Here is a 57,671-nt window from a genome sequence, read left to right as displayed (position 1 = left end):
GCCGGCCCGACGGCGTGCACGGCGAGGGCGGCCAGCTGCGTCCGCAGGGAGCGGGTGGCCTCGTCGGCCGCGAGCAGCGCGCGCTCCTGCGTGGCGATCAGTCGGGACAGCGATTCCACCGGAGAAATTTCCGTCCCTGAAATTGTCTGCAACAGCATCTAATTGATTTCCCGCCTTGCGTGTCCTGAGCCGGTCACGGCCTTTATCGGTCACCAAATGGTCTACACGGAGCGGCTCTCTTCTGGCAAGATCGAAGTCGCTGCCGGGGAATGGGCGAACCCACTTCCGGTCATTACTCCACGTATTCACCGTGCAAGGGCACCCCTTCGCAAGCGACAACTCAGACGCCGAGGCCGAACCCACCTCGGCAGGAAGGAGAAGCGAACCGGTGAACGACAAAGCCTCCGTGATGGACGGCCGGCCGACCGAGCGCGTCGAGGCCGACATCGGGGACGCGGCCACCGGCCCCCGCCCCCGCTCCGCGGACGCGGCCACGGACGACGCCCTGCGCTTCTGGCAGCAGATGTCCCTCGCCGCCGTCCCCGACGGCACCCCCGAACCTCGGCGCATCGACCTGCCCGGGGAGCTGCGCGGCGCGCTCGCCCTGCTCGAGGCCTCCGCGGAGGGGTCGCTGCACGGCGGACCCTCGGTGCCCTCGGCCGGCGCGCTGTACCCGTACGAGACCTACGTCGTCACGAACGGGCCCGGCGGACCGCGGGTCTTCTCCGTGGACGTCACCCGGCGCGGCTGCCGCCTGCTCCACGAAGGGGAGCAGGTCGCCGACGCACTGGCCCGCGGCGGGCTCGCGCTCCCGACGCCCGACGCCTTCCTGGTCCTCATCGCCGTACGGCCGTGGATGTCCATCCGCAAGTACGACGACCGGGGCTACCTGTACGCGCAGCTGGACGCCGCCCACCTCGGCACCCACCTGCTCTGCCTGGCCGGCCGCGGCCACCGGCGGGCCCAGTGGCTGACCAGGGCGGCCCCCGGCCACCTCGGCGCCCTGCTGCGCCTGGACGAGCACCACCTCGCCCCCCACAGCGTCCTGCTGGTGGCCGACCGCATCGGCACGGGGCAGCCGTCCGTGTCCGACTGGACCTGCACGGACCGGCGGGGCATACCGCCGGTGCCCCGCGTCAGGAACGGTTCCGAGGCCCGATGCTGGCGCGGCCTGCTGCCACGCCTGCAGAGCCCGCCGGCCCTCCCCGCCACCCCGCGACTGCGCCCCCTGCTCGCCCCGGAACGCGAAGGCGAGGCCCATCCGCCCACCTCCGACGCCCTGGCGGACCTCGCCCCCCGGCGGCGCTCGGCCAAGGACTTCGGCGACGCCGCACTCCCCCTGCAGCGCCTCCGGGAGGTCCTGTCCGCCCTGGGCACCCCGCTGGCCACCGACCTGCCCGCGTCCCCCGGCTTCGGCGCCACCCTGGTCGCCCGCCGCGTCACCGGACTCGCCCCCGGCGCCTACCCGGTGCTCGGCAACGGCGGGATCGCCGCCCAACCCACCAGCACCACCCCCGCGAGCGCCGAGGACATCGTGCGCTTCTGCATGGGCCAGGAGCAGCTGCGCCACACCTGCGCCGCCGTCGTCTTCCACGCCCGGCACCAGGACGTGTTCCGGCACGGCATGCGCGGCGTCGACGAAGCGCTGCTGCGCTCCGGGGCACTGGCCCACCTCGTCTACCTCGGAGCCACCGCCACCGGCACCGCGGTCACCACCATCGGCGGCTTCGACGCGGGACGCTGGCACTCCCTGGCGGGCCTCGCGGACGAGGACGAGGTCCTTTACGTCGCCATGCTCGGCACCCCCGGCACCTCCGCGGTCAAGATCGACCGCCTCCAGCCCGCCCACGCCCACGGACAGCGGTGACGGCCATGCTCACCGACATCATCACCGGCGCCCTGCGCGAGCACGGCGACGCACCCGCCGTCGCCGACCGGCACACCACGCTGACCTACCGCGAACTCGACGCGGCCGCGAACCGGTACGCGACCGCTCTCGCCGCCCTGCTCACCGGCCGCGACCGGCCGCGCGTCGGCATCCAGGCCGCCAACTCCGCCGACTACGTGGTGGCGTACCTGGCCGCCCTGCGGGCCGGCTGCGTGCCCTTCCTCATCGACCGGGCCGCCGGGCCCCAGGAGACCGAGGGCATCCAGCGCGGCTGCGGACTCGACCTGCTGGTCCACGAGGAAGCCACCCCGGTGCCCGGCCACGGCACCCGGCTCGCCGCTCCGGGCTCCCTGCGCGTCACCCGCTTCCCCGAGATGCCGGACCGCCCCGGGCTGCACCGGGAGACGGAGGTCTGCCGCTTCACCTCCGGTTCCACCGGCTCCCCCAGCTGCATCGAGTTCCGCGGCGAGGCCGTGTACCGCGCGGCCGCCAACTGGGCCGAGGGCACCGGTATTTCGGCCCAGGACACCATCGTGTGCTTCGCCTCGCTCTCCAACGGCCTGGCGTTCAACACCTCCCTCCTCTCCACGTTCCTCGTCGGCGCGTGCCTGCGCCTGGGCAGCGGACTGCCGACCGCGGGGGCGGTCACCCGCACCCTGCGCGACAGCGGGGCCACCCGCCTCATCGGGTTCCCCGCCCTGTACGAGTCGCTGGTGCGCAACGGGTCGGGCCCCGGACCGCTGCCCGGCCTGCGCATGGCGATCTCGTCCGCCGCACCCCTGGACCCGGGCACCAAGCGGCTGTTCGAGGAGAGCACCGGCGTGCCGCTGCAGAACTACTACGGCATCGCCGAGGCCGGGCCGCTCACCTTCGCCGCCGACCCGCGCACCGACCCCGGCCTCGGCCAGGCGCTGCCCGGCGTCGAACTGCGCGCCGGCGCCGCCGGGGAGCCGGGTGTCGTCTCGGTCAGGAGCCAGTCCATGGGGACCCGCTACCTCAACGCCCCCGGCGTGCTGGAGCAGCGGATCGACCCGGACGGCTTCTACCGCACGGGCGACGTGGGCCGCCTGCGGGACGGGAGCCTCGTCCTGACCGGGCGCACGAGCCAGGTCATCAACATCGGCGGTCGAAAGATCGACGCCGTGGAGGTCTCCACGGCCCTCGCCGGGGCACCGGGAGTGGACGACGCGGTCGTCCTGGAGATCACCGACCGGCACGGCACGGCCGCACTCGCGGCGGTGCTCGCCGGAGCCCCCGACCTCGACCCCGCCGCACCGCGCCGGTACGTCGCCGAGCGCCTCGCCCCGTACAAGGTCCCCAGCCTCGTACGCATCGTGCCCCGCATACCCCGGGGCACCAGCGGCAAGCCCGCCACCGCGGAGCTGCGCCGCCTGTTCGACACCCCGCAGGACTTCCAGTGACCACACCCAAGGAGAGCGCAGCCATGACGGCCTCCCCGGACCACATCCGCCCGCACCTCGTGCGCATCGTGCTCAGCTCGGCGGAGGGCGACCTGACCGAACAGGACCTGGCGGCCGCCGACTGGTCGCTGCCCCAGGTCAGTTACTCGTCGTTGGCCTACATCCGCATGATCGACACGGTGGAGAACGAGCTCGGCGTCTACCTCGACCCCGAGGAGGAGAGCGACCACTTCGAGACGATCGACGCCCTGGTCGAACTGGTCTGTCGCCACCTGCGCGAAGAGCAGGCCGCCGATGCCTGAGACCGTCATCGGCGTCTTCGGCACGGGCCGCCTCGCCCGGGCCGTGCACCGGCTCGCCACGGAGGAGGGACTCACCGCCCACCTCCTCGACCCGCGGAGCCCCGAGCGGTGCGACACGGAGCCCGCGCCCGGCGTCCTCGTCGACTGCTCGGCGCCCGAGGCCGTCACGCACGCCGCCGCCCTCAGCGCCCGCCTCGACGTCCCCCTCGTGGAGTGCGTCTCCGGGCTCGACGAGCACCACCTGCGGGTACTGGGGGAGAGGGCCGCCGGCACCGCCGTCGTCCTCGCTCCCAACCTGTCCCTGGGCAACTACCTCCAGACCCGCGCGCTGCGCGTGGTCGCCGACGTGGTCACCACCATGGACCGCGCCGGGATCACCGGCGCGATCCCCGAAGCGGCCGTCCTCGAACGCCACCCCGCCACCAAGCGGCACCGGCCGAGCACCACGGCCTCCCGGCTCGCCCGGCAGTGGCAGCGGCACACCCACAGGCCCGCCGTCGACGTCGCCTCGCTGCGCTGCGGCCCCGCGGTCAGCGACCACGAGGTCCGGCTCACCTGGCCCGAACAGACCCTGACGCTCACCCACCAGGTGGGCTCGCTCGACGCCGCCGCGGCCGGTGCGATCGGAGCGGCGCAGTGGGCCGCCGGACGCGCCCGCGGTATGTACACGATCCACCAGGTCTTCGACGACCTGCTGGCCACCATGGCGGCCGGGACCGCCGACGACGACCGGGAGGACGCCCCGTGACCACCGGCACCGCAACCGGTCCGGCCACCCGCCCCACCCTTGCCCGGGCCCGGCTGGCCGGCCAGATCGCCGCCGGGGCGCGCATGCTCTCCCTCGACGGCCACGACGACTTCAACCAGGGCCAGATATCCGCACGGACACCCGGCTCCGACACGTTCTTCATCAAGAACGCGCTCTGCGGGTTCGACGAGGCCACTCCCGGCCAAGTGGTGGCCGCGTCCATCGACCCCGACGCCCCCGTCGACCCGCTCGCGCCGCCCGAACTCCCGCTGCACCAGGCGATCTACCGGGCGCGCCCCGACGTCAACGGCATCGTGCACAGCCACGCCCCGCACACCCTCGTCTTCGGTGCCACGGACCTCGAACTGCGCCCCGTCTCGCACGACGGCGCGCACTTCACCGGCAACCTCGCCCTGTTCACCCGGACCAGCAACACGGTCCTGGACCAGGCCACGGGCGACGCCATCGCCGAGGCGCTCGGCGACGCCGAGGGCGTGCTGCTGCGCAACCACGGCGGGGTGATCGTCGGCAAGAGCGTGCGGCACGCCGCGGTCTTCGCCCAGGTCCTGGAGCGGGCCTGCCGCCTGCAACTGCTCGCGGAGCAGAGCGGCGTCCCCTACACCTGGGCCACCGACGACGACGTCGCCCTCAAACGGGACTTCATCTACGCGGACCTGTCGGTGCGCTCCTACTGGGACTACGCGGTCCGGCGCGTCAGGCGCGTCTGGCCCGAAGCCGCCACGTGGAGATGAGCCCGGCCCGCCACGACATCCTCGTGGCCTGCGCCACGGCGGCGGCGACGGCACCCCACACCCACCTGCTCAGCGCCGAGGAACGGCGCCAGGCACGGGGGTACGCGCCCCACAGGGCAGACGAGTTCACCGCCGGACGCACGCTGCTGCGCTGGGCCCTCGAGCGCGCCCTGGGACGCTGGACACGGACCTGCCGCATCGGCTCCACCGACCGCGGCAAGCCCGTCCTGGTGGACCTGCCGGGCACCGGCATCAGCGTCTCGCACAGCCAGGGGACGATCGCCGTCGCCGTGGCCGCCGGCCGCGCGGTGGGCGTCGACGTCCAGGTCCCCGTACCACCCACCCAGGGCCTGCTGCGCCGCTGCTGCTCACCGGCGCAGCAACGCGAACTGGCCGCCCTGCCCGCCGAACGGCAGGCCGTCGCGGTCGCCAGGCGCTGGGCGATCCACGAGGCGTGCGCCAAGGTCACCGGGACCACGCCGATCAACCTGCCCGCCCCGCACCCGGGAGCGCTGCTGGCCGACGGCGGAAGCCGACGGGGACTGCGCTGGCGGGTCCTGCACCCGCTGCGCGGCGTCGCCGTCTGTGTCGCCTACGACCGGCCGCAGAACCCGGCCACGCTCGCGCTGGCCCTGCTCGCCCCCCACCGGGCACCCGCACCCCGCCCCCACCCACCGGAAGATGGACCGACGTCACCATGACAGCCCTGCCCCTCACGGAAAGCCTCCCGAGGCACCTGCCGACGGAACAGGACGAGGTCGTCCGCGACCTGCTGGCGCTGACCGGGACACTGGCCGACAAGGAACTCGCGCCCCACGCCGACGCGTTCGAGGCCGCCTCGCGCTTCCCGCGCGACATCCTGCGGACGCTGGGCGGCGCCGGACTGCTGGGCCTGCCCTACCCCACCGAGTACGGTGGCGGCGGCCAGAGCCACGAAGTGCACGTGAGCGTCCTGGAGATCCTGGCCAGGCGATGGCTCGCGGTCGCCCAGTCGGTCAACATCCACGCCCTCGCGTGCTACCCGCTGGCCGCCTTCGGCACCGACGCCCAGCGCGAGCGCTGGCTGCCCGGCATGCTCGGTGGCGAGCAGCTCGGCGCGAACTGCATCTCCGAGGCCGAGGCGGGTTCCGACATCGGGGCCATCTCCTGCACGGCCAGGCGGAGCGAGCACGACGCCACCTACACCGTCGACGGCACCAAGGCGTGGACCAGCCACGCCGGACAGGCCGACTTCTACAACGTCTTCTGCCGCACCGGCGGCCCGGGCGTGCGCGGCCTCTCGCTGCTCCTCGCCGACTCCGCCACACCCGGCCTCGAAGTGCAGCGCCCGGAGAAGAAGATGGGCGTGCGCTCCTCGCCCACCGCCTCGGTGGTGTTCGACGGCGCCGAGGTCGCGGCGGACCGGCTGATCGGACGGCCCGGCAAGGGCTTCCTGATCGCCTCCGGACTGTTCGACCGCGGCAGGCTCGGCATCGCCGCCTGCGCGGTGGGCCTCGCCACCGCGGCACTGGAGCACGCCGTCGCGTACGCGAAGACCCGTCGCCAGTTCGGCCGCCCCGTCATCGACTTCCAGGGCCTCTCGTTCCTGCTCGCGGACATGGCCACGCAGATCGCCGCGGCCCGCGCCCTGGTGCGCGAGGCGGCGCGGACGCTGGACTCCGGCGCGAGCGCGTCGGCGGTCACCGCCGCCGCGGCCCGCGCCAAGCTCTTCGCCACCGACACCGCGATGCGGGTCACGACGGACGCCGTCCAGGCGCTCGGCGCCTACGGCTACGTCGAGGACCACCCGGTCGAACGGTGGATGCGTGAGGCGAAGCTGCTCCAGATCATCGAGGGCACCAACCAGATCCAGCGCGTCATCGTCGCCCGGTCCCTGTGACCCGCCGACCCGAGCTCCGAGGGAGGAACAGCATGTCAGCACACCAGTCCGGGGCGCCGGTCGAGGGCCCCGGCGACATCCCGGCCGCCGTCGACGTGGTCGTCGTCGGCAGCGGCCCGGCGGGCGCCGCGTACGCCCACCAGATCCACGCGGCGCACCCCACGGCCCGCGTCCTGCTGGTCGAGGCGGGCCCCGTGCTCACCGACCCGCCCGGCCGGCACCTGACCACGATCACCGACGCCGGGGAACAGCGGCGCGCCAGGGTCGCCGCCCAGGGCCCCCACCAGCGTCCGTACGCGACGGCCGCCGCCTCGGCCGTCGCGCACAACCAGAGCCCGGAGGAGCGCGCGCGGGCCCTCGTCGACAGGCCGGGCATGTTCGCCGTGGGCTCCGGCGACCTGACGGCCGACGGCCTGCCCGCCGCCCAGCAGGTGTGCGGCGTGGGTGGCATGGGCGTCCTGTGGTTCGGCGCCGCCCCGCGCGCCGGTGAGGACGAGCGCGTCGGCTGCGTGCCCCCCGCCGAGCTCGACGAGGCGTACGAGACCGCGGAACGCCTGCTCCGCGTGGACAGCACCCAGTGCGACGACTCCCCCTTCGCCGCGCACGTGCGCCACCTGCTGGGACGGGAACTCGACCAGGGACGCGCCCCCGACCGCACGGTGCGGGCCATGCCCCTGGCCGCCACCCGCGTCGGCGGTGAACTGCGGCGCCACGGTACGGACGTCATCCTCGGAGAACTCCCGACGGGTCCGGGCAGCAGCGTCGAACTGCGCGCGAACACCCTGTGCGAACGGGTCCTGGTGCGCGACGGGAGGGCCGTCGGCGTGCGGCTGCGCGACCGCGGCACCGGAGACGGCCACGTGGTGGGCGCCGACTACGTCGTGGTGGCCGCCGACCCCTTGCGCACCCCGCAACTCCTTTTCGCCTCGGGGGTGCGTCCCCGGGCCCTCGGCCGCTACCTCAACGAGCACCCGCAGGTCTCGGTGATCGCCGAGGTCCACGGGTACGCCGCGGCCGAGGGGGAGTGCGAGCCGCCCGGCGGGGTCACGTGGATCCCGTACGAGGGCCGGCGCTACCCCTTCCACGGCATGCTGACCCGGATCGACCCCGCCACCGTGTCGAACGGCGCGCGGACCCGGGAGGCGGACGCACCACTGGTCGCGGTGCACCTGTTCACCTCCCAGCGCCCGCGGCCCGAGAACCGGCTCGAGTTCAGCGACACCGAGCGGGACTGGGCCGGCATGCCCGCCATGACGATCCACCACACGCTCGACGAGGAGGACCGCGCGACGCTCGCGGAGGCCGAGCAGGAGGCGCTGCGGCTGAGCAAGGTCCTGGGCCGCCCCGCCGAGGGCGAGCGGGCCTGGGTCCTGCCCTCGGGCAGTTCCCTGCACTACCAGGGCACCGTGCGCATGGGCCCGGACGACGACGGCACCAGCGTCTGCGACCCCGCGGGACGGGTGTGGGGCGTCGACAACCTCTACGTCGCGGGCAACGGCGTCATCCCCACGCGTACGGCCTGCAACCCCACCCTCACCAGCGTCGCGCTGGCCGTCATCGGGGCCCACGACATCGCACGCCGCATCAGCGGCACCCGGAGCGCCGCGTCCGCGGTCGCCGCCGCGCCGAAGGAAGGGCAGGACACGTGATGCACACCCAGCTGGGCCGCACCGGCCTGCGCGTCAGCCGCCTGGCACTCGGCACCGTCAACTTCGGCGGACGGGTCGAGGAGGACGAGGCGCGTGACCTCATGGACCACGCCCTCGACCGGGGCATCAACCTGCTGGACACGGCCAACACCTACGGCTGGCGCGTCCACAAGGGACACACCGAGGAGGTCATCGGCCGCTGGCTCGACAAGGAGCCGGGCCGCCGTGACCGCGTGGTCCTGGCCACCAAGGTGGGCGACCCGATGGGCGACGGGCTCAACGACAGCGGGCTGTCGGCCCGGAACATCGTCGCGGCCTGCGAGGCGTCGCTCAGGCGCCTCGGCACGGACTGGATCGACCTCTACCAGATGCACCACATCGACCGTTCCGTGCCCTGGGACGAGGTGTGGCAGGCGATGGACATGCTGGTGACGCAGGGCAAGGTCCGCTACGTCGGGTCGTCCAACTTCGCCGGCTGGGACATCGCGTCCGCCCAGGCGGCCGCCCGGCGCAGGAACACGCTGGGCCTGGCCTCGGAGCAGTGCGTCTACAACCTGGTCAGCCGGTACGCGGAACTGGAGGTCATCCCCGCGGCCCGGGCCCACGGCCTCGGCCTGCTGGTCTGGTCGCCGCTGCACGGCGGTCTCCTGGGCGGCGTTCTCGCCAAGCAGCGCGCGGGCACGGCCGTCAAGTCCGCCCAGGGCCGCGCGGCACAGGCCCTCCAGGAGCAGTACGACACCGTCCACGACTACGAGCGGCTCTGCGCGGAACACGACCTCGACCCGGCCGTCGTGGGCATGGCCTGGACGCTCTCGCGCCCCGGGGTGACCTCCGCGGTGATCGGCCCGCGCACCCGGGCGCACGTCGACGGCGCGCTCCAGGCCCTCGAACAGCCCCTGCCCGAGTCGCTGACGTCGCGGCTCGACGAACTCTTCCCTCCCGTGGGCCGCGGCGGTCCCGCCCCGGACTGCTGGCTCTCCTGAACCTCACGCACACGGAACGAAACGAAAGGAAACACACCCCCATGAGCGAGAACAAGTACACCGACCCGCGGATCGTCCCGCACGAGTCCGCGCAGGACCGCGACGCCCGCGAGCGCCTGACCAAGCTCCTCGTCGACACGCCGATCCCGCCCGAGTACCTGATCGACAACCTGCCGGTGTACCTGCGCCGCCAGCAGCTCGCCGACCTGCTCTCCATGGACGCCCTCTACCGCATGCTGCCGGAAGTGCCCGGCACCATCATGGAGTTCGGCGTGCTCCACGGCCGCCACCTGGCGACGCTGACGGCCCTGCGCAGCATCTACGAGCCGTACAACTCGCTGCGCCGCATCGTCGGCTTCGACACCTTCACCGGCTTCCCCGACGACATCAAGGACGTCGACAAGGTGAGCACCAGCGCCGTGCCGGGCCGCTTCGCGACCCCGGACGGCGAGGTCGACCACCTGCGCGAGGTGCTCGCCGCCCACGAGGCCACCGAGCCCTTCGGACACACCCAGCGCTCCTTCGTGGTCCAGGGCGACGTCCGCGAGACGGTCCCGCGTTACCTGGAGGAGAACCCGGAGACGGTCATCGCGATGGCCTACTTCGATTTGGACCTGTACCAGCCGACGAAGGAACTCCTGCTGGCCATCAAGCCGCACCTGACCAAGGGCAGCATCCTCGCCTTCGACGAGCTGGCCCACCCCAAGTGGCCGGGGGAGACCACGGCCCTGCGCGAGGTCTTCGGCCTCGACATGGCCCCGCTGCGCCAGCTGCCGGGCCGCGAGCCCCCGGTCATCTACATGAAGTGGGGCGAGTGACGGCGGGTGCGGGCGGCGCGTGACGTCGGGGCGGAGTCCGGGGTGACGGGGGCCCGCCTTCGGGCCGGTGGGTAAGGTGCGCGGGCCTCGCCTTCTGGCACCAGCTCGCCACGGGGGTGGAGTTCATCGCCGACCGGGCCGCCCGCACCGCCTGGCACGTGCTGTACGGAGTGGTCGGCGTGCTGCTCCTCTGGCATCGCGTGCTGACTCCGATATGGGCGGTTCTTCCGCTGGCGCTCCCTCACGAAGGGGCTGCGCTGGACGGCGCGCCCGTACTCGCTCTCCGCGCCGCCCCGGCCCGATCTCCCGCGGATCACGGTCAAGGCCGTCGGCGGGCACGGCGCGGCCCTCGCCGGGCTGCGGCCGGGTACCCGCGTGTGGGCCGAGGGCCCGTACGGATCCCTGACCGCCGCCCGCCGCAGCCGCGGCACGGTGCTGCTGATCGCGGGAGGCGCGGGCATCACTCCGCTGCGGGCGCTGTTCGAGACGCTCCCGGGCGCCGGGCGCGATCTGACACTGCTGTACCGGGCCCGCACGGCGGAGGACCTCGCTCTGCGCGAGGAGCTGGAGGCCATCGCGGACGACCGGGGGGCGCAGCTCCTGTACGCGGTCGACGGGCCGGACGTCAGGCGGCCGTCGATCACCGCCGGAATGCTGCGCCGGATCCTGCCGGACATCGCCCGGCACGACGTGGACGTGTGCGGGCGGCAAGGGCTCGCCGTGGAGTCGTACGCCGCCCTGCGGGAGACGGCCGTGCCGGACCGGCGGATCCACCACGAGTCGTTCGCCTCCTGAGCCTCGGCCGCCGAACCGATCCGCCGCCGAACCGATCCGCCGCCGAACCGATCCGCTACCGAACCCATCGTCCGCCGGCCCTGTGTGACGCGCGGCGGCTCCCTGACGCTGAGCGGGGTGTGAGGAAGAATCGTCCGCTCCGCAGGGCGGTGCTCGCCGGGGCGGGCACCGGGTCCGCGGTCGTCCTGCCGCTCGCGCTCAAGCCGACCGCGGATCCGTCGCCCGCCCACGACGCGGCGGGCCCGGGCACTTCCGTGCCGTCCGCGGTCCGCGCCGAGGCCGGAGCCTCGTCCTCCGCCCTCGTCTCGCCGTCGGCCACGGTGAGCGCCTCGGCGAGCGCCTCTGCCCCGGCGAGTGCGTCGCCCTCGGCCGTACCGTCGGCGTCGCGTACGACCGCGACCCGGACCCCGACCCCGACCACGGCCCCGACCGTGACCACGACCGAGACGACCGCACCGGATCCGGGACGTATCCGCCGAGGCGATTCCCCAGCTCCACCAGCGGACGCTGGTGGCGCAGAGCGCGGACAACGACTCCGTGTCGGGAGCCACCTACACCAGCGCCGGCTATCGCCGGTCGCTCCAGAGCGCCCTGGACGCGGCAGGTGTCTGAGCCGCGCGTACGCCATGTGGAACACGTGATGGGCACGGCTTTCTCGTTCGACGTACGCGGGTGCTCCGACGTCTCCCGTACGCCCGAGGCGCTCGCGGAGGCGCTGGACTTCCTGCTTCATGTGGACCGTGTCTTCTCCCCGTACCGTGAGGACAGCCAGGTCAGCCGCCTGACGCGCGGAGAGCCCACCCGTGAGCGGTGCGGCCCGGACGTCCGGGAGGTGACGCGCCTGTGCGAGGACATGGAGCGGCGGACGCGGGGCTGGTTCTCTCCCCGGTACGCGGGAGGTCGAGGCGCCGGCGGATGGGATCCGACCGGCCTGGTGAAGGGCTGGGCCACGGAACGCGCGGCCCGCGTGCTGGCCATGGCGGCCCGCTGCGACGCCGCGTGTGTCAACGGGGCGGCGACATCCAGCTGCTCGGCGGGCCCTGGCGCATCGGCCTCGCCGACCCCCTCCAGCCGGGCGCCCTGGCCGCGGTGGTGGAGGTGTGGGCGCCGATGTTCCCGACGCGGCCGTGGCGACGTCCGGCCCGGCGGAACGCGGCTGCCGCATCCTCGACCCGCACACGGGAGAACCGCCCAGGGACCCGGCGGCGGCGATGACGGTCGTCGGAGCCACGCTCAGCGTCGCCGACGCCTTCGCCACCGCCGCGTACGCCACGGGCGGCGGCGCCCGCTCCTGGCCGGAGGAACAGCCGGACGCCGAGGGCCTGTCGACGACCGCCTCCGGCGCCACCTGGCAGAGCTCCGGCTTCGCCCGCTGGACCGCCTGACACCTCGGGCGGACGAACCGCCGGTGGCCGTTCCGTCGTACGGGGGCGGAACGGCCACCGGTGCTCACCGGGATGACGCACGGCTGACGGCACGTCGCCCGAACCAGCCCCGCTCGCGGCCGACTTCGGGCACGAGTGCGGTCCGGATCAGTCGCCGGTGAAGCCCCAGAAGCACAGCTCCGTCGGGTGGCCCTCGGCGCTGTGGACGACCGTGCAGCAGCCGGAGCCGCGGTCGGACGGGGGGAACCAGCCGTCTCCGGACCGCTTCAGGGCCTGCTCGACGACCTCCCGCACGGGTCGGGCCGTCCCGAACAGTTCGACGACCTCCGCCGCTTCGACCACCCTCACGTCGCCGGGCTCCTCCAGGCCCTCGTCGCAGCGGACCACGCGCTCGACGTCCAGCACCGAATGCGCCGGCTCCTCCGCCAGCCAACCGCTCGCCGTCAGGGCCGCCAACGTCTCGACGCCTTCCTCCCGGTAGTACTCGGCATCCTGGGCGAAGACCGCCTCGCGCAGAGCGTTCAGCGCCTGCTGTTCGCTCTCACGGAACGGTGTGAAGTACGACCATCTGCTTGCTCCCATGCCTGCGCACCCTACGCGGGCGCGTACGTCCGTCACTCAGGAGGAGGCGCGCTCCCGGGCGGCCAGACGGTCGAGGTGGTGCTGGGCCAGTTCCGCGGGGACGGGGCCGAGTTCGTACCCGAGGGGAGCGAGTGCCGGCGGCAGGACGTAGCCGCGGCCGCCGACCGCATACGCGACGTGCCGTCGCGGACACCATGGCCCTCGCCCGCGAGCACGTCACCCACCTCGACGGCCCGCGGGCCGAGACCCGGCTACAGCGCGAGCCGGCCGAGGCGATGGCACCGCACGGTGGAGCGCCTTCGCCCCTGGACCTACCACCCCCGGAGCACCGGCCGGCCGCTCAGCAGCGGACGGCGTCACCGGGGTGCGTCACCGGCGTTCGTACGCCGGAGTGCGACGGCCGTCACGACGAGCCCATCGCGGCAGAGCCAGCGGCCTTCGATCACCTTCAGGTGCTCGCCGTCCGGGCCTTCGGCAGGAACGGCGACGTGCGCGGTGAACGTTCCCGCGTCCGGGTCGATCCGGATGTCCGCCTCCTCGAAGTCGAGTTCGCGCTCCGTCAGCGGGTACCAGACCTTGAACACCGACTCCTTGGCGCTGAACAGCAGGCGGTCCCAGTGGACCTCCGGTGCGGACGCGGTCAGTGCGCGGATCCTGACGCGCTCCTGCGACAGGGAGACGTACTCCAGCAGTCCTTCGCCCAGGGGTTCGTTCGGTTCCGCGTCGATGCCGAGGCCGCGGTAGTCGCGGACGTGTCCGACGACGGCCGCGCGGTACCCGGCGCAGTGGGTCATGCTCCCCACGAGACCCGCCGGCCACCGCGGGGCGCCCCGTCGCCCCGGTACGAGCGCCACCGCGGGCACGCCCAGCGCGTTCATCGCCCGCCGGGCGCACATACGGACGTCCGCGTACTCCTGCCGCCGTTTCGGTACGGCGCGCGCGACGACGGCTGCCTCTTCCGGGAACAGGGCCCGGACGGCCGACTCGGAGTCGAGGAAGGTGTGGGCGGCGCTCGCGGGCGCGGGTATCAGGTCCTCGATCACGATGACCGCGCCGCCACAGCGCCGCGCCGCCCGTGCGGTTCGTGAGGCCGGCGCGCCCCGCGCCCGATCCTGCTGCGGGTCACTTCCGTCATGCGCCCAACGTAACGTGCGCGTCCGGCGACTCGACGTCGGGATCGGTGCCCTCGCGGCTCCCCGTGGCGCCACTGAACTGTCACACGCCGCACAGGGGAGCGTCCTTCATGGCCCACGAGCAAGCCCCCGCGCATCGCGCCCACCCCTGGCACGGGATCATGGTCGCGGGTCATGCCCGGCGTCTCCGCCCACGGCAGCGCCGAGGCCCTGCACGCCGACGGCAGCATCGTCGCCGTCAAGAAGCTCACGCCCTACCGCTCTGCAAGTCCCTTCACGCACTGCTCCGTTGGGCATCTGAAGTCGAGTTCATCCAGGCGATCAGGCCCTCCATGGACCTCGTCGGCCGCCCCGGTGGCGCCCCACCCGCGCGCTGCGCGCGAGGGCGCCAACTCCCGCACGGCAGAAGGGGAAACGTGACATTGTACGATGCCCCTCCGTGACATCCCGGAGGGCGCACGATGGGTGACCTGAAGCAGTACGGCCTCGTCAGGGCGCAGGAACGCCTCCGCGACCAGGTCGGGCACGCGCTCCGCGCCGCGCTCATCGCCGGCGAACTCCGGCCGGGCCAGGTCTACTCGGCCCCCGGACTCGCCGACGACCTCGGCGTCTCCGCCACCCCCGTCCGCGAGGCCATGCTCGACCTGGCGCGCGAGGGCCTGGTCGAACCCGTCCGCAACAAGGGCTTCCGTATCACCGAGGTCAGCGAACGGGACCTCGACCAGTTCACCGAGCTGCGCACCCTCATCGAGGTGCCCACCGTCGGACGCGTCACGAGGACGGCCCACCGGGAGCGGCTGGAGGCGCTGCGCCCGATCGCCGGGGAGATCGTGGCCCGCGCCAGGGAACACGACCTCATCGGCTATCTGGAGGCGGACCGCCGCTTCCATCTCGCGCTGTTGGCCCTCGCCGGCAACGACCGCCTGGTGGAGACGGTGGGGGAGCTGCGCAAGCGCTCCCGCCTCTACGGTCTGACCGGCCTGGACGAGGCGGGCAAGCTCGTCTCCTCCGCGGAGGAACACCTCGAACTCCTCGACCTGATGATCGCCGGCGACGCACCCGGGGCCGAGGCCTGCATGCGCCGCCACCTCGGCCACGTACGGTCCCTGTGGGCCGACGCCCGCGACGAGTCGACCGACGCCCGCGACGAGTCGACCGACGCCCGCGACGAGTCGACCGCCGACCGTGCGACGGGCCGATAGCGAGCGACCGGACCCCGCCGCGTGCTGCTCGGCTCCTTCTCCAAGGTGATGGCCCCCGGCCTCCGGCTCGGATTCCTGCGCGCCCCCGCCGGTCTCCGTCGCGCCGACGTCGAGGCGGACAAGAGCCTCGCCGGGGCGGACAAGAGCGCATAGCTGCGCCATCCGGGCATCACCTCGTGTCGTTGTTGGGCCGAACGGGTGAGGAGCGGGAGGATGGGGCCATGAGTAGGTACGAGAGGTACGACGTCACCGACGAGCAGTGGGAAGGCCTTGCCCAGGTCGTGCCCCTGCGCGGCCGTGACGAATGGCCGTCCAGGGTCGACCACCGCAGCATTCCCGAGCAGTACGAGTCCGCCGAGCAGCGCCGTATGGTCGTGCTCCGCGTGCAGGTGTTCGCCGACGCCCGTGAGGTCGCCGAGTACCTCATCGCCCAGATCCCGGTGCTCCTCGACCTGACGAGCGCCGACACCGAGGTCGCCAAGCGCATCCTCGACTTCAGCAGCGGTGTCGTCTTCGGTCTCGGCAGCGTGATGCACCGCGTCGACCGGAACGTTTTTCTTCTCGCCCCGGCCGGCACGGAGGTCGAGGGCGCGGAGGGCGAGGACGAGGAGGAAGCCGTCCGGGGCAGGAGCGCCGGCGTCCCCCGATCGTAGGAAGGTCATCTCGACGTAACGGTTCGTCAGGGAATGGACTGCGTACGGTCCGGGCATGGACCTCACCGGCGGCTTCACGCTCGACGACTCCTCCACCGTCGCCCCTTCCCCCGTCACGCCCTTCCCCGTCGCGCCTTCCCCGGGCGCTCCCTCCGTCGGCTCTCCTTCCCACGGCACCTCCCCTCGCGGCTCCGCCTCCCTCCGCGCCTCCGTCCCCGAGGCGCGGGGGCCGGCCCCGGCGGAGTGCCGGCCCCGGCGGGGAGCCGGACGCGGCTCCGAGGGCGAGGCCGGACGCGGCGTCGAGAGCGGGGCGGGAGGCGCGGTCGGCGGAGAGGGCGGCCGGCCGCGCGCACGGCCCGCCGTCACCGAGCTGCGGCTGTCCGCGTTCGCCGGACACCGCGCCGCCGTGCACGCGCTGGGTCCTGTCACCCTCTTCGCCGGGCCCAGCGGCAGCGGCAAGTCCACCACCCTGCGGGCGTACGAGGCGCTGGCCCGCCTCGGCGCGGGCGATCCGCTCGGTGAGGTGTTCCCCGACGCGGCCGACTGCGTCCCCGAGCGGGCCAGGCCCGACGCCCAGGGCAGGCGCGGCTTCCGCATCGGATGCACGGTCGACGGACCGGAGGGTCCGGTCCACCTGGACCTCGCGGTGCAGGCCGAGCCCCGCCTCCGTATCGTCGGCGAGCGGCTGACCGGCCGTGGCCGCACCCTGCTCGCCACCGCACTGCGCGACCCGGGCCGCAGCACCGTCCAGGCCGAGTGGCACACCGCAGGCACGACGCCCGTCACGCGGGCGCCGTTCCCCGACGACCTCCTGGGTACGGCTCTGCTGCCGCTGCGGGTCGCGGGGAAGACCCCGGGGCAGTTGGAGGTCCTGGCCGCCGCCGAGCAGGTGGTCATCGGACTGCGGTCCGCCTTCGCCTGCGACCCCCGTCCCGAGCGGATGCGGGCTCCCGTGCCCCCGGGCGAGGGGCGGCTGCGACGCGGCTGCGGCAACCTCGCCGAGGTCCTGCACCGCACCCACACCGACTGCCCCCGCCGGCACCAGCGCCTCGCGATCCTGGCCGGAGCCGGCTGCGCGGGACCCGTCACCGGACTCGCGGTGCAGGAACTCCCGGAGGGCACCGTCCGGGCGGTCCTCGAACGGGGCGGTCGGCCCGCGACCCCGCTCGGCCGCCTCGGCGACGGCGAACTGCGCTATCTCGCCCTCGCGCTCACCCTGCTCACGGGGCCCGGCGTGCTCGCGATGGACCGGATCGCCGAGGTGCCCGACGCCATGCAGTCCCTGACGCTGCTCGCCGACGGCCTCGACCGGGGACTCGACGGGCGTCAGGTGACCGAACTCCTGCGGCTGGCCACGGGCATCGCCGCCGACGGACACATCCGGATCGCCGGGACGGTCGGGGACCGGGCGGCGGAGGAGGCGCGCGGGACGCCCGGGGTGACGGTGGTAGACCTGGGGGCGTGACGGACAATGACGTGACGGGCAACGACGTAGCGGGACTTCAGCGGAGACTGGCCGAGTTCGCGGCGGCCCGCGACTGGCAGCCCTACCACACGCCCAAGAACCTGGCCGCGGCGCTCAGCGTGGAGGCGTCCGAACTCCTGGAGATCTTCCAGTGGTTGACGCCCGAGCAGGCGGAGCGGGTGATGGACGACTCCGGTTCGGCGCACCGGGTCGCCGACGAGGTGGCGGACGTCCTCGCCTATCTCCTCCAGTTCTGCACGGTGCTCGGGATCGATCCGCTGGCCGCCCTCGCGGCGAAGATCGACCGCAACGAGGTCAGATTTCCGGTGCGGAAGCGGGGCGGTGAGGCGGGGGAGGAGGGCAAGGGAGAGGCCGAGAGGGAGGGTGAGGGAGAGGCGTGACCGTAGATCGTCACTCTTCGGAGTGATCGACTTTTCCCCGTCGTGCCCCCTGTCCACAGATTTCCGAATTCCCCTGGTGTTGGGGCTCAGGCGGCCTCACTCTGGGTAATGGAGTGAGTGGGCAGATAAGTCGTACGAACGGGGGCGGCGTTGATGGAAGCGGAGCGGCTCATCGCGCTTGGCCGGCACGCGCTGGCGGAGAGCGGGACGGCACAGGGCATCGTGGCGGAGGCCTGGCAGGCGCAGGCCCTCGCCCAGGCGATAGGGAATCATCTCGCGCTCTGCGGACCGCAGGAGCTGCGCGGCGAGGCGCGCGGTCTGAGTGAGATCGGGGAGTACCAGGCGTGGGGTTCGGACGGGCCGCGTGCGGCCCAGCTCTCCGAAGTGGCCGACCCGCAGGGGTCGTTGACCGCGTTGGGTGAGCTGCTCGGGGAAGTGGGGATCGCGCTGGTCGGAGTGGCCGTCGCCACCGATGAGGAGGGGCTCTACTGGCAGTGCATCGAGGCCATCGACGCCGCCGACGAGTCGAGCGACCGGGTGCGCGGGATGCTGCGGCGCCTGGCCGTCCGCGACGGGGAGCGGGCCCGCCCGCCCGACCCCGCCCGGGGGCGCGCGGGCCCGGGGCGGGGCCGGTGGTGAGCGGCGCACGGCGTGGGCCGGTGCCGGTCCCGCTCATGGCGGTCAGGTGCGGGCCGACCCGACCGGTGGCGACCCCGCTCGCGCAGGCCCCCCTCGCGCAGACCCGGCTTGCGCTGATCGCGCCCGCGTCTGCCGTCCGGCTCGCCCTGGCCCGACTGGCGTCGCTCGTCCGGCTAGTGCTGCTCGGGTCGCTGCTGGGCCGGCTCGTCGCGGTCGGTCGTGGACTGGAGGTCGGCGTCCAGTTGGGAGAGGTCGGCGGAGAGCGCCGCCATCAGCTCCTCCATCTGCTGGAGCAGGCCCTTGGGGGCACCGGCGCCCTTCTGCTCGGGCACGGACTGCGGCACCGGCTGCTCGGGCACGGCCCGCTCCGGCGCGGCTTCCTGGGACATGGCGGCCTCCTGGGCCCGGACCCCGCCATCGAGGACGGGGCCACGAGAGAGACGCACCGGCAGCGGCCGCCGGCGCGCGGGCCGGGCGGTCCGGCTCCGCCCGAGCCAACGACGGGTGCCGGGCCCCGGTCACTGGCCGGGGTGGACGCGGCCCGCCAGGGGGCCGGATATTCACCCGACCGAGCCGCGGCGATCAAGGAGGTGACGGGGACGTTGACGGAGCAGCGGAGAGCTTGACGGAGAGGTTGACACGCACCCGACGGTGCAGGATGGAGGCATGGATCTTCGCATCTTCACCGAACCCCAGCAGGGGGCGGACTACGACACCCTCCTCACGGTGGCACGCGCCACGGAGGACCTCGGATTCGACGCCTTCTTCCGCTCCGACCACTACCTCAGCATGGGCTCGGCCGACGGGCTGCCCGGACCGACGGACGCCTGGATCACCTTGGCCGGGCTCGCCCGGGAGACCAAGCGGATCCGCCTCGGCACGCTGATGACGGCCGGTACCTTCCGGCTTCCCGGCGTCCTCGCCATCCAGGTCGCCCAGGTCGACCGCATGTCCGGCGGGCGCGTCGAGCTGGGGCTCGGGGCGGGGTGGTTCGAGGAGGAGCACAAGGCCTACGGCATTCCGTTCCCCAAGGAGAAGTTCGGCCGCCTCGAGGAGCAGCTGGCGATCGTCACCGGTCTGTGGGAGACCGAGGTCGGCAAGACCTTCAGCTACGACGGGGAGTTCTACCAGCTCACCGACTCTCCCGCGCTGCCCAAGCCCGCCCAGGAGAGGGTGCCGGTGCTGATCGGCGGGCACGGCGCGAGCCGTACGCCGCGTCTGGCCGCGCGGTACGCGGACGAGTTCAACCTTCCCTTCGGCTCTCTGGAGGAGAGCGAGCGGCAGTTCGGCCGGGTCCGGGCCGCGGCCGAGGCGGCGGGGCGGGCGCCCGGCGACCTCGTGTACTCCAACGCGCTGGTCGTCTGCGTCGGCAAGGACGACGCAGAGGTGGCCCGCCGGGCCGCCGCCATCGGGCGCGACGTGGACGAACTGAAGGCGAACGGTCTCGCGGGCTCGCCCGCCGAGGTCGTCGAGAAGCTCGGGAGGTACGCGGCCGTCGGTTCCTCCCGGGTCTACCTCCAGGTCCTGGACCTGGACGACCTGGACCACCTGGAGCTGATCTCCGCACAGGTCCAGTCGCAGCTGGGATGAGGGGAGCGCTCCGATGAAGCCGGTCCGCACGTTCGCCGAAGCCCTCGGGGCGGGGGTGCTCGTCCTCGACGGCGGGCTGTCCAACCAGCTGGAGGCGCAGGGATGCGACCTCACGGACGCGCTCTGGTCCGCGCGGCTCCTCGCCGACGGGCCCGCGCAGATCGAGGCGGCGCACGCGGCGTACGTACGGGCCGGTGCCCGGGTGTTGATCACCTCCAGCTACCAGGCCACCTTCGAGGGCTTCGCCCGGCGGGGCGCCGGCCGCGCGGAGGCGGCCGGGCTGCTCGCGAGGAGCGTGGAGTTGGCCCGGACGGCTGCGGGGCGCGTCAGGGAGGAGATCTGGGTCGCCGCGTCCGTGGGGCCGTACGGCGCGATGCTCGCGGACGGGAGCGAGTACCGGGGACGGTACGGGCTTTCCGTACGGGAGCTTGAGGCGTTCCACCGGCCCCGGATCGAGGCGCTCGTGGCGGCGGAGCCGGACGTGCTCGCCCTGGAGACGGTTCCGGACGTGGTGGAGGCGGAGGCGTTGATGCGGGCGGCCGAGGGGTGCGGGGTGCCCGTGTGGCTGTCGTACACGGTCGAGGGCGGCCTGACCCGGGCGGGGCAGGACCTGGCGGAGGCTTTCGCGGTCGCCGCCGGGAACGACCAGGTCGTCGCCGTGGGGGTCAACTGCTGCGACCCGGCCGGGGCGGGGGCCGCAGTGGAACGCGCGGCGGTGGCGACCGGCAAGCCGGCTGTCGTCTATCCCAACAGCGGTGAACTGTGGGACGCCCGTGGGCGGGGCTGGCGCGGCGAGACGGCTTTCGACCCCGCCCGCGCCGTCGAATGGGCCGCGGCCGGTGCCCGGATCGTCGGTGGCTGCTGCCGGGTGGGCCCCGCCACGATCGCGGCTCTGGCGGCGTCCCTGGCCGCCGGGGAGGAGGGGAGCTGAGTCGCCGGAACCCCATGGACAGCGGATCCTTGACATGTAAATATATGCAACATGACGCATGATCATGCATTCGAGAGCGCTGGGGACTCCGACTCCCTGACGTGGCCGACCGGCTTTCGCGCCTACACGGGGAACGGCGGTCTGCGCGCCCACGGCGACGACATCTCCGTCGTCGCGTCGGACCGGCCGGCCGTCAGCGCGGCGGTGTTCACCCAGAGCCTCTTCGCGGGTCCGGCCGTCGTCCTCAGCCGCGCGCACGCCGCCGGACGGAACCTGCGGGCCGTGACGACACTCGCCCAGAACGCGAACGTCGCCACCGGCCGCCGCGGCGAGGAGAACGCCGCCGAGGTCGTCCGCCGCGTCGCCGGGATGCTGGGCATCCCGGAGGGTGAGGTGCTCATCGGCTCCACCGGCGTCATCGGACGCCCGCTGCCGATGGACACCATCCGCGCGCACTTCGACGAGGCGGCCGGCGGCGGCCTCGCGGCGTTCGTGGCGGGGCCGCTGGACGTGGCGCGGGCGATGATGACCACCGACACCCGCCCGAAGACCGCCGTACGAACCGTCGGGCAGGCCCGCGTCGTGGGCGTCGCCAAGGGCGTCGGCATGCTGGAGCCGAACATGGCCACGATGCTGTCCTACCTGTTCACCGACGCGGACGTGTCCGCGGCCGACCTGGACGGCGCCTTGCGGGCGGCGGTGGACCGCACGTTCAACTGCCTGAGCGTCGACACCGACACCTCCACCTCCGACACGGTGGCGATCATCGCCAACGGCGCCGCGGGACCGGTCGATCCGACCGAGTTCGCCGACGCCCTCGCCGACCTCTGCCTGGACCTCACCCTGCAGCTGGCCGGTGACGGCGAAGGCGCCACCAAGCTCCTGCGCGTCACCGTCGCCCAGGCCGGCGACCACGCACAGGCCAAGCGCATCGCCAAGAGCGTGGTGAACTCCCCTCTGGTCAAGACCGCCGTCCACGGCGCCGATCCCAACTGGGGCCGCGTACTGATGGCCGTCGGCAAGAACACCGACGACACCGACATCGCGCCGGACAAGGTGACCGTGCGGTTCGGCGACGTCGAGGTGTACCCGGAAGAGCCCGGAGCCGACACCCTCGACGCACTCGCCGACATCATGCGCCGGGACGAGGTCGACATCGTCATCACGCTCGGCATCGGGGAGGCCGAGGCCACGGTCTACGGTTGCGACCTGTCCGCCGGCTACGTCCGCGTCAACGCCGACTACACGACATGACCGGGCCCGCCGCCCGAAAATGCCTGGTGGGGACGGTGAGAGGGGAACCATACTCGGACGGGTGTTCCTGACGATCAGTACGACCGGCAACCAGGAGCGTCCCGCGACCGATCTCGGCTTTCTGCTGCACAAGCATCCCGAGCGGGCGCAGACGTTCTCGACTTCCCACGGCACGGCGCACGTCCTCTACCCAGAGGCGAGCGCCGAGCGGTGCACGGCGGCACTTCTCCTGGAGGTGGACCCCGTGGCGCTGGTGCGCCGCGGCAAGGGCAAGGGCCGGGGCGGCGCCCCGGACTCCGCGCTCGCGCAGTACGTCAACGACCGGCCCTACGCGGCGTCCTCGCTGCTCGCCGTCGCGCTCGCCAAGGTATTCAAGACGGCGCTGCACGGAGTGTGCCAGGCGATGCCCGAGCGGGCCGCCGCGCCGCTGCCGCTGCGCGTCGAGGTCCCCGCGCTGCCCGCGAGGGGCGGCGCGGACCTGGTGCGCGCGCTGTTCGGCCCGCTGGGCTGGGACACGGTGGACGTCGAGCCGGTGGCCCTGGACACGGACTTCCCCGCGTGGGGCGACTCCCGCTACGTGCGGCTGGTCCTGGAGGGCGAGCTGCGGCTCGCGGACGCCCTCAACCACCTGTACGTCCTGCTGCCGGTCCTCGACGACGCCAAGCACTACTGGGTCGCGCCCGACGAGGTCGACAAGCTGCTGCGCGCCGGTGACGGCTGGCTCGCCGGCCACCCCGAGCGGAAGCTGATCACGGCACGCTACCTCTCCCGCCGCTGGGGCCTGGCCCGCGAGGCGACGGAGCGGCTCGAACTGGTGCGGCTCGCCGAGGCAGAGGGTCTGGACGTCGACGACGTCGACAACGCCGTCGACGAGTCGACCGACACCGAGGAGCGGCCGGTGCCGCTCGCCGAACAGCGGCGGGAGGCGATCCTCGCCGCCCTGACCACGGCGGAGGCGAGCCGGGTCCTCGACCTGGGCTGCGGTCAGGGGCAGCTGGTGCAGGCCCTGCTCAAGGACGTCCGCTTCACGGAGATCGTCGGTGTCGACGTGTCCGTCCGCGCCCTGACCGTCGCCGCCCGCCGGCTGCGGCTCGACCGGATGGGGGAGCGGCAGGCGGCCCGTGTGAAGCTGCTGCAGGGCTCGCTCGCGTACACCGACAAGCGGCTGACCGGCTACGACGCGGCCGTGCTCAGCGAGGTGATCGAGCACCTCGACCTGCCGAGGCTGCCGGCCCTGGAGTACGCGGTGTTCGGCTCGGCCCGGCCGCGTACGGTCCTCGTGACCACGCCGAACGTCGAGTACAACGTCCGCTGGGACACGCTCCCCGCCGGGCACGTCCGGCACAGCGACCACCGCTTCGAGTGGACGCGCGAGGAGTTCCGGAGCTGGGCCGCGTCGGTGGCCGAGCGGTACGGGTACGGCGTCGGGTTCACGCCCGTCGGCCCCGACGACCCCGAGGTCGGACCGCCCACCCAGATGGCCGTCTTCACCCGCACCGACGAGACCCGCACCGGCGACGCCCGCACGAGCAAGCCCGCCGGCGAGACCACCGGCGAAACCACCGGCGTCACCCGTACCGACGAGACCACCGGCGCCACCCGTACCGACGAGACCACCGGCGTCACCCGTACCGACGAGACCCTGAAGGAGGTCGCGGCATGACCCGTACCCTGCCCGTCACCGACCTGTCCCTCGTGGTGCTCGTCGGTGCCACCGGCTCCGGCAAGTCCACCTTCGCCCGGCGCCACTTCAAGCCGACCGAGATCGTCTCCTCCGACTTCTGCCGGGGGCTCGTCGCCGACGACGAGAACGACCAGTCCGCGAGCCGGGACGCCTTCGACGTCCTCCACTACATCGTCGGCAAGCGCCTCGCGGCCGGACGCCTCGCCGTCGTCGACGCCACCAACGTGCAGCAGGAGGCCCGGCGGCAGCTCGTCCAGCTGGCCAGGTCCCACGACGTGCTGCCCATCGCGATCGTCCTCGACCTGCCCGAGGACGTGTGCCGCAGCCGGAACGCCGCCCGCCCGGACCGCGCGGACATGCCCGCGCACGTCATCCAGCGTCACCGCCGCGAGCTGCGCCGTTCGCTGCGGGGCCTGGAGCGCGAGGGGTTCCGCAAGGTGCACGTGCTGCGGTCCGTCGAGGAGGTCGAGGACGCCGAAGTCGTCCTGGAGCGCCGCTTCAACGACCTGCGTCACCTCACCGGCCCCTTCGACGTCATCGGTGACATCCACGGCTGCCGCTCGGAGCTGGAGACCCTGCTCGCGAAGCTCGGCTACGTCGACGGCCACCACCCGGAGGGGCGTACGGCGGTCTTCGTCGGTGACCTCGTCGACCGGGGCCCCGACTCGCCCGGCGTGCTGCGCCGGGTGATGGCGATGGTCGCCGCGGGCGACGCGCTGTGCGTCCCCGGCAACCACGAGAACAAGCTCGGCCGCTGGCTCAAGGGCCGCAAGGTGCAGGAGACGCACGGCCTGGCCGAGACGATCGAGCAGCTGGGGCGCGAGAGCGAGGAGTTCCGGGCGGAGGTCGGACGGTTCATCGAAGGACTCGTCAGCCACTACGTCCTCGACGGCGGCGACCTCGTCGTCTGCCACGCGGGGCTGCCGGAGAAGTACCACGGCCGGACCTCCGGGCGGGTGCGCTCGCACGCCCTCTACGGGGACACCACCGGGGAGACCGACGAGTTCGGGCTGCCGGTGCGCTACCCGTGGGCCGAGGAGTACCGGGGGCGGGCCACCGTCGTGTACGGGCACACGCCCGTGCCGAACACCTCCTGGATCAACAACACCATCTGCCTCGACACCGGAGCCGTATTCGGCGGGAAGATGACCGCGCTGCGCTGGCCGGAGCGCGAACTCGTCGACGTCCCGGCCGAGCGCGTCTGGTACGAGCCTGCCCGGCCGCTCGCGACCGAGGCGCCCGGCGGGCACCAGGGACGTCCCCTGGACCTGGCCGACGTGCACGGCCGGCGGATCGTGGAGACCCGGCAGCACGGCAACGTCGCCGTGCGGGAGGAGAACGCGGCGGCGGCTCTCGAGGTGATGAGCCGGTTCGCGGTCGATCCCCGGCTGCTCACCTACCTGCCGCCGACCATGGCGCCGACCGCCACCTCGCAGGAGGAGGGCTACCTGGAGCACCCGGCCGAGGCCTTCGCCCAGTACCGGGCGGACGGGGTCGAGCGGGTCGTGTGCGAGGAGAAGCACATGGGCTCCCGGGCCGTTGCCCTGGTCTGCCGGGACGCCGGGGCCGCCCGCGAGCACTTCGGCGTCGACGGGGTGACCGGTGCGCTGCACACCCGCACCGGGCGGCCCTTCTTCGACGACCCGCCCGTCACCGAGGAGGTCCTCGGCCGGCTGCGGACCGCGATCGGAGCCGCCGGGCTCTGGGACGAGTTCGGCGCGGACTGGCTGCTGCTCGACGGCGAGCTGATGCCGTGGTCGCTCAAGTCGGCCGGACTGCTCCGCCACCAGTACGCGGCGGTCGGCGCGGCCTCGGGAGCCGTCTTCCCCGGCGCCGTCGCCGCCCTCGAACGGGCGGCGGCACGCGGGGTCGACGGGATCGACGGGCTGCTCGCCAAGCAGCGGGAACGGGCGGCGGACGCGGCCGCGTTCACCGAGGCGTACCGCAGGTACTGCTGGCCGACCGAGGGCCTGGAGGGCGTACGGTTCGCCCCCTTCCAGCTGCTCGCGGCGACCGGGCGCTCGCTCGCCGCCGTACCCCACGACGAGCAGCTGGCCTGGCTCGACCGGCTCGTGGAGCACGATCCGACCGGGCTGCTCCAGGTCACCCGTCGGCTCGTCGTCGACACCGGCGACGAGGCGTCGGTCCGCGCAGGCGTCGACTGGTGGCTGGAAATGACCGGCGCGGGCGGTGAGGGCATGGTCGTCAAGCCGCTGGCCGCGCTGGTCCGCGACCCCAAGGGCAGGCTCGTCCAGCCGGGCGTGAAGGTGCGGGGCAGGGAGTACCTCCGGATCATCTACGGCCCCGAGTACACCCGGCCGGAGAACCTGGAGCGGCTGCGGCAGCGGTTCCTCGGCCACAAGCGCTCCCTGGCGCTGCGCGAGTACGCGCTTGGCCTGGAGGCGCTCGACCGGCTCGCGGAAGGGGAGCCGCTCTGGCGGGTCCACGAGGCCGTCTTCGCGGTCCTGGCCCTGGAGTCGGAGCCGGTGGACCCGAGGCTCTGACGCCGTGAGCCCGGCCTGATCGACGAGAGACCGACGAGATCCGACGAGATCCGACGGGGGGCGCAGGGGTGCCGAGTACGGCGCTCCCCTGCGCCCCCCGTGCTCGTTGACGCGTTTCTTCCGCACCCTCTAGCGTTCTTCACCCCGCGACGTGACAGAGCGTCAACTGCGGGACCCAGTGAGCCACATGAGGTGAGAACAGGCACGCGAACGCGCCGGTCGGGCACCGGTGGGCGGTCTTCCCGGAGGGCCCGAGGACGGTACGGGGGTGAGCGGTCGGTGAGTCTCTTCGGCCAGGACCGCTCCTTCCTCCATGCCCTCCCGGCGGCCGACCGGCGGTCCCTGCTCGCCGAGGGCGCCCGGCGCGTCTACGAACCCGGGGAGGTGATGATCCGCGAACGCGACACCAGCGCCTTCGTCCTCGCGCTGCTCTCCGGATGGGCCGTCGTCTCCGTCGGCACCGAGCGCGGTTCGCGGCTCATCCTCGCCCTCCGGGGCGCCGGCGAGGTCGTCGGCGACCTCGCCGCCGTCGACCGGCGCCCGCGCAGCGCCAGCGTCACCGCCCTCGGCACGGTCGAGGCGGTGGCCGTCTCCGGTGACCGGTTCCGGCGCTTCCTCGCCGCCCGCCCGCACGCCACCTCGCTGGTCATGCGCCAGCTCGCCACCCGGCTGCGCAGCGCCGACGTCGAACGCCGCGCACTCGCCTCCGAGACCGTCCTCCAGCGCCTCGCGGCCCGCCTCGTCGAACTGGCCGAGCGCGCCGGACGGCAGGGGGACGCCGGGACCGTGCTCGAACTGCCGCTGCCCCAGCACGACCTGGCGGCAGCCGTCGGAGCCACCCGGGAGGCGGTCGCGAAGGCGCTGCGCCTGCTCCGGGAACAGGACGTGGTCCGCACCGCGCACCGCACGGTCGTCGTCCTCGACATGCGGGTCCTGGTGCTGCTCGCGGAGGGGCGCGCACGCCCCGGCGGAAACCCGGCGGATGAATCTCCGCCGGATGTGTAAACGGCTACATCGCCGGTCGCGGAACGCGGCCAGTCTGGACACGCACCACCACGGCACCAACGGCACCGGGGCATCACACAGGGAGTCCGAGAGTGAGCAGTGCGGGAGTGAACGGGGAAGCGGGCGGCGGGGTAGCGGGAGGCATCCACCGGTTCGTCGTCTTCGGCGACATCTGTGGCTCCGGGACCCTGGACATGGCCGAGAAGGGACTCCAGCGCGCGGCGCTGTACGCCGCGTTCGACGACGCGTACAGCTCCGTCGGCGTCGAGCCCGGCACCTTCCACCAGGAGGACCGGGGGGACGGCATCCTCGCCGCGCTGCGCCCCGACGTGCCGCCGAGCCTCATGGTCGGACGGTGGATCGACACCCTGTACGAGAGCCTGCGCGCCCACAACAAGGGCAGGGCCCGGCCGCTGAGGCTGCGGATCGGCATGAACGCAGGGCTCGTGGCCCAGGACCAGCACGGGCTCGTCGGGCGGGCGGTGGACCTCGCCGCCCGGCTCTGCGACAGCCCCATGGCCAAGCGGATCATGAACGAGACGCCCGGGGTCGACCTGCTGGTCGTGGTCTCCGACTGGCTGTACGCGAACGTGGTCGTCGAGGGCGGGCCGTACGTCGAGCCGGACCACTACCGCCGGGCCCGCATCCGGTCCAAGGAGACCGACGAGGCCGCCTGGTTCCACGTACCGCGCAGGCCCGCGCCGCCGCTCGTCGGCCCCGAGGGGGAGTGTGCGCCGCGGGGGGAGCGCGCACCGGAGGGGGAACCGGTGCCGGAGGGGGAGAGGGGGCCGGTGGCCGCGGGGGAGCGGGTGCCGGCGACGGGGGCTCGGACCGGCGTTGGGCCGTCGCGGGGGGACGGCCCAACGCCCCGGACCGGTGGAGGGAACCGTACGTACCAGGTCGGCGGGGACCTGCTCGACATCCACGGCAACACCATCCACGGAGGCTTCACCGGGATCCGCAAGGGTCCGGGACCGGACGCCGGGGCGGGTGAGCCGGCGTGAGCGACGAGGACGAGTCGGCCCCGCAGAACGACACGCCGGACGCCGGGCATGACCACGGCGGCCGCGCCGACGCACCGGGCGGAGGCCAGGAACGGGGCGACGAACCGGGGGGCGGCGGGCGCCAGGACCGGGACGGTGACCGGCCGGGCGGCGCCGAGCGGACCGACGGCACCACCGAACAGCCGCGCGAACCCAACGTCTTCGCGACCGGCGATCTCGGGTCCCCCGGCGGCGACACCGGCGGCGCCGCCACCGCCCGCCGGGCCGTCCGCACCTGGGCCGGCGCCGACCGCCTCACCACCATCCACGGCGACGGCACCGTCTTCGAGGGCAACCAGATCTTCGCCCTGGGCGGCTCCGACCGCGCCCCGCACTTCGTCCAGGGCCCCGTCCCGCCCGAGACGCTCGACCACCTCGGCCGGGTGTACTGCGCGACCGCCGGGTACGGTCGGATGCGCGACCGGCTCCGCGACCACCGGGTCCTCGTCCTGTGCGGCGAACCCGGCAGCGGACGCAAGGCCACCGCGCTCGCCCTGCTCGCCGAACTGACCGACGGGAAGGTCTTCCGCCTCGACCCGCGCCACGGCGTCGACGAGCTCACCGAGGAGGTCCTCCAGGAGAACGGCGGCCACCTCCTGGAACTGCCCGCCGAGGACGTGGGCGCCGAGGACGAGCCGCACTCCTCGCGCTCCGGGCGCGGCGAGCACACCGCCGCCCCACGCCGCACCGCCACGCGCCTCTCCGAACTCCACCTGGACCGCTTCGGCGACCTCCTGCGCGGCCGGGACGCCTACGGCGTCGTCCTCGTCGAGAACGGGGAGCTCGCCGACCGGCTGCTGCGCGGGCGGTACGGGATGTACTGCGCGCCGCCGCCCGCCGACGAGGTCCTCCAGCGCCACCTCTGGCACCGGCTGCGCGCCGAGTCCGACGAGGCACTCGGCGCCGCGCGGGCGCGGGCGGCACAGCGGGACGTCGTCGACGCCCTCGGCCTGGAGGAGCTGCGGCCGCGCGAGGCCGCACGGCTCGCCGACCACCTCGCCCGGCACTGGCGGGGCGAGGTGACCGACGAGCGACTCCTCGCCGAATGCGCCTCCTTCGTACGCTCCCAGGCCCGCGAGTGGTTCGCGGGCGCCGACCGTCCCGGCGCGCTCCCCGAGGCCCTTCCGGCCCTGAACGCCGGAGCGTTCCGTATCGCCGTCGCCGTCTTCAACGGCTCCGCCTACAGCCTCGCCGCCGAGGCCGCCGAACTCCTCGCCTGGGAACTCGCCGTCACCCTCGACCCCGAACACGCTCCGGGACGCCGCCTGTTCGGGACGCACGCCGAGCACCGGCCGGTGCAGGCCCGCGCCGTCCTGGAGGACGGCGAGCTGGACCTCGGCCCGGCCAAGGTCCCGGTCCGTGCCGTCCGCTTCCAGGGCGAGGCGCTCGCCGGCGCCGTCCTCGGCGAGATCTGGCACGGCTACCACAACGTCCGCGGCCCGGTGGCCCGCTGGCTCCGCTCGCTCTGCGACGACCCGCGCCCGGAGGTGTGGGTGCGGGCCTCCATCGCGGCCGGCGTGCTCTGCTCCTGGGACTGGATCCACGGCTACCGCGAGCTGGTGGTCCCGCTCGCCGTCACCGACGAGCCGGTCGCCCGCATGGCCGCCGCCACCGCGCTCGCCGAGTCCGCGCGCGACCCCCGCGTCCGGCCCGCCGTCGCCGCCGTCCTCAAGGACTGGGCGGGCTCCGGCGACGACACGCTCGTCCGGACCGCCCTGCTCACCCACGGCTACGTCCTCGCCGCCGGAGGCGTCCCCGGTTCGCTCGACGCCCTCGCCCGGGTCGTCAGGACCCGCGAGGCCACCGACGTCGAGGCACTCCTGCCCGCCTCCTTCAGCGTGGCGCGGCTGCTCGCCTCCGGCGAACCCGAGCCCGTACTCCGGCGGCTCGGGCAGTGGCTGGAGGACGGCCGGCCCACCCTGGCCAACCTGGTCCACCTCGCCGTCATCCGCGCCCTGAGTACCAGGACCACCCACCTCTGGGGGCTGCGGGAGGTGCCCGAGCTCGACCGGCACGCGGCCCGCCCCCTGCTCGTCGCCCTGCTCGCGACCCGGCCCGATCTCGCACCGGACCTCGCGTCGCTGCTGCGGCGCACGCTGACCACGGCCCGCTCCGGGGAAGCGGCCCTCGAAGCGCTCGGCGGTCTGCTCCGGAAGGCCGCGAAGGACCCGGAGTCCCTCGGGCACGTCTGCGCCTTCCTGCCGTGCCTCGCGGTGGACCGCCGTGACCGCGACCGGCTCAGGGGCCTGCTGAACGAACTGGTCCGGGACCGCGACCGGCCCCTGGACAGAAGCGCGGCGCTCCGGATGTGGAACGCCGTGACGGAAGGAGCGAACCGATGACCGGACCCGAGCAGAACAGGAACGCACAGCCGGACGCGCGGGCCCGTCAGGACGACCGGGACGACCGGGGCCGCCAGGACGACCGGGACCGGGACCGCGCGCGGGGCCAGGAGCAGGCGCGCGTACGGGATCAGGAGCAGGAGCGCGTACGGGGACGGCAGCGGGAGGAGGAGGACGGCGCACCGGTCGGCGGGCGGCCGCGCGGACCGCTGATCGGCGAGTACGCGCCCCCGTACCGCCGCCGGAGCGGCCGGGTCGCCGCCGTCCTCCTCTACCGCAACGGCGGTCACCGCGTGGTCTGGCCGGACCGCACGGAGGACGTGAACAAGCCCCTGCTCGGCTCCCCGTACACCGTCTTCGAGGTACGACTCGGCCGTCACGTGCCCGAGTTCAGGCTGCAGCTGCCGGCCGCGGGGGACGGCGTCTTCTTCGAGGCCGTCGCCAAGATCCAGTGGGCGGTGACCGACCCGCACCTCGTCGTCCGCGAACAGGTCGAGGATGTCGCCGAGTTGCTCCACGACGAACTCCTCGACGGACTGCGCAGGATCTCCCGGAGGTTCCGCATCACCGACGCGCAGCGCGCCGACGAGGCCGTACGGGACGAGCTGAGCACCGGACGCCTCAGCTTCGGCCGCGACGTCGGGCTCCGCACCCGGGTCCTCGTCTTCATCGACCTCGACCACTCCGTCAAGGCCGAGGTCTCACGCCGTGACCTGTACGGCGTCACCATGGAGGCCGACCAGCGCGTCGCCGAGGCGGAACGCCGCCGGCAGGCCGCCGAACGGGCCCTGGTCGCCGACCGTGCCCGCGAACTGGAGACCCTGCTCAGGCGCGGAGACCTCGCGCAGATCGCCCACCACATGGCGATGCACCCCGACAAGCAGTGGGAGATCCGCACCCAGCTGCAGCGGGAGCGGCGTGAGGGCCAGGAGGACTACCTGGCCGTCTTCAACCGGCTCCTGGACACCGGGGTCCTGGAACGGCACGACATCGGCGAGCAGATGTACCAGGTCCTCATGTACCTGCGGACCCAGACCGGCGGCGTCATCGACGGCATCACCGACCGGGTGCTCAACCCCTCGGGCGGGACCCCGCCGCGCCGCCTCGCCCTGGAGGAGGGGCGTCCTGAGCCGAGCAGCCCCGACTGGGACGAGGAGCACGAGGACGTCCCGCGCGACCCCTGGGTCCACGAGCCGACCCGGGTCGAGTCCGGCTCCGAGCGGGAACGGCAGCGGGAGAGGGAGCGGCAGCGGGATCGGCAGGGGGAGCGGCAGCGGGAGGAAGCACCGTACGGGAGGAGCGGCGCGGACGAGCCGCACCAGCGGTACGAGCGGTACGAGGGCGACGACCGGTACAGCAGCCGCGACGACCGGTACCACCGCGAGGACCCTTACGACCGCGAGGATCCGTACGCCCGTGAACGGCCCGACGGGCCCCGCCGGTCCGCCCGCCCCTCCCGGCACAGCTCCGACTTCAACGACTGGGACGACGAATGACCGCCGTCCCGGGCCCGGCGCCGGAGCGGACACCCGGCGCCGCCCCCGTACCCACGCCCCGGCCCGCGCCCCGCCCCGCCCCCGTGCCGCCCGAAGAGCTCAGGTTCATGGCCGAGCGGCTGCTCGCCACCGTCCGTGAGGACATCGGCCGCGCCGACACCAAGGCCGCGATCCTGCTCTCCGGCGCCCTCGCCTTTCTCGCGGTCGTGTTCTCCGGGGACGGCACGCTGCTGTCCGCCCCGGGCGCCGGGCGGGTGTTCCTGCTGGTGGCGGGCGTGCTGTGGACGGCGGGTGTCCTCATGCTCGTCTCCGTGGTGCTGCCCCGCACCCGCGTCGGGGCCGACCGCACGATGCTGCGCGACCTCGCGGCAGGTCCCTCCGCGCCCGCGCTGCGCGGCCGGCTCTCCGCGTCCGGCGCGGACGCCACCGACTGGCTCCTCGAACAGGCCGGCGTGCACGGCCTCGTGCTCGCGGCGAAGTACCGGTGGCTGCGCCTGGGCGTGTGCTCGCTCGCGCTCGGCGCCCTCCTGGCCCTCCTCAGCGAACTGTGGTGAGAGAGAACATGCAGTGGAACGACAAGGGGAGCGCCCTGCTCCTCGCCGGGGTGCTCCTCGCGCTCTCCCCCTTCGCGGCGACCACGGCGTCGGGCGCGCCCCGTACCCCCGCCGCCATGGCCGGGCGGGCCGCCCCCGCCGAAGGCCCGGAAGGCCCCGACCCCATCGACTTCGCCGTCGTCGTGGACCAGTCGGCGAGCCTCGCCGACAAGGACCTCGCGCGCGAGACCGAGGCGGCGGCCCTCCTCAGCCAGGGCGAGATATCGGAGCGTTCCCGGGCCACCGTCATCGGCTTCGGCAGTTCGGAGAAGCCCGGCCAGTCGCCGGTACGCGAGGTCTGCCCGCTCACCGTCGCCGACGCGGCGGGCCGTGAGCGGCTCAGCGACTGCGTGCAGGACCTCGGCCGCCGCGACCCCGCCCGTACGGGTCCCGGCACCGACTTCCCCGCGGCGATCCGGCAGGCCGTCACCCGGCTCACCGGGCCCGGCACGGGCAAGGCCGGCGAGGCCGCCGCCCCCAAGGTCGTCTTCCTGCTGACCGACGGCAAGCTGGACGTCGCCGACAGCCCCGAGTACGGCACCGACCCGGACAGCCGCCAGTCCAACGGTGAGCGGCGGCTCACCGAGGAACTCGCCCGCGCCCGGGCCGCCGGCGTACAGATCTGGCCCCTCGGCTTCGGCAGCGAGATCGACCGCGCCGCCCTCACCGCCATGGCCCGCGGCGGCTACCTGGGCGGCTGCTCCGAGATCCCCGGCTCCGTCCCGCGCATGCGGGTCGTCGACACCTCCGCCGAGATCGACAAGGCCCTCCAGGAGACCTTCGCCGCCGCCCGCTGTGCCCGCATCTCGCACGGCACCGTCGGCAAGCCGCCCGCCGACCTGACCGTCGTCATCCCGCCCATCGCCACCGACGGCTCCCTCACGGTCGCCAAGCACGACCCGAAGGTGCGCGTCACGTACTTCGACCCGGCGGGCCGCGAGGTCCCCGTGCGGGGGGAGTTCGACGGCTCCGCCTTCGAGGTGAGCGGGCAGAACGGCCCGGTGGAGGCGCTGCGCGTGAAGAACCCGCTGCCGGGCCGCTGGCGGGTGCACATCGAGGCGCCGGAGGGCCACCGCGACCGCGAGGTCGCCGTCCGGGCGATCTGGCAGGGCCGCCTCCGCTCCACCGTCGTCCTCGACCCGGCGTCCCCGCGCGCCGGGGAGCAGGTCAAGGTCGAGGTGCGGATGCAGACCCGGCGCGGAGTCGTCGTCACCGACCCCCGCCAGCTGGCCGGTCTCTCGGTCGCGGCCGACCTGAGCGGCGAGGGCTTCCGGCCCGTCAGCTTCCGGCTCGCCGACGACGGGAAGGCCCCCGACGCCAAGGCGGGCGACGTACGGTTCACCGGCACCCTGACCGTCCCCGCGGGAGCGACCGGCGACCTGGAGCTGGTCACCCGGATGGAGGCGCCCGGGATCACCTCCGACCGGCGCCCGCTGCACGCCCGTACCGCCGCCGAAGCGCCGCTCGTGACCGCCGCCCTCACCGTCGACGCGGCCACCGTCCACCCCGGGGGCACCGTCCACGGCACCCTCGACGTCACCAACAACGACTCCGCGCCGCGCACCCTGCGGCTCGCCCTCGGCGACCAGAAGCCGGGCGCGGAACTGGGCGTCACCCCGGCGACGGTCACGGCCCCGCCGAACCGCAGCACCCGCGTCCCCTTCACCGTCACCCTCGGCGGCGGCACCGCCCTCGGCGAACTCGGCGGCCGGGTCACCGTCGTGGACACCGGCGACGGCGACCGCGTCCTGCGCGGTGCCTTCCTCGACGTCACCGTGGTGGCGCCGCCGACCTGGTGGGAGCGCTGGTGGAAGGTGGTGGCGGGCGGGGCCGCGTTCCTCCTCGTCGTCGGCGCCTTCGTCGGCATCCGGCTCGCGGCCCGGCGCCGCCGCCGCGACCTCGTCGGCGTCACCCTCGAACTGTGCCAGGACGACAGGACGCTCGACTCGCTGACCGTCCGGCGGGGCCAGAGCCCCGGCGGCGCCTTCGCCTTCGCCGTCGACGAACCGTACGGGGCGCCGCCCACGCTCCGCCGGATCCCCGGCGGCTCCTCCACCGCCCATGTGCTGCGCCGCACCGGCGCGGGCGAACTGTTCCTCCGGCCCCGGGGCGGTGGGCAGGTCCCCGTCAGGCCCGGTGAGCCGACCGGGCTCGGCGACCACGAACTCGTCGTACGGGGCGGCCGTACGGCCCCGCGCCGCGCCTACCCGACCCCGTGGTCCCGCCGGCCCGGGAGGACCACCGCGGCCGACACGGGCCGGGATTCCCCCACTCCCTCCGGTCCCCTCACCGGCACGGGTCCGGACGCCCCCGTCGGCGCCGGCGACTACGACGGCAACTTCTGAACCGGGTCACCGAGGAGAACGACATGAAGATCTACCAGCCCATGCTCTTCGTCGGACTCGGCGGCACCGGCGGACGCATCGGCAGCGAACTCGAACGCGGCCTGCGCCGGGAGCTCTGCGGCCCCGACGGCACCGACCTCGTCGACGGCGGCCGGCGGTTGCCCTTCCAGCTGCCCGACTGCCTCCAGTTCGTCTACGCCGACTTCAGCGAGGGCGAACTGCTCGGCCAGCCGCAGTTCCGGGCCAAGGGAGCCGAGGGCGCCGCCTTCGCCCGTACCTCCCGGATGGTCCGCGACCTGCTGCCCACCGACTTCGACTCCTCGCCCGAGGTGACCCGCATGCTGCGCGTCTCCGTCCCCGAGGAGACCCGGCTCTGGCTGCCGCCACAGGCCCGCCAGCCGCGCGTCGCCCCCCTCAACAACGGGGCGGGACAGCTGCCGACCGTCGGCCGCGCCGCGCTCTTCGCGACCCTGCGCTCCGGACTCGAACCCGTCCTGCGCCAGCTCCGCGAGGCCATCAGCGCCATCGGACAGTCCGCCGGAGACCTCCGGCGGGTCGGCGGCAACCGGATCCGGGGCTGCGACGTGTTCGTCGCCTTCTCCGTCGCCGGCGGCACCGGCGCCGGCATCTTCTACGACTTCATCCACCTCATCGGGCACGAGTTCCGCAACGCCCGGGTGCCCGGCGTGAAGATCTACCCGCTCGTCGTCATGCCGTCCGCCTTCCCGCCCGAGGCGGGCGGCGGACGCGAGGCCGAACTCAACTCGGCCCGCGCCCTGGTGGACCTCTCGCGGCTCGTCGACGACCAGAACGTGCCCGAGGCCTTCGACCAGGTCGGCGACGTCGAGGACCGAGGCCGGCTCAGCGTCACGTACCCCGGCGACGGCGTCGTCGCCCTGCGCCCCGCCACCATGCAGACCGCGTTCCTCTTCTCCAAGCCGTCCGTCATCGGCAGCGAGGACCTGCGCCGCTCCATCGCCGCCATGGTCATGTCGCTGATCGGCACCGACCTCGGCAAGGACAGCGGCTCGGCCACGCACGCCGAGGAGGACTACCAGTCCTTCGCGGCCAGCTTCATCAACAAGAGCGTGGAACGCTCCACCCCGGCCCGCAGCGGCATCGGCTACCGGGGCATGTCCACCAGCCTCGCCGCCTCCCTCACCGTCCCCGTCGACGACCTCGCCGAGATCGTCGCCGCCCGGCTCCTGGCCCAGGCGGTACGCGCCATGGCGGAGCGCGCCCGCCGACCCGACCGGGAAGGACAGGGCCAGGTCCGCGAGCTGTTCACCCGCTCCGGCATCGGCCGGCTCTGGAGCCGGGAGGCCCCGGACGTCCCCGCACCCGAGCAACTCCCGCGCGGCAAGGGGAAGATCACCCAGGAGCTGCGGAACAGGCTCGGCGACATGGAGGAGGCCCTGCGCCGCCTCGACAGCAGCCTCGCCCGCGAGATCCCGCGCCTCACCGAGGACTTCAGGCCCAGCGCCGGGGTCCGCGAACTCCTCGGCCGGCTCGACCCGTTCCAGGTCGAAGTCGTCCTCGCGGGCCTCCCCGGCCACCCCGACCGGGTAGCGAAGGAGGGCTTCACCGGCATGCTCGACAACCGGCGCAACGAACCCGAACGGCCGCCGAACGTCCAGCCCGCCGCCCCCGCCATCCCCTCGGTCAGGGGCAGCGTCGGCGGTGTCGTACCCGCCCGCTGGAGCGATCCCGACGTGCAGGACGCCCTCGCCGCCCAGGAGGCCTGGTACCAGTGGCGGGCCCGGACCCTGTGGCACCGCGGCTGGCAGGCCGGCGAGGCCCAGTGGCGGCCGTCCCTGAACCGCGTCACCGTCGAGGTCGCCGAACTCGCCAAGGCCCTGCGCGCCCACGAGCACGACGAGGCGAAGTCCTTCGCCGACCGCCGCCGCGACCTCTACCGCGACGACCGGGCGGGCATCGCCTATCTGCTGCCCCCGCAGAACACCCTGCGCGCCTTCTACGACGACGTCGTCGACCGGCTCGCCCAGAGCCTGGGACTGCCGGAGAACGCCGACGCCGCGGCCCTCCTCGGCCGGCTCGTCGGACCCGACGACTGGCGGCGGGCCCTCGACGCGGTCCGCCGCTCGTCCGGCGCGGCGGTGAAGGAGATCAAGCAGGTCGTGGAGCGGCGGGTCAAGCGCCTCTTCGGCGAGGCCAACGAGGACGTCTTCGCCCGCCCCCTGCTGCCGTCCATGGAGCTGCTGCTCCGCGCCGCCTCGGGCGACGAGACCGCGGAGGCGAAGGTCGACCCGCGCTGGCTCGACCAGTTCAGGGCCCGGCTCGCCGGCCCCATCCCGGTGGGCTTCGTCCCCGACGGCAGCGGCCCGCTCAAGATCCTCATCGTGCACCCGGCGAGCGAGTCCGACGGCCGCGCCCGCGACTACCTGGAGCAGGAGCTCAACCTGCCCTCCCGGGTGACCCCGGAGAGCCGCGCGGGCGACACCGACTCCATCACCGTGGTCTTCTTCCGCAGCGGCATGAACCTCACCGACATCTCCGAGGTCCGCAGCGTCCTCGGTCTCTGGTCCGAGGCCCGCGACGCGGCCGGCGAGAACGACTTCCTGCACTGGCGCCAGCGGCTCGGCTAGGACGACTGGCTGGTCTCCACCGAACACGACCGGCAGCGCATCCTGCACCGGCTGCTCTGCGCCATGTGGAACGGACACGTCGACGCCCAGGGCCCGGCCGGCTCGCCCCACGTCGTCCGCATCCGCCTCCAGGACGGCGAGTCCGCGACCATGTCGCTCCGCCTCGAAGGCTTCGACGGCTCGCTGTCGAGCTGGGCGGGGCTGCTGCGCGCGTACGAGCGCTGGGCGCTGCTCGACGAGGGACAGATCATCGAGCAGTTCTGCGAGCGCCTCATGCAGGCCCTGCCCAAGGGCCTCGCGCAGGTGCCGGCGGCGCCGTCCCCGCTCTTCACCCACTTCGTGGAGCAGGTCGCCCCGCGCCAGCTCGCCCTGATCGACGAACTCGCCGCGGAGTACGGCGACCCCGATGACCGGGGGCGCGGGGGGTACGGCGACCACGACGCCGAATGGCTGGCCCCCCTGCGCCACTTCTGGGAGGTCACCTACCCCGGCGCCCTCGAGATGCGCTTCCCCGAGGCGGCCCGCGCGACGCGACCCAACCTGCGGACCCTGTACGAACGGCACGGGCCGCGCGGCGGGCGGCCGCAGGCGCGGGGCCAGGGCCGGCGTCAGGGCCAGGGTCAGGGCCTGAGGCCGGTGCCGGAGCAGGCCGGACAGCGGAGCCCCCGCTCCGGATACGGGGACGGGGACGGATACGGGTACGGAGACAGGTACGTGTACGAGAACGGGCCCGGCCCCCGTACCACGTACGAGAACGGAACGGGCCCCGGCGCCGGTGACCGGCCCGACCCCAGGACCGCCTACGGCCACCCTGCCCCCGCGCCCGCCCCTGCCGCCGAGGCGCGGCCGCCGCGGTCGTCCGTCTACGAGGGCGACTGGGAGCTGGAGCCGGAACCGGAACCGGACTGGGGTCCCGACTTCGGGCCGGACCACGGTGCTCCGCGCGGGGAGGCGGAGTGAGCCCGCGCGTCCTGCCCGAACGGCCGCTGCCCGGCCATGCCGTCTGCCTCGACCTGCGGACGGCGGGCGCGTACGACCACGACTCCGGCGGCGGCTCCGGCCACGAGGCCGCCGTGCGCACCGCCCTGGACGCCCCGCAGACCGGCGGCGAGCGACGCTTCCTCGTCCTCGACGACGCCGACCGGCTCGTCTCCCACCAACTGCTCTACGAACGCCTCTCGTCCTACGGTCCCGCCCACATCGTCTGTCTCGCCGTCGGCTCCCGGAGCGACCGGAACCTGAGCCGCACCCTCACCCTCCGTCCGCCCGCCGCCGGGATCCTGTGGCTGTTCGACACGGCGGAGGACGGCCTACCGGGCGAGGCCGTCCTGCGCCCGCTCGTCGACGTCCTGTCCACGCCCGAGGTCTTCGACGCCGTCCTGCGCGCACTGGGCGAGGTGGTGCACGGCGTCGCCGTGCCCGCCGTGCGCGTCCTGGAGCACGACCTCACCGACGAGGCGCGGGCGCGTGCCTGGCGACAGGCGGTGGAGGGGCTGACCGGCCCGGACGTCCCGGCCGGCGCCGCCTCCGCCGAACAGGTGCCGGCCGCACTCGCGCTGCTCCTCGACGAGGGCGTTCCGCGATCCCTCTCCGATCACCGCTGGCTCCCGCCGCAGGGCCGGGCGGGTTCCCGCCTCGCCGCCTGCGACGAGGCCGTCGGCCTCGCCGTCGACGGCTACCACCGGATCCGGGGCGCGGCGGGACTCCTCGGCGATGCCGGCCGCACCGTCGACCTGCCGGGCGACATCGAACGGGTGGCGGAGGAGCTGGAGCGGTTCCGGACGGCCGTCGCGGACGCGTTCGGCGCGGCGGGCGGCAGCCGGCTCACCGCCGAACACCGGGGCGTGCTGCGCGACCGGGGCATCGAACTGCCCGAGATGCCACGGGAGATGTCGCGGGCGGGGATCGTCCCCGCCCTGCGCGACCACACCCACGACCTGATCGGCAAGGGGCTGCCGCTGCGCTCCGTGGCGGCCCGGCTCGCCGCGCTCTCGGCCCGTACCGCACCCGTCGGCAGCGCCGCCCGGCTCGCCCGGCTCGACGCGCTCTGCGGGCCGGAGCGGCTGCGAAGGCTCGGTGCTCGCCATCCCTTCACCGCCGGCGGTTCGCGCCCCGCGGCCCTCGCCGTGACGGGGGTCCTGGCGCTGATCGCCGGAGTCTGGCCGGTCCTCGGCTGGGTCCTCGGCCCGGCCGTCGGCGTCCTCGCCGCCGGACTCGCCCATCTGATGCTGCGGCGCAGGCCGAACCGCTCGCCCGACGGGCGGATCGACGGCGGCGGCGCCACGGGTGCGGCGCCCCGGCTCTTCGGCGGTCTGGTCGGCGGCCTCGCGGGGGCGGGCCTCGGGCTGTACCTCGGACCGCCGCTCTGGGCGGCGGCCGTGGCGCTCACCGTCTCGGTGGCGGCCGTCGTCCTCCTCGCGCTGCGCGACTGGACGCGGGCCGTGGACGACTGGTGGGCGCGGGCGGACCCGGAGGAGGCCTGGCGGATCCTGCGGGAGACGCAGGCCCTGGTGGTCACGACGGCCGTGCACGACTGGCTCTTCGCCGAGGTGCGGCACCACTGCTCGGCCGGGGCGGGGGCGATCGCCCGGCTGCTCCGGGGTCTCGCGGAGACGGCCGACGGGGACGGGCAGCCGGATCCGTCCGGGACGTCCCGTCCGTACGGGCGGACGGACCCGGAATTCGCGGAGACGGAGGACGTGCCGCCACCGGCCCCGGACGGCGGTACGGCGGCCTGGAGCTGGGACGACTGGTCGGCGGACGGGGGTGAGGAGGACGTCTGGTCCGACATGGACGAGGAACCCGATCCGGTGCGCGCCCCGGCACCGCCCCCGCCCCCGGCCGCGTCCCCGTACCCGTCGGCTGCCTCCGCTCGTGACCCTCGCGGCGCCTCCGACCGTGACCCTCGCCGTACCACCGTTCCCTCCGCTCCCTCGGGGGAGCCCTCCTCCCTGCCCGCGCCCGCGTGGCTGGAGCGGCGGTACGGGGACGGCGGCCCCCTGCTCGTCGACACCCTCGTCGCCGACCTCGTCGCGGGCACCCTGCTGATCCTCGACCGGTGCTGGGCCGGCATCGAGCGCGATCCCGGAGCCGCCGTGTCCGCCGTCCACGAGCAGCGGATGGCGGAACTCCTGGACGAGACCCGGGTCCGCCTCGAACGCGACGTCGCCGCCTCGCCGCCACCCCGCTACGACGGTCTGCGCGACCCGGACGCGCTGTCCGGCCTCGCCACGGCGCTCACCGACCGTTCCGACCGGCCCGACGCCGCCCGGCTCACCGGGGTCGCCCCGGACGCGGTGGCCCGGCTGCTGCTCGCCGAGGACGACCCCGGCCGCACGGTGGCGCTCTGCGGCCCCGAGCACCAGCGGCTGCTCTCCCACGACCCGCTCGCCGCCCGGCAGGTCCGCTTCGTGCCCGAGGCGATGCGGCGCGGGACCGCGGGGGAGGACGTCTGGCGGGGTACCTCCGAGGACGTCGTGTGGACCGGTGCGGGGCGCCACGCCGGAATCCTCCGCCTCGTACCCCTGCGCACGGACGTCGTGCACACCGTCCGCGCTGAGGAGGCAGGAGAACGGTGACCGACCAGAACCGCCCGCACGACCCGGACGGCCCGCCCGACGCACACCGCCCGCCCGACCCGCAGCAGCCCATCGGCCCGGACCACCCCGACCACATCGGCGAGCCGAGCCCGCCGCCCCACCCGTACTACCAGGAGCTGGAGTTCCTGAACCACCAGGAGGCACAGGTCCGCTTCGCCGTCCGCTACGGGGAGGACCGCAGGCCGCCAGGGCGTCCGGGCATCCTCGTCCGCCGGGCCCTCCTGGGCACGGGGGCGGTACCGGTCCACCAGTACCGCCTCACGTCGTCCCCGCAGCGCGACCCCGACGCGTACGGGCTCCTGGAACGCGAGGTGGCCGCCGCCGTGGCCCTCGAACGACGCTACGGCGGCGCCAAGTTCGGTGCCGTACTGCCGCGGGTCGTCGGCTTCGACCTGACGGCGGCCGAGCCCTTCGTGCTGTACCGGCCGCCGGGCGGGCGTCCGCTCTCCGACTGGGCGGGCCGCCTCGCCGCCGAGGACCAGGAGCGGATCACCGGCCAACTCGCCATGGCCGTACGCCTCCTGGGCGACGTGGACCTCGTCCACCGGGCGATCACCCCCGACACCGTACGGTGGGACGGCGCACGGGTGCGGCTCTGCGAACCGTACGCGGCACTGCGCGCCGGGGAGACCCGCGAGCCCTTCGGCGCCGCCCCCTGGGCCTCGCCCGAACAGCGCGCGGGCCACGGCGCCGCCGACCCGCGCGACGACCTGTGGTCCGTCGCCGAGATCGCCTACTTCCTGCTCTCAGGCCGCCCCGACCGCGGCGAGGGCCCCCCTGCGGACCTCGCCGACTACCGGCGCCTCGCCGCCCTCGAACACAGCGGTCTCTTCGCCAGGGAGGCGGAGCGGCGCCCGCACCCGACCGAGCTGCTGCGGCTCCTCCACGTACCCGATCCGCTCGCCACCGGCGCGGGCGCGGCGGACCCGCTCGACCGCTGGCGCGCCGAGTACGACACCCAGATCGCACGCAAGCGCGCGCTGTCCGGGGAAGCCCGGCCCGGTGCGGGACCGGCGGGGGACGCCCAGGACGCCCCCGTCCAGGGCCCGCGGTCCCCGCGCACCTCCGTGTTCCGCCGGGTCTTCGGCGGCGACGAAACGGCCCGCCCCGCCGCGCCCGCGCCCGAACCCGTCCCCGCGCCGCCGGCCCGGAGCCGGATGTGCCCGCACTGCCTGCTCCCCGTCGAGTACGACGAACGGCTGCTGGTCACCATCGACGCCAAGGGCAACCGCATCCCGCTCGACCTCAGCGGCGAACGCCGCCCCGGTCACCTGTCGGACGCCCTGCGCAAGGCGTACCACCTCTGTCCGCACACCCGGGACGGCGACGAGGGACACGAACTGCCCGTGCCCTACCTCACGAACGGGGAGCCGCTCTCCATCGCCCTCGTCGGCAGCTCCTCCGTCGGCAAGACCCACCTCCTCGCCGCCATGCTCGGCGAGGTCGAACTCGGAGGTCTCGAACCGTACGGGCTGAAATGCCGGCCGCTCAACCCGGAGGCGCACCGCACCTACCTGCGCGAACGCGTCCAGAGCCTCCAGCAGGGGCGGCAGTTGGGGCGCACGGGTCAGCAGACCTTCGCGCGGTTCGCCGACGGGCTGCTCGTCTCCGCGGGCGGCGCGACACCCCGGCCCGTCGTCTTCTTCGACCTCGCCGGCGAGGACCTGGCCCAGGACAGCGAGGTCGGCCGCTTCCTCATGGGCGTCGACGCGTTCATCTTCGTCCTCGACCCGCTGCGCGCGCTCCGGATGCCCTCCCTCGACCCGGTGCGGGAACAGAGCGGGCTGCGCCGGCGCGACCTCGGCGACGAGGCCTTCGCCACCGTCCTGAACCGCATCCCACGGCAGCGCGGCGGGCTCGTCGCCGCCCCGGCCGCGCTCGCCGTCAACAAGAGCGACCTGGTGCGCTTCGAACCGGTCGTCGACCGCTGGCTCGGCCGCGCCCTGCCCGGCCCCCACGACCCCGCCGTCCCGCGGGCCGAGAGCCGGGACGCGTACGCCTTCCTCGCCCAGCACGCCAGCCCCGCCTGGCTCAAGCCCTTCGACGACTGCGCCGACTGCACCCTGCACTTCGTCGCCGCGACCGGCGGACAGGCCCGCGGCGACCGGTTTCCGCACGGGGCCCGGCCGCGCCGGGTCCTCGCGCCGCTCCTTTCGCTCTTCGCCCTGTGCGGGCTGCTGCCCGGGGCGCGACCCGCGGGCCCTACCGAGGGGATCGTCCGATGACACGGTCGGAGAACGAGGTCGACCAGATCGTCTTCCGCTGGGACAGCGAGAACCTCACCGGCAGCACCGGATTCGGCCCGGTGGCCTGGTCGGGCCCCCGGGAGGAGGCGGAGAACCTCTTCAGGACCTCGGGACCCGTGCTCCGCGCGAGCGGCGAGGAGACCCGGCCGGCCCTGATCCGGCTCCAGCGGCGCGCGGACGTGATGCTGATCCGGCGCACCCCGTTCGCGGACGCCGACGGCGGGACCTCCGTGCTCTGCCACGCCCTCGTCGGCTCTCCCGCGCTCCTCGAACCGGCGGTCTGCCTCGGGTTGCACGCCTGGAACTGGGAGGGGGCCGAGCTGAACGCCGCCGAGGCGCGCGGCCGGCTGCCGGTCGTCCCCGAGGACGTCCTCGTCCCGGCGACCGGCCGGGGGCAGGGGGAACTCGACCGGATCCTGGCGTACGCGGACGAGGAACTCACCGGTGCGGTCGCGGAGTTGCTGCGCCACCCGGACGAGCGCTTCACCGTCCTCGACGAACGGGGCGACACTGCCTGCCAGGTTCTCTGGGGGCTGCACAGCATGTTCGGCACGCTCACCGACCGCCGGTGGACCTTCGCCACCCACGACACCGTCGAACTCCCCGCGCTCCGCTTCGTGTTCGTCGGCCGCTGGTCCGGCGCCGCGAGCCGCAACACCGAACGCCGCCGGGTCGATCCACGGGAGCGGATCGGCGACGCGGCTGAGGAGATCGCGGCCCGGCTCGTCCGCCACCACCTCCAGGGGGTCGCGGAGGGCGAGGGCGGCGAGTACGCGGTCGGCAGCGCCCTCCACGCGGCCTCCTCCGCCCGACGCGGCCCCCTCCTGGAGACGGCCACGCGCGCGCTCGCCGCCCTCGACGGCCGGGCGGGCAGCCCGACCACCCCGACCGCCCCGACCGCTCCGCACGTCCCCGCGCAGGCGGCCGGCCTCACCGGCCGGAACCCGTGGGCCCCGGCCCCCGGCTTCCCCGGCCCGACGGAACGCCCGGACCTGTGGTTCCGCCCGGATCCGCGGCCGGCGCCGCCCGGGAGCGGGCCGACGGCCGTGGCGGGCGCCGTACCGCAGAGCGAGCCGAAGCCGGAGCCCGAGTCGCAGGTCGATCCGGCGCCGGAACCGATGCCGGTTCCGACCCCCGAACCGACTCCCGAACCGGTTCCGGAACCGACACCCGCGCCGCGTAGCCACGAGGGCCGAGCCCTCAGGACCGGACCGCCGGAGCCGTCGCACCGCCCCGGGGCCGACCCGTACCCCCGCCCCGTGCTGCCCCAGGTCGCGCCCGAGTGGACCGGCCCGAGCGCGGCCCCCGGGCGTTCCTGGCCCAGGGTGCGCGGGCGGGAGAAGGACGTCGAGACCGGGCTCGTGCACAAGCTGTCGGCCGCCCGCACCGTGGAGGAGGCCCGGGGGCTCGTCGAGCGGGCCGGCAGCCGCGAACTGCTCGCCGCGCTGGGCCGCCCGCAGGCCTACGTCGTCCTCACCCTCCTCCTCGGGGAGGTCGCCCGCCGCCTGCCGTCCTGGGAGCATCCGCTGCGCCGGGAGCTCTGCGCGGAGGTCCTCGGCCAGGACCTCTGGGCCGTCGCGCCGCCGGGCGCCGAGGCCGACCCGTCCGACCCGCCGGAGGAGCAGCGCGCGGCCAACGCCGCCGAGCTGCACCTCTGGGCGGTCCGCCCGGTCCTCGCCGGCGGCGACGGCCCGGTCGGCACGGTCGCCGCGCTGCTCTCCCGGCTCCGTACGAGCCCGGCGCCGTCCGCCCGCGAAGCCTTCTGGCTGATCGTCGACGGCGAGCGCCCCGGCCTGCCGGAGGTGGTCTGGGTGACCCTCCTGAAGGAGGCGTACGGCGTGCCCCGCACGGCTCCCCGCCCCGGCGGGGGAGCGTCGTACCGGTAGCCCTGCCGTCCGCGCCTGGCCCGAAACGCGGGACTCGGCCGCCCGGCTCCGTCAGGATGGGCGCATGGGATTCCATGTCGACTCCGAAACCGGGCGGCTGCGCCGCGTCATCCTGCACCGGCCCGATCTGGAGCTGAAGCGGCTCACCCCCAGTAACAAGGACGCCCTCCTCTTCGACGACGTGCTCTGGGTGCGCCGGGCCCGGCAGGAGCACGACGGGTTCGCGGACGTGCTGCGGGACAGGGGGGTGGAGGTGCATCTTTTCGGCGACCTGCTGAGCGAGGCCCTGGAGGTGCCGGCCGCCCGCGCGCTCGTGCTCGACCGGGTCTTCGACGAGAAGGAGTACGGGCCGCTGGCCACCGACCACCTCCGCGCGGCGTTCGACTCGCTGGACGCGGTCGCGCTGCGGGAGGCGCTGGTGGGCGGGATGACGAAGCGGGAGTTCCTGGTGGCGCACCGGGAGCCGACCTCGGTCCGGTTCCACGCCCTGGACCTGGACGACTTCCTCCTCGGTCCGCTGCCGAACCACCTCTTCACCCGGGACACCTCGGCCTGGATCTACGACGGCGTCTCGATCAACGCGATGCGCTGGCCGGCCCGGCAGCGCGAGACCGTGCACTTCGAGGCGATCTACAAGCACCATCCGCTGTTCACCGGTGCCGGGGCGGGGCCGTTCCACCACTGGTCGGAGGGGCAGGCCGACTATCCGTCGACGATCGAGGGCGGGGACGTCCTCGTCATCGGCAACGGCGCCGTGCTCATCGGGATGAGCGAGCGGACGACCCCGCAGGCGGTGGAGATGCTGGCGCGGGGCATGTTCGCGGCCGGTTCGGCGCGCACGATCGTCGCGCTCGACATGCCGAAACGGCGGGCGTTCATGCACCTGGACACGGTGATGACGATGGTGGACCAGGACACGTTCACCCAGTACGGGGGGCTCGGGATGCTCCGCTCGTACACGATCGAACCGGGGGACGCGGGCCAGCCGCTGCGGGTGACCGACCACCCGCCGGAGCGGATGCACAGCGCCATCGCGGCGGCGCTCGGGCTGCAGGAGATCCGGGTCCTGACGGCGACGCAGGACGTGCACGCGGCCGAGCGCGAGCAGTGGGACGACGGGTGCAACGTGCTCGCCGTGGAGCCGGGTGTGGTCGTCGCGTACGAGCGGAACGCCACCACGAACACGCATCTGCGGAAGCAGGGCATCGAGGTGATCGAGATCCCGGGCAGCGAGCTGGGCCGGGGGCGGGGCGGGCCGCGCTGTATGAGCTGCCCGGTGGAGCGTGACGCGGTCTGACGGGGCTCCGAGGGGACGGGGCTGTATATAAATGTTGAACCGCGTATACACTTCCAGCGTCCCTGACCGGTGTTCCCTGACCGGCGTCCCCTGTCGGTGTTCCCTGCCGACGTCCCCGACCGTACCCATAGGAGCGCGTCCCATGGCCACAGACCTCATCGGCCGCCACTTCCTCAAGGAGCTGGACTTCACCGCCGAGGAGTTCCGCGGCCTGGTTGCGCTCTCCGCCGAGCTCAAGGCCGCGAAGAAGGCGGGCACCGAGGTCCAGCGGCTGCGCGGCAGGAACATCGCCCTGATCTTCGAGAAGACGTCGACCCGCACCCGCTGCGCCTTCGAGGTCGCCGCCGCCGACCAGGGCGCCTCCACCACCTACCTGGACCCCTCCGGTTCCCAGATGGGTCACAAGGAGTCGGTCAAGGACACCGCCCGTGTGCTCGGCCGGATGTTCGACGGCATCGAGTACCGGGGCGACAGCCAGGCCGCCGTCGAGGAGCTCGCCGCCTTCGCCGGCGTCCCCGTCTTCAACGGGCTCACCGACGACTGGCACCCCACCCAGATGCTCGCCGACGTGCTCACCATGACCGAGCACACGGACAAGCCGCTGGACGCGGTCACCTTCGCCTACCTCGGCGACGCCCGCTTCAACATGGGCAACTCCTACCTGGTCACCGGCGCCCTGCTCGGCATGGACGTGCGGATCGTCGCCCCCGAGGCGTACTGGCCGGAAGAGGGCGTCGTCGCCGCGGCCCGCGAGCTCGCGGCGGCCAGTGGCGCGACCGTCACCCTCACCGAGGACGTCGCGGAGGGGGTCGCGGGCGCCGACTTCGTGGCCACCGACGTCTGGGTCTCCATGGGTGAGCCCAAGGAGGTCTGGGACGAGCGGATCGCCGCCCTCGCCCCGTACTCCGTGACCATGGACGTGCTCCGCGCCACCGGCAACGCGGACGTCAGGTTCCTGCACTGCCTGCCGGCCTTCCACGACCTGGGCACGGCCGTCGGGCGGGACATCCACGCCCGGCACGGCCTGACCGAGCTGGAGGTCTCCGACGAGGTCTTCGAGTCGGCCCACTCGGTCGTCTTCGACGAGGCCGAGAACCGGATGCACACCATCAAGGCGGTCCTGGTCGCGACGCTCGCGGGACCCGCTCCTCAGGGCGTCTGAGGGCACCGCCGGCGCTGAGCCGGTACGGCCGGAAGGGTGAACCAGACCGCCTTGCCCCGAGTGGTGGGGCGGTGTCCGCAGTCGCTGCTCAGCGCGCGGATGAGAAGCAGTCCTCGGCCGTGCTCCTGCCACGGGTCGACCTCCGTGCCCGGATCCGGGCAGACGAGCTGACCGGGCAGGGCGGGCTGGGAGTCGTGGACCTCGATCTGGCAGCCGCCGGGCCCCGCGAGCAGCTCGACGACGAGTTCGATGGGGCCGAGGCCGGCGGTGTGTTCGACGGCGTTCGCGACGAGCTCCGCGGTGAGCAGCTCCGCCGTGTCGGTGTCGGGGCGGTCGGCCGCAGTGGGGTCGAGTTCGCTGAGCGTGGTACGGATCAGGGCGCGGGCGATCGGTACGGCGGCGGCGGTGTGAGGCAGCCGGACGCGCCAGGAGGAGGGCGGCCCGGTCGCGGCGGGGCCGGTCGCTCGGGGCATGGGGGCAGGCTCCCTTCGCCGGGTGGGCGGGCGGGACGGTCGGGTGGCGCGGCGCTCCACGAGCACGCGTGCGCCTCGCGGGGGCGGGGCACCGAGACGTCCTGGTTTCAACCTTACGAGGTGGAATTTCTCTTTCCAGGGGCACCCCTCCCTTTCGCCGGGGACTTCCGTCACCAGTCGCCAGGCCCTGGGAACCCTCCTGTATCGCGTACTCGTGACGACAGTCACAGTACGGTGATACCCTCCGAGCGGAGGAAGGAGGCCCTTCCGGATGAGTCCGTTCACCGGCTCCACGCCCCGCACCGCGGACTGGCGGCACCTGCGCCTCGACATCGACCGGGGCGTCGCCACCGTCACCCTCGCCCGCCCCGCGAAACTCAACGCGCTCACCTTCGGCGCCTACGCCGACCTGCGGGACCTCCTCGCCGAGCTGTCCCGCGAGCGCTCCGTCCGCGCCCTCGTCCTCGACGGGGAGGGCCGCGGCTTCTGCTCCGGCGGTGACGTCGACGAGATCATCGGCGCGACCCTCTCCCTCGACACCGCCCAGCTCCTCGACTTCAACCGGATGACAGGCCAGGTCGTCAGGGCCCTGCGCGAGTGCCCCTTCCCGGTCGTCGCCGCCCTCCACGGCGTCGCCGCGGGCGCCGGAGCCGTCCTCGCCCTCGCCGCCGACTTCCGGATCGCCGACCCCACCACCCGCTTCGCGTTCCTCTTCACCCGCGTCGGCCTCTCCGGCGGCGACATGGGCGCGGCCTACCTGCTGCCCAGGGTCGTCGGGCTCGGCCACGCCACCCGGCTCCTCATGCTGGGCGAACCCGTCCACGCCGCCGAGGCCGAGCGCATCGGCCTGCTCTCCGAGCTCACCGAGGAGGGCCGGGCGGCGGAGCGGGCCGGCGCCCTCGCCCGCCGTCTCGCGGACGGCCCCGCCCTCGCCCTCGCCCAGACCAAGGCCCTGCTCACCGCCGAACTCGACATGCCGCTCGCCGCGTCGATCGAACTGGACGCGGCCACCCAGGCGCTCCTGATGAACGGCGCGGACTACGCCGAGTTCCACGCCGCCTTCACCGAGAAACGGCCCCCGAAATGGCAGGGCCGCTAGCCATGGCCCCCGCCGCCCCGTCCAGAATCGCCGTCATCGGCGGCGGACCCGGCGGGCTCTACGCCGCCGCCCTGTTCAAACGGCTCGACCCCGCCCGCGAGGTCACGGTCTGGGAGCGGAACGCACCCACCGACACCTTCGGCTTCGGCGTCGTCCTCTCCGACGAGACCCTCGGTGGCATCAGGGACGCCGACCCCGTCGTGTACGAGGCGCTCAGCCGCGACCTCGTCCGCTGGGACGACATCGACGTCGTCCACCGGGGCCACCGCACCCGCTCCACCGGCCACGGCTTCGCCGCCCTCGGCCGCCGCCGGCTCCTGGAGATCCTGCACGCCCGCTGCACCGACCTGGGCGTACGGCTCCGCTTCCGCACCGAGGCCCCGCCCGCCGAGACCCTCGCCGCCGACCACGACCTCGTCGTCGCCGCCGACGGAGTCCACAGCCGCACCCGCGAGGCCCACGCCGACCGCTTCCACCCCCGGATCACCACCCACCGCTGCCGCTACATCTGGCTCGCCGCCGACTTCGCCTTCGACGCCTTCCGCTTCGAGACCGCGGAGACCGAGTACGGCGTGATGCAGCTGCACGCCTACCCCTACGAGGCGGGCGCCTCCACCGTCATCGTCGAGATGCGGGAGGAGGTCTGGAGGGCGGCCGGCTTCGACGAGCTCGACGAGGCCGAGTCCACCGCCCGCTGCGCGAAGATCTTCGCCGAGGCGCTCGGCGGCCGGGAACTCCGGGCGAACAACTCCGCCTGGACCGCGTTCCGTACCGTCGTCAACGACCACTGGTCGTACGGCAGCACCGTCCTCATCGGCGACGCCGCCCACACCGCGCACTTCTCCATCGGCTCCGGCACCAAACTGGCCGTCGAGGACGCCCTCGCCCTCGCCCGCGCCATCGGCGGAAACCCCACCCTCCCGGACGCCCTGGCCGCCTACGAGACCGAGCGCCGCCCCGTCGTCGCCTCCACCCAGCGCGCCGCCGCCGCCAGCCTCCACTGGTTCGAGGAGCTCGCGGGCCGGGTCGACCGGCCGCCCCGCAGGTTCGCCTTCGACCTCCTCACCCGCAGCCGCCGCGTCACCCACGCCAACCTGCGGCTCCGCGACCCCGCCTTCACCGCCGCCGTCGAAGCCGACTTCGGCTGCCCGCCCGGCACCCCGCCCATGTTCACCCCCTTCAGGCTCGGCGGCCTCACCCTGCGCAACCGGATCGTCGTCTCACCCATGGACCTGTACGTCGCGGTGGACGGCGTCCCCGGCGACTTCCACCTCGTCCACCTGGGCTCCAGAGCCCTGGGCGGCGCCGGACTCGTCATGACCGAGATGGTCTGCGTGAGCCCCGGAGGCCGTATCACCCCCGGCTGCACCGGCCTCTGGACCGACGCACAGGCCGACGCCTGGCGCAGGATCACCTCCTTCGTCCACGACCAGGCACCCGGCACCGCCCTTGGCGTCCAGCTCGGGCACTCCGGCCGCAAGGGCTCCACCCGGCGCATGTGGGAGGGCATCGACCAGCCGCTCCCCGAGGGCAACTGGCCGCTGGTCGCCGCCTCGCCGCTGCCGTACCGGCCCGGCGTCAACCAGACCCCGGCCGCCCTCGACCGCGCCGGACTCGCCGCCGTACGCGAGGAGTTCACGGCCGCCGCCCGGCGCGCCGCCCACGGCGACTTCGACCTCCTCGAACTCCACTGCGCCCACGGCTACCTCCTCTCCGGCTTCCTCTCCCCGCTCACCAACCACCGCACCGACGCGTACGGCGGCGACCTCGACGGCCGGCTGCGCTACCCCCTCGAAGTCTTCGACGCGGTACGGGAGGTCTGGCCGGCCGACCGCCCCATGACCGTCCGCATCTCCGCCACCGACTGGGCCGAGGGCGGCACGAGCGCCGAGGACGCCGTCGTGATCGCCCGCGCCTTCGCGGACCACGGAGCCGACGCGATCGACGTCTCCACCGGCCAGGTCGTCCCCGAGGAGACCCCCGCCTACGGCCGCTCGTACCAGACCCCGTTCGCCGACCGCATCCGCAACGAGCTGGGGGTCCCGGTGATCGCGGTCGGCGCGATCTCCTCCTGGGACGACGTCAACTCCCTGCTCCTCGCGGGCCGCGCCGACCTGTGCGCACTCGCCCGCCCCCACCTCTACGACCCGCACTGGACCCTGCACGCGGCGGCCGAACAGGACTACCGGGGCCCCGCCGCCCCCTGGCCGGCCCCGTACCGCGCGGGCAGCCGGAGACCCCCTACCGGCCGCCGCGAGTAGCGGCCCTGTACGGCGCGAGCGCCTGTCTTCCGGATCAGGCCCTAATGCTCGGACAGGAACGGGCGGACGAACTCCGCGCCCCGGTCCCGCAGCAGCTCGTGCAGGGCCGTGAAGACCTCCGCCGATCGGCGGCCCGGCCAGTCGTCGGGAAGCAGTTCCGCCGGGAGGACCGGGTCCGCGTACGGCAGCCGCCGCCAGGAGTCCAGGGCGAGGAGGTAGTCCCGGTAGGCGTCCCCCGCGTCCCCTGTCTCCCCGGTCTCCGTCCGTGAGGTCCAGGCGCGCAGTACCGGCTCGTGGGCCGCGAGGAACTCCTCGTGGAGCGCGGCGATGGCGCCCAGGTCCCACCAGCGGGCCACCGCCCCCGCCGTCGCCGTGTACCCCAGGTGGTCGCCCCTGAAGAGGTCCACGTAAGGGGAGAGCTCCAGGCGCTCCAGGGCGTGCCGGGTCTCCTCGTAGAGCCGCGCGGGCGCGATCCAGACACCGGGCGCCGCCGTGCCGAAGCCGAGCCGGGCGAGCCGGGAGCGCAGCAGGTGCCGCTTGTGCCGCTCGGCCTCGGGGACGGAGAAGACGGCGAGGACCCAGCCCTCGGACGGCTTCGGCTCGGTACGGGCGTAGATGCGGCGGTCACCGTCCTCCAGGAGCCGGCGGGCTTCCTCCGAGAGGGCGTACCCGGCGGCGCCGTCCGCCGTCCGGCGCGGCAGCAGGAGCCCGCGCCGCTTCAGCCGCGACACCGAGGAACGCACCGAGGGCGCGTCCACGCCGAGCACCGCGAGCAGCCGTACGAGCGCGGCCACGGGCACCGGCGACCCGTCGGGCGCACGGCCGTAGGCGCCGTAGAGGGAGACGATCAGGGATCGGGGAGTGTGCTGCTCGGCCACGTGATCACTTTAGGGCCTGTCCTTCGGATCACGCCGGGCGCCCGGAGGGGTCGTGCCGCAGCCGGAAGCGCTGGAGCTTGCCGGTCGCCGTGCGCGGCAGCGCGTCCAGGAAGACGATCTCCCGGGGCGACTTGTACGGGGCGAGGCGGGCGCGGACGAAGGCCCGCAGCGCGGCGGCGGTGCTCGCGTCGCGCGGCACCCCGTCCCGTACCACCGTGTACGCCACGACGATCTGGCCGCGCAGCTCGTCCGGGCGGCCCACCACCGCCGTCTCCACCACGTCGGGGTGGTCGAGGAGCGCCTCCTCGACCTGGGGGCCCGCGATGTTGTACCCCGCCGAGATGATCATGTCGTCGGCGCGTGAGACGTAGCGGAACCAGCCGTCGGGATCGCGGACGTACGTGTCGCCCGTGACGTTCCAGCCCTCGCGTACGTACTCGGCCTGGCGGGGGTCGGCGAGATAGCGGCAGCCGACCGGGCCGCGCACGGCGAGGAGCCCTTCCTCGCCGTCCGGGACGTCCCCGCCCTCGCGGTCCACGATCCTGGCCTGCCAGCCGGGCACGGGGCGCCCTGTGGTGCCGGGGCGGATGTCGCCGTCGGCGGCGGAGATGAAGATGTGCAGCAGTTCGGTCGCCCCGATGCCGTTGATCAGGCGCAGGCCGGTGCGCGCGTACCAGGCCTTCCAGGTCGCTTCCGGCAGGTTCTCGCCCGCGGAGACGCAGCGGCGCAGGGAGCCCAGGTCCGGGGCGGTGCCCTGGGTCATCTCGGCGAGCATGACCCGGTAGGCCGTGGGGGCGGTGAAGAGCACCGACACCCGGTGCCGCTCGATCGCCGCGAGCAGCTGCTTGGGCCCGGCCTGTTCGAGCAGGACCGCGCTCGCCCCGGCCCGCAGGGGGAAGACGACGAGTCCGCCGAGGCCGAAGGTGAAGGCGAGCGGCGGCGAGCCGGCGAAGACGTCGTCGGGCAGCGGGCGCAGGACGTGCGCGGAGAAGGTGTCGGCGACGGCCAGGACGTCCCGGTGGAAGTGGACGCAGCCCTTGGGCTGCCCGGTCGTGCCGGAGGTGAAGGCGATCAGGGCGACGTCGTCGGCGGCCGTCGCCACCGCCGGGTACGGGCCGGGGCGGCGGGCGGCGAGGTCGAGGAGGTCGTCGGGACCCTCCCCGCCGAAGGGGGTGACGCGGAGCCCCGGGATCCGGGCCGCGAGGAGCTCGTCGACGGCGTGGGCGTCGCAGAGGGCGTGGCTGCAGCGGGCCGCCTCCGCCATGGCGGCGAGCTCGGGGGCGCGCTGCTGGGCGAGGACGGTGACGGCGATGGCGCCCGCCTTCATCACGGCGAGCCAGCAGGCGGCGAGCCAGGGGGTGGTGGGGCCGCGCAGGAGGACCCGGTTGCCGGGCAGGACCCGCAGGTCGGAGGTGAGGACGTGGGCGATGCGGTCGACGCGGTCCTGGAGGTCGCCGTAGCTCCAGACACCGCCCTCTCCGTCGTGGAAGGCGGGCCGGTCGGCGCCGAATCGTTCCACCGTGCGGTCGAGGAGCTCGGCCCCGCAGTTGAGCCGTTCGGGATAGGCAAGCTCGGGGAGGTCGAAGAGGAGGCGGGGCCACCGGTCCGGCGGCGGCAGCCGGTCGCGGGCGAAGGTGTCGAGGTGGGCCGAGGGTGTCAGCTCCATGAGTCCGTCCCCCTGTCGAGGTGGGGTCGCCCGTCGCTCCACGAGCGTATCGTGTTGGTGACGGCAGTCAACAGTTCGCGACAAGGGCGTCCGGGAGCGCCCGGAGGAAGGCGCGGGGCGGCGCCGTGACGCAGCCCCCCGGCGAGGTCAGGGCGCGCACGTCCGGCCGCGCGGGGACGACGCCCGGCCGCGCACGGAGGACGACACTCGATCGCGTAGGGACGACGACACCCGACCGGGCGGGGACGACGACATCCGACCGCGCGGGGACGACGACGCCCGAGGGCGTCAGAGAGGGCCCACATGACCGCATTCTCGCTCGATCCGGAACAGATCACCTGGTGCGCGGAGCTCCGCGCCCTCGCCGCCGAACGCCTGAAGCCCCTCGCGGAGAAGGGCGAACCCGGCCGGGTCAACCGCCCCCTCGTCGCCGCGCTCGGCGAGCTCGGCCTGCTCGCCCGGCTCTTCGACGCCGGGGCCCTCGACCTCTGCCTGATGCGCGAGTCCCTCGCCCAGGTCTGCACCGAGGCGGAGACCGCCCTCGCCCTCCAGGGCCTCGGCACCCATCCCGTCGCCGCCTTCGGCAGCCCCGCGCAGCGCGCCCGCTGGCTCCCCGAGGCCACCGCCGGACGGGCCGTCGCCGCCTTCGCGCTCTCCGAACCCGGCGCCGGCTCCGACGCCGCGGCCCTCGCCCTCGACGCCGTCCCGGACGGACGCGGCGGCTGGCGCCTGCACGGCGAGAAGCAGTGGATCTCCAACGCGCCCGAGGCCGACTTCGCCACCGTCTTCGCCCGCACCACCCGCGGCGCGGGCGCCCGGGGCGTCACCGCCTTCCTCGTCCCGGCCGGCCGGCCGGGCCTCGGCGGCGAACCCCTCGACATGCTGGCCCCGCACGCCCTCGGCACCCTCACCTTCGACGGCGTCCCCGTCGGCCCCGAGGACCTGCTCGGCGAACCCGACCGGGGCTTCCGGGTCGCCATGCACACCCTCAACCTCTTCCGGCCCAGCGTCGGGGCCTTCGCCGTCGGCATGGCCCAGGCCGCCCTGGACGCCGCCCTCGCCCACACCGCCGCCAGGCCCGCCTTCGGCGGCCGGCTCGCCGACCTCCAGGCCGTCGCGCACCGGATCGCGGAGATGGCGACCCGCACGGAGGCCGCCCGCCTCCTCGTGTACGCGGCGGCCACCGCGTACGACGAGGGAAACTCCCACGACACTGCCGACACCGCCGTGCCCCGGCGCGCCGCCATGGCCAAACTGTTCGCCACCGAGACCGCCCAGTACGTCGTCGACTCCGCCGTCCAACTCCACGGCGCCCGCGCCCTGCAGCGCGGCCACCTCCTGGAACACCTCTACCGCGAGGTCCGCGCGCCCCGGATCTACGAGGGAGCCACCGAGGTCCAGCGCACGATCATCGCCAAGGAGCTGTACGCGTCCCACCGCCGTGAAGGCGCACCGGAAGGCGCACCATACGAGGAGGAGCCGTCGCCGGCCGACGGCCGCGACACGACACCGCACGCGGAGGAGCCGACCCCATGAGCCTGCACCGGCACAACCCCGCCGAACTCTCCCCGCCCACCGGCTTCTCGCACGCCGTGACCGCCACCGGCACCCGGTTCGTCTTCCTCGCGGGACAGACCGCCCTCGACAGCGAGGGCACCGTCGTCGGGGACACCCTGACCGAGCAGTTCACCACCGCCCTCGGCAATCTGCTCACCGCGCTCCGTCACGCCGGCGGCACCCCCGCCGACCTCGCGCGCGTCACCGTCTACACCACCGACGTCGACGACTACCGTGCCCACGCCCATGAACTCGGCCGAATCTGGCGCCGGTTGGCCGGCCGTGACTACCCGGCGATGGCCGTCATCGGAGTCGTGCGGCTCTGGGACGAGCAGGCTCGGGTGGAGCTGGACGGCTTCGCTGTCCTGGACGAGCCGGCGCACGCTTGATCAACTGGTCACCCGACGGGGCCTGGCTTAGTGTCGAAAGGTGGACTGACCGGCCCACGGCTCACTCACCCGGCGAAGCTCCCGAGGCGCCACATGAGTACTCCCAAGCCGACGACACCGGCACAGACCGCCACCCCGAAGAAGGGCGGTGACGGGAAGGGCATCGCCCTGTTCGTGATCGCGTCCTGCCAGCTGATGGTGGTTCTCGACATCACGATCGTCAACATCGCCCTCCCGCACATCCAGACCGCGCTGGACTTCTCCACGACCAGCCTGGCCTGGGTCGTCAACGCCTACACCCTCACCTTCGGCGGCCTGCTGCTCCTCGGTGGCCGCGCGGGCGACATCCTGGGCCGGCGCCGGGTCTTCATCTTCGGCGTGCTGCTCTTCGGACTCGCCTCGCTCTTCTGCGGAGTCGCGCAGAGCGAATGGCAACTCCTCGCGGCCCGGGCGCTGCAGGGGGTCGGCGGCGCGATAGCCTCCCCGACCTCGCTCTCCCTCATCACCACGACGTTCGACGAAGGCCCGGAACGCAACCGGGCCTTCGGTGTGTTCGCCGGCGTCTCGGCCGGCGGCGGCGCGATCGGCCTGGTCGCGGGAGGCATGCTCGTCCAATGGCTCGACTGGCGCTGGATCTTCTTCGTCAACGTCCCCATCGCCCTGGTCATCGCCTTCCTCACCCCCCGCCACGTCAAGGAGTCGGAGCGGCGCCCCGGTCACTTCGACCTCACCGGCGCCCTCACCTCGACGCTCGGCATGGTGGCCCTGGTCTACGGGTTCATCCGCGCCGCCCAGGAGGGCTGGCGGGATCCGTACACGATCGGCTCGTTCGTCGCCGCGGTGGTGCTCCTGGCCACGTTCCTCCTGGTGGAGCGGCGCTCCCAGCAACCCATCACGCCCCTGCGCATGTTCGCCGACCGCAACCGCTCCGGCACGTACGCCATCATGCTCTGCCTGGCGGCGGCGATCTTCGGGATGTTCTTCTTCCTCACCCTGTTCGTGCAGCAGGTGCTGAGCTTCAGCCCGTTGAAGACCGGCATGGCGTTCCTGCCCGTGAGCGCGATCATCGG

Annotated in this window: 48 protein-coding genes and 2 pseudogenes (2 of these 50 only partly in view); 42 read left to right on the top strand and 8 right to left on the bottom strand. The window is 74.0% G+C overall.

What is annotated here, in order from left to right; translation table 11 throughout:
* On the bottom strand, nt 1-119 hold the start of the coding sequence (locus IO20_RS39625) for a helix-turn-helix transcriptional regulator (protein WP_245684931.1). 712 nt of this gene lie to the left of the window's left edge; 119 of the gene's 831 nt are visible here — the first part of the coding sequence; the start codon lies at nt 117-119; its stop codon lies beyond the left edge, outside the window.
* Nucleotides 120-388: 269 nt separating this feature from the next.
* Here IO20_RS39625 and IO20_RS0112015 point away from each other — a divergent pair, with 269 nt between their 5' ends.
* The 11 genes and pseudogenes from IO20_RS0112015 to IO20_RS38440 all read left to right on the top strand — a co-directional run.
* A complete protein-coding gene (locus IO20_RS0112015; RefSeq protein WP_106978566.1) occupies nt 389-1,867 on the top strand; it encodes a nitroreductase family protein in 1,479 nt (492 codons plus the stop codon).
* 5 nt (nt 1,868-1,872) lie between these two features.
* Nucleotides 1,873-3,309 carry a class I adenylate-forming enzyme family protein gene (locus tag IO20_RS0112010; RefSeq protein WP_030549321.1) on the top strand — a complete coding sequence of 479 codons (1,437 nt, stop codon included), beginning with the start codon at nt 1,873-1,875 and terminating at the stop codon, nt 3,307-3,309.
* Nucleotides 3,310-3,332: 23 nt separating this feature from the next.
* A complete protein-coding gene (locus tag IO20_RS0112005; RefSeq protein ID WP_245684930.1) occupies nt 3,333-3,611 on the top strand; it encodes a hypothetical protein in 279 nt (92 codons plus the stop codon).
* Nucleotides 3,604-4,359, top strand: coding sequence for a dihydrodipicolinate reductase C-terminal domain-containing protein (locus tag IO20_RS0112000; protein ID WP_051874407.1), 756 nt, complete (start codon nt 3,604-3,606; stop codon nt 4,357-4,359). Before IO20_RS0112005 ends, IO20_RS0112000 begins: the two co-directional genes overlap by 8 nt.
* Complete coding sequence (locus IO20_RS0111995; protein ID WP_030549326.1) at nt 4,356-5,111, top strand: class II aldolase/adducin family protein; 756 nt, start codon at nt 4,356-4,358, stop codon at nt 5,109-5,111. The genes IO20_RS0112000 and IO20_RS0111995 overlap by 4 nt, the downstream gene beginning before the upstream one ends.
* Complete coding sequence (locus IO20_RS0111990; RefSeq protein WP_157854996.1) at nt 5,108-5,812, top strand: 4'-phosphopantetheinyl transferase family protein; 705 nt, start codon at nt 5,108-5,110, stop codon at nt 5,810-5,812. Before IO20_RS0111995 ends, IO20_RS0111990 begins: the two co-directional genes overlap by 4 nt.
* Nucleotides 5,809-6,990: an acyl-CoA dehydrogenase family protein gene (locus IO20_RS0111985; RefSeq protein WP_030549330.1), complete on the top strand. Its 1,182-nt coding sequence runs from the start codon at nt 5,809-5,811 to the stop codon at nt 6,988-6,990. Before IO20_RS0111990 ends, IO20_RS0111985 begins: the two co-directional genes overlap by 4 nt.
* Nucleotides 6,991-7,022: 32 nt before the next feature.
* Nucleotides 7,023-8,639, top strand: coding sequence for a GMC oxidoreductase (locus tag IO20_RS0111980; protein ID WP_063761389.1), 1,617 nt, complete (start codon nt 7,023-7,025; stop codon nt 8,637-8,639).
* On the top strand, nt 8,639-9,622 hold the full coding sequence (locus IO20_RS0111975) for an aldo/keto reductase (RefSeq protein ID WP_051874409.1): 984 nt from the start codon (nt 8,639-8,641) through the stop codon (nt 9,620-9,622). The genes IO20_RS0111980 and IO20_RS0111975 overlap by 1 nt, the downstream gene beginning before the upstream one ends.
* Before the next feature lie 41 nt (nt 9,623-9,663).
* Nucleotides 9,664-10,440: a class I SAM-dependent methyltransferase gene (locus tag IO20_RS0111970; RefSeq protein ID WP_030549336.1), complete on the top strand. Its 777-nt coding sequence runs from the start codon at nt 9,664-9,666 to the stop codon at nt 10,438-10,440.
* Between the two features lie 86 nt (nt 10,441-10,526).
* Nucleotides 10,527-11,235 (top strand): annotated as a pseudogene (locus tag IO20_RS38440) (ferredoxin reductase domain-containing protein); the annotation flags it as partial.
* A gap of 55 nt (nt 11,236-11,290) precedes the next feature.
* On the opposite strand, the gene IO20_RS40250 reads toward IO20_RS38440, so the two are convergent.
* Entirely contained in the window at nt 11,291-11,656 is a 366-nt protein-coding gene (locus IO20_RS40250; protein ID WP_157850764.1) for a hypothetical protein, read from the bottom strand.
* Between the two features lie 89 nt (nt 11,657-11,745).
* Between IO20_RS40250 and IO20_RS38430 the strand changes: the two genes are divergently transcribed.
* Nucleotides 11,746-11,847, top strand: coding sequence for an FMN-binding protein (locus IO20_RS38430; protein ID WP_245684929.1), 102 nt, complete (start codon nt 11,746-11,748; stop codon nt 11,845-11,847).
* Between the two features lie 28 nt (nt 11,848-11,875).
* Nucleotides 11,876-12,620 (top strand): annotated as a pseudogene (locus IO20_RS42325) (FAD:protein FMN transferase).
* Between the two features lie 147 nt (nt 12,621-12,767).
* Here IO20_RS42325 and IO20_RS0111950 read toward each other — a convergent pair.
* Entirely contained in the window at nt 12,768-13,202 is a 435-nt protein-coding gene (locus IO20_RS0111950; RefSeq protein ID WP_030549340.1) for a hypothetical protein, read from the bottom strand.
* Between the two features lie 356 nt (nt 13,203-13,558).
* The gene (locus IO20_RS0111945) at nt 13,559-14,245 is read right to left on the bottom strand and encodes a 4'-phosphopantetheinyl transferase family protein (protein ID WP_030549341.1); all 687 of its coding nucleotides are present in this window, start codon (nt 14,243-14,245) and stop codon (nt 13,559-13,561) included.
* Nucleotides 14,246-14,796: 551 nt separating this feature from the next.
* Here IO20_RS0111945 and IO20_RS0111940 point away from each other — a divergent pair.
* The 6 genes from IO20_RS0111940 to IO20_RS0111915 all read left to right on the top strand — a co-directional run bounded on the left by IO20_RS0111940 (nt 14,797) and on the right by IO20_RS0111915 (nt 18,695).
* Nucleotides 14,797-15,537, top strand: a complete 741-nt coding sequence (locus tag IO20_RS0111940) for a GntR family transcriptional regulator (protein WP_051874411.1) — start codon at nt 14,797-14,799, stop codon at nt 15,535-15,537.
* Nucleotides 15,538-15,558: 21 nt separating this feature from the next.
* Nucleotides 15,559-15,690: a hypothetical protein gene (locus IO20_RS41980; RefSeq protein WP_281181605.1), complete on the top strand. Its 132-nt coding sequence runs from the start codon at nt 15,559-15,561 to the stop codon at nt 15,688-15,690.
* Nucleotides 15,691-15,758: 68 nt separating this feature from the next.
* Nucleotides 15,759-16,190, top strand: coding sequence for a cell division protein SepF (locus IO20_RS0111930; protein ID WP_030549345.1), 432 nt, complete (start codon nt 15,759-15,761; stop codon nt 16,188-16,190).
* A gap of 55 nt (nt 16,191-16,245) precedes the next feature.
* On the top strand, nt 16,246-17,655 hold the full coding sequence (locus tag IO20_RS0111925) for an AAA family ATPase (RefSeq protein ID WP_030549347.1): 1,410 nt from the start codon (nt 16,246-16,248) through the stop codon (nt 17,653-17,655).
* Nucleotides 17,656-17,666: 11 nt separating this feature from the next.
* Complete coding sequence (locus IO20_RS0111920; RefSeq protein ID WP_031127166.1) at nt 17,667-18,056, top strand: nucleotide pyrophosphohydrolase; 390 nt, start codon at nt 17,667-17,669, stop codon at nt 18,054-18,056.
* A gap of 153 nt (nt 18,057-18,209) precedes the next feature.
* Entirely contained in the window at nt 18,210-18,695 is a 486-nt protein-coding gene (locus IO20_RS0111915) for a DUF6099 family protein (RefSeq protein WP_030549352.1), read from the top strand.
* Nucleotides 18,696-18,868: 173 nt separating this feature from the next.
* Here IO20_RS0111915 and IO20_RS0111910 read toward each other — a convergent pair whose 3' ends face one another.
* Complete coding sequence (locus tag IO20_RS0111910; protein ID WP_030549354.1) at nt 18,869-19,084, bottom strand: hypothetical protein; 216 nt, start codon at nt 19,082-19,084, stop codon at nt 18,869-18,871.
* A gap of 277 nt (nt 19,085-19,361) precedes the next feature.
* Between IO20_RS0111910 and IO20_RS0111905 the strand changes: the two genes are divergently transcribed.
* The 18 genes from IO20_RS0111905 (at nt 19,362) to argF (ending at nt 48,278) form a co-directional block, all read left to right on the top strand.
* Entirely contained in the window at nt 19,362-20,285 is a 924-nt protein-coding gene (locus IO20_RS0111905) for an LLM class F420-dependent oxidoreductase (RefSeq protein ID WP_030549355.1), read from the top strand.
* Between the two features lie 13 nt (nt 20,286-20,298).
* The gene (mmuM, locus tag IO20_RS0111900; protein ID WP_030549356.1) at nt 20,299-21,216 is read left to right on the top strand and encodes a homocysteine S-methyltransferase; all 918 of its coding nucleotides are present in this window, start codon (nt 20,299-20,301) and stop codon (nt 21,214-21,216) included.
* 51 nt (nt 21,217-21,267) lie between these two features.
* Nucleotides 21,268-22,470 (top strand): bifunctional glutamate N-acetyltransferase/amino-acid acetyltransferase ArgJ, encoded by a 1,203-nt coding sequence (gene argJ, locus IO20_RS0111895; RefSeq protein WP_051874412.1) that lies wholly within the window; start codon nt 21,268-21,270, stop codon nt 22,468-22,470.
* Nucleotides 22,471-22,531: 61 nt separating this feature from the next.
* Complete coding sequence (locus tag IO20_RS0111890) at nt 22,532-24,133, top strand: 3' terminal RNA ribose 2'-O-methyltransferase Hen1 (protein ID WP_078945952.1); 1,602 nt, start codon at nt 22,532-22,534, stop codon at nt 24,131-24,133.
* Nucleotides 24,130-26,658: a polynucleotide kinase-phosphatase gene (locus IO20_RS0111885; RefSeq protein WP_030549364.1), complete on the top strand. Its 2,529-nt coding sequence runs from the start codon at nt 24,130-24,132 to the stop codon at nt 26,656-26,658. Before IO20_RS0111890 ends, IO20_RS0111885 begins: the two co-directional genes overlap by 4 nt.
* A gap of 279 nt (nt 26,659-26,937) precedes the next feature.
* Nucleotides 26,938-27,663 carry a Crp/Fnr family transcriptional regulator gene (locus IO20_RS0111880; RefSeq protein ID WP_030549366.1) on the top strand — a complete coding sequence of 242 codons (726 nt, stop codon included), beginning with the start codon at nt 26,938-26,940 and terminating at the stop codon, nt 27,661-27,663.
* Nucleotides 27,664-27,755: 92 nt separating this feature from the next.
* Nucleotides 27,756-28,667 (top strand): nucleotidyl cyclase domain-containing protein, encoded by a 912-nt coding sequence (locus IO20_RS0111875; protein WP_063761390.1) that lies wholly within the window; start codon nt 27,756-27,758, stop codon nt 28,665-28,667.
* The gene (locus IO20_RS0111870) at nt 28,664-31,048 is read left to right on the top strand and encodes a hypothetical protein (RefSeq protein WP_030549369.1); all 2,385 of its coding nucleotides are present in this window, start codon (nt 28,664-28,666) and stop codon (nt 31,046-31,048) included. Before IO20_RS0111875 ends, IO20_RS0111870 begins: the two co-directional genes overlap by 4 nt.
* Complete coding sequence (locus IO20_RS0111865) at nt 31,045-32,544, top strand: hypothetical protein (RefSeq protein WP_030549370.1); 1,500 nt, start codon at nt 31,045-31,047, stop codon at nt 32,542-32,544. The genes IO20_RS0111870 and IO20_RS0111865 overlap by 4 nt, the downstream gene beginning before the upstream one ends.
* Complete coding sequence (locus IO20_RS36425) at nt 32,541-33,098, top strand: Pycsar system effector family protein (protein WP_030549371.1); 558 nt, start codon at nt 32,541-32,543, stop codon at nt 33,096-33,098. The genes IO20_RS0111865 and IO20_RS36425 overlap by 4 nt, the downstream gene beginning before the upstream one ends.
* A gap of 8 nt (nt 33,099-33,106) precedes the next feature.
* Entirely contained in the window at nt 33,107-35,482 is a 2,376-nt protein-coding gene (locus IO20_RS41975) for a vWA domain-containing protein (protein ID WP_063761391.1), read from the top strand.
* A gap of 23 nt (nt 35,483-35,505) precedes the next feature.
* Entirely contained in the window at nt 35,506-38,088 is a 2,583-nt protein-coding gene (locus IO20_RS39610) for a tubulin-like doman-containing protein (protein ID WP_063761392.1), read from the top strand.
* A gap of 63 nt (nt 38,089-38,151) precedes the next feature.
* Nucleotides 38,152-39,048 (top strand): hypothetical protein, encoded by an 897-nt coding sequence (locus IO20_RS41305; RefSeq protein ID WP_051874413.1) that lies wholly within the window; start codon nt 38,152-38,154, stop codon nt 39,046-39,048.
* Entirely contained in the window at nt 39,045-41,666 is a 2,622-nt protein-coding gene (locus tag IO20_RS0111845; RefSeq protein ID WP_030549374.1) for a hypothetical protein, read from the top strand. Before IO20_RS41305 ends, IO20_RS0111845 begins: the two co-directional genes overlap by 4 nt.
* Nucleotides 41,663-43,912, top strand: a complete 2,250-nt coding sequence (locus tag IO20_RS0111840) for a protein kinase family protein (protein WP_245684928.1) — start codon at nt 41,663-41,665, stop codon at nt 43,910-43,912. The genes IO20_RS0111845 and IO20_RS0111840 overlap by 4 nt, the downstream gene beginning before the upstream one ends.
* Nucleotides 43,909-45,819, top strand: a complete 1,911-nt coding sequence (locus IO20_RS0111835) for a hypothetical protein (protein WP_030549378.1) — start codon at nt 43,909-43,911, stop codon at nt 45,817-45,819. The genes IO20_RS0111840 and IO20_RS0111835 overlap by 4 nt, the downstream gene beginning before the upstream one ends.
* Nucleotides 45,820-45,883: 64 nt before the next feature.
* Nucleotides 45,884-47,116, top strand: a complete 1,233-nt coding sequence (locus tag IO20_RS0111830; RefSeq protein ID WP_030549379.1) for an arginine deiminase — start codon at nt 45,884-45,886, stop codon at nt 47,114-47,116.
* Between the two features lie 142 nt (nt 47,117-47,258).
* On the top strand, nt 47,259-48,278 hold the full coding sequence (gene argF, locus IO20_RS0111825) for an ornithine carbamoyltransferase (RefSeq protein WP_030549380.1): 1,020 nt from the start codon (nt 47,259-47,261) through the stop codon (nt 48,276-48,278).
* Here the strand turns inward: argF and IO20_RS0111820 are convergent.
* Complete coding sequence (locus IO20_RS0111820) at nt 48,266-48,751, bottom strand: ATP-binding protein (protein WP_030549381.1); 486 nt, start codon at nt 48,749-48,751, stop codon at nt 48,266-48,268. The genes argF and IO20_RS0111820 overlap by 13 nt on opposite strands.
* A gap of 271 nt (nt 48,752-49,022) precedes the next feature.
* Here IO20_RS0111820 and IO20_RS0111815 point away from each other — a divergent pair, with 271 nt between their 5' ends.
* Both IO20_RS0111815 and IO20_RS0111810 read left to right on the top strand, forming a co-directional pair.
* On the top strand, nt 49,023-49,850 hold the full coding sequence (locus IO20_RS0111815; RefSeq protein ID WP_030146875.1) for an enoyl-CoA hydratase family protein: 828 nt from the start codon (nt 49,023-49,025) through the stop codon (nt 49,848-49,850).
* Nucleotides 49,835-52,111, top strand: a complete 2,277-nt coding sequence (locus tag IO20_RS0111810; RefSeq protein WP_030549382.1) for a bifunctional salicylyl-CoA 5-hydroxylase/oxidoreductase — start codon at nt 49,835-49,837, stop codon at nt 52,109-52,111. Before IO20_RS0111815 ends, IO20_RS0111810 begins: the two co-directional genes overlap by 16 nt.
* A 41-nt stretch (nt 52,112-52,152) precedes the next feature.
* On the opposite strand, the gene IO20_RS0111805 is transcribed toward IO20_RS0111810, so the two are convergent.
* Together IO20_RS0111805 and IO20_RS0111800 are read right to left on the bottom strand one after the other, a co-directional pair.
* Nucleotides 52,153-52,989 (bottom strand): PaaX family transcriptional regulator, encoded by an 837-nt coding sequence (locus IO20_RS0111805; protein ID WP_030549384.1) that lies wholly within the window; start codon nt 52,987-52,989, stop codon nt 52,153-52,155.
* A 28-nt stretch (nt 52,990-53,017) separates the two neighbouring features.
* On the bottom strand, nt 53,018-54,655 hold the full coding sequence (locus tag IO20_RS0111800) for an AMP-binding protein (protein ID WP_030549385.1): 1,638 nt from the start codon (nt 54,653-54,655) through the stop codon (nt 53,018-53,020).
* A 303-nt stretch (nt 54,656-54,958) separates the two neighbouring features.
* On the opposite strand from IO20_RS0111800, the gene IO20_RS0111795 reads away from it, so the two are divergent.
* From IO20_RS0111795 to IO20_RS0111785, 3 genes are all read left to right on the top strand, one after another.
* Nucleotides 54,959-56,191 (top strand): acyl-CoA dehydrogenase family protein, encoded by a 1,233-nt coding sequence (locus IO20_RS0111795; RefSeq protein WP_078945953.1) that lies wholly within the window; start codon nt 54,959-54,961, stop codon nt 56,189-56,191.
* The gene (locus IO20_RS0111790; RefSeq protein ID WP_030549388.1) at nt 56,188-56,601 is read left to right on the top strand and encodes a RidA family protein; all 414 of its coding nucleotides are present in this window, start codon (nt 56,188-56,190) and stop codon (nt 56,599-56,601) included. Before IO20_RS0111795 ends, IO20_RS0111790 begins: the two co-directional genes overlap by 4 nt.
* Nucleotides 56,602-56,694: 93 nt before the next feature.
* Nucleotides 56,695-57,671: the 5' portion of an MFS transporter gene (locus IO20_RS0111785; RefSeq protein ID WP_030549390.1), read on the top strand. 574 nt of this gene lie beyond the right edge of the window; the window shows 977 of its 1,551 coding nt (coding positions 1-977); it begins with the start codon at nt 56,695-56,697; its stop codon lies beyond the right edge, outside the window.

Source organism: Streptomyces exfoliatus, assembly GCF_000725545.1.
GTDB lineage: Bacteria > Actinomycetota > Actinomycetes > Streptomycetales > Streptomycetaceae > Streptomyces > Streptomyces exfoliatus.
Note: the sequence above shows the minus strand (reverse complement) of the source record. Positions and strands in the feature narration are given on the sequence as shown.

Coding starts and splice junctions, on each gene's coding strand:
- IO20_RS0111925 (WP_030549347.1), top strand. CDS start 16,246: ATGGACCTCACCGGCGGCTTCACGCTCGACGACTCCTCCACCGTCGCC.
- IO20_RS0111815 (WP_030146875.1), top strand. CDS start 49,023: ATGAGTCCGTTCACCGGCTCCACGCCCCGCACCGCGGACTGGCGGCAC.
- IO20_RS0111835 (WP_030549378.1), top strand. CDS start 43,909: ATGACACGGTCGGAGAACGAGGTCGACCAGATCGTCTTCCGCTGGGAC.
- IO20_RS0111820 (WP_030549381.1), bottom strand. CDS start 48,751: ATGCCCCGAGCGACCGGCCCCGCCGCGACCGGGCCGCCCTCCTCCTGG.
- argJ (WP_051874412.1), top strand. CDS start 21,268: ATGACGCATGATCATGCATTCGAGAGCGCTGGGGACTCCGACTCCCTG.
- IO20_RS0112000 (WP_051874407.1), top strand. CDS start 3,604: ATGCCTGAGACCGTCATCGGCGTCTTCGGCACGGGCCGCCTCGCCCGG.
- IO20_RS0111970 (WP_030549336.1), top strand. CDS start 9,664: ATGAGCGAGAACAAGTACACCGACCCGCGGATCGTCCCGCACGAGTCC.
- IO20_RS0111800 (WP_030549385.1), bottom strand. CDS start 54,655: ATGGAGCTGACACCCTCGGCCCACCTCGACACCTTCGCCCGCGACCGG.
- IO20_RS0111790 (WP_030549388.1), top strand. CDS start 56,188: ATGAGCCTGCACCGGCACAACCCCGCCGAACTCTCCCCGCCCACCGGC.
- IO20_RS0111910 (WP_030549354.1), bottom strand. CDS start 19,084: ATGTCCCAGGAAGCCGCGCCGGAGCGGGCCGTGCCCGAGCAGCCGGTG.
- IO20_RS0111975 (WP_051874409.1), top strand. CDS start 8,639: ATGCACACCCAGCTGGGCCGCACCGGCCTGCGCGTCAGCCGCCTGGCA.
- IO20_RS0111930 (WP_030549345.1), top strand. CDS start 15,759: ATGAGTAGGTACGAGAGGTACGACGTCACCGACGAGCAGTGGGAAGGC.
- IO20_RS0111985 (WP_030549330.1), top strand. CDS start 5,809: ATGACAGCCCTGCCCCTCACGGAAAGCCTCCCGAGGCACCTGCCGACG.
- IO20_RS0111950 (WP_030549340.1), bottom strand. CDS start 13,202: ATGGGAGCAAGCAGATGGTCGTACTTCACACCGTTCCGTGAGAGCGAA.
- IO20_RS0112005 (WP_245684930.1), top strand. CDS start 3,333: ATGACGGCCTCCCCGGACCACATCCGCCCGCACCTCGTGCGCATCGTG.
- IO20_RS0111990 (WP_157854996.1), top strand. CDS start 5,108: ATGAGCCCGGCCCGCCACGACATCCTCGTGGCCTGCGCCACGGCGGCG.
- IO20_RS0111795 (WP_078945953.1), top strand. CDS start 54,959: ATGACCGCATTCTCGCTCGATCCGGAACAGATCACCTGGTGCGCGGAG.
- IO20_RS41305 (WP_051874413.1), top strand. CDS start 38,152: ATGTGGAACGGACACGTCGACGCCCAGGGCCCGGCCGGCTCGCCCCAC.
- IO20_RS0111865 (WP_030549370.1), top strand. CDS start 31,045: ATGACCGGACCCGAGCAGAACAGGAACGCACAGCCGGACGCGCGGGCC.
- argF (WP_030549380.1), top strand. CDS start 47,259: ATGGCCACAGACCTCATCGGCCGCCACTTCCTCAAGGAGCTGGACTTC.
- IO20_RS0111915 (WP_030549352.1), top strand. CDS start 18,210: ATGGAAGCGGAGCGGCTCATCGCGCTTGGCCGGCACGCGCTGGCGGAG.
- IO20_RS0111810 (WP_030549382.1), top strand. CDS start 49,835: ATGGCAGGGCCGCTAGCCATGGCCCCCGCCGCCCCGTCCAGAATCGCC.
- IO20_RS41975 (WP_063761391.1), top strand. CDS start 33,107: ATGCAGTGGAACGACAAGGGGAGCGCCCTGCTCCTCGCCGGGGTGCTC.
- IO20_RS39610 (WP_063761392.1), top strand. CDS start 35,506: ATGAAGATCTACCAGCCCATGCTCTTCGTCGGACTCGGCGGCACCGGC.
- IO20_RS0111885 (WP_030549364.1), top strand. CDS start 24,130: ATGACCCGTACCCTGCCCGTCACCGACCTGTCCCTCGTGGTGCTCGTC.
- mmuM (WP_030549356.1), top strand. CDS start 20,299: ATGAAGCCGGTCCGCACGTTCGCCGAAGCCCTCGGGGCGGGGGTGCTC.
- IO20_RS36425 (WP_030549371.1), top strand. CDS start 32,541: ATGACCGCCGTCCCGGGCCCGGCGCCGGAGCGGACACCCGGCGCCGCC.
- IO20_RS0111905 (WP_030549355.1), top strand. CDS start 19,362: ATGGATCTTCGCATCTTCACCGAACCCCAGCAGGGGGCGGACTACGAC.
- IO20_RS0111940 (WP_051874411.1), top strand. CDS start 14,797: ATGGGTGACCTGAAGCAGTACGGCCTCGTCAGGGCGCAGGAACGCCTC.
- IO20_RS0111980 (WP_063761389.1), top strand. CDS start 7,023: ATGTCAGCACACCAGTCCGGGGCGCCGGTCGAGGGCCCCGGCGACATC.
- IO20_RS0112010 (WP_030549321.1), top strand. CDS start 1,873: ATGCTCACCGACATCATCACCGGCGCCCTGCGCGAGCACGGCGACGCA.
- IO20_RS0111830 (WP_030549379.1), top strand. CDS start 45,884: ATGGGATTCCATGTCGACTCCGAAACCGGGCGGCTGCGCCGCGTCATC.